Here is a 57,671-nt window from a genome sequence, read left to right as displayed (position 1 = left end):
AACCGACTCGCGGCCGAGCTTGGCGAGCTGCAGCGCATGGGTCCGGTGGCGGCGGCCAGGGCGGAGGCCGCGCTGCTCCGCGGTGACGCCGTCGCGGCGCTCGCGATCGCGCGGCCCGAGTTCGACGAGGCCGATCGCCGACGCGCGCCGGCGCTCCGTGCCGAGCTCGCGTACCTCCTGCGCCGGGCGGGTGACGACCTCGCGGTGCCGCCCGACGACCCGCACCCGTTCTCGATCCAGGCCCGCGGCGACTGGCGCGCGGCCGCGGAGGCGTGGCACGCGGCAGGCGCGCCGTACCACGAGGCGGCGGCGCTGGCGGAGAGCCCCGACCCCGCCGACCTCGTCGAGGCGCTCGCGATCCTCGATCGCATCGGTGCGGTTCCGCTCGCCCGGAAGGTCAGGGCCGACCTCCGAGAGCGGGGTGTCCGCAGCATCCCCCGCGGGCCGACGAGCCTCACCCGCGGCAACCCCGACGGGCTCACCGATCGGCAGCTCGACGTGCTGCGGCTGCTCGCCGACGGGCTCACGAACGCTGAGATCGCCGACCGGCTCGTGCTCTCGGTGCGCACGGTCGACAGTCACGTCGCCGCCGTGCTCGCGAAGCTGGGTGTCGCCTCACGGCAGGAGGCCGTGCGCATAGCCGAGGAGCGGGACCTGCTCTCGACGTGATCTCGGTAGTGCGCGGCGGTGATCTCGGTAGTGGTCGCCGATTCGCGGAGACGCCCCCGGCGGTGGGATGGAATCACGGACCGCGGAGGCGGGAACCGTGAACGACAGGGGAACACCATGAACACCGCACTCGCCGGAACCGTCTCGACGACGATCCGCCCGACCCGGGCGCTGCGCGACTGGCTGGCGCGCGCCGCCGTCGCCGTCGGCCTCGGAGCCGGCCGTCGCGGGCACACCCTCGATCGCGACGAACTCGCACGACGCCACGAACTGCGCCAGGAGGCGCGACGGCTGCGCGACGAGCAGATCCGCAACGGCGCCTACGCCCGCCTGCTCTGACCCCGCGAAATCTGGCAGCGTTTGCATGGATCTGCGCTGCACGAAATCAACGATCGGGTCTCGAAGCGGCATCCTGATTGCAAACGCTTGCATTAACGGGCGCGGCGCTGCTACGTTCGCGAGCAGTGTCGGTGGCACGGAGTCGTGCCGGGAATCGGGAGTCAAGGATGACGCAACGCGCGCTCGCACGCAGGTGGTTCGCCTCAGCGCTGGTGGGAGGGCTCGCCGTCACGGCGCTGAGCTTCGCCCCCGGCCTCGGTCTCAGTGCGGCGGCGGCCGACGACCGCAGCTTCGCCCTCGTCGGCAGCCTGCAGTCGGAGCTCGGCTGCGCCGGCGACTGGGCGCCCGACTGCGCCGAGACCGAGCTCGCGCCGACGGCGACCCCGGGCGTGTACGCGGCCGACTTCACGGTGCCGGCGGGCTCCTGGGAGTACAAGGTCGCGGTGAACGACTCGTGGAACGAGGCGTACGGGCTGAACGGCGGGGGCGACAACATCCCGCTGACCGTCGCGGGCGACACCGCCGTGCGGGTCGTGTTCGACGACAACCTCAAGAAGGTCGGGCTCGAGCTCACCGAGGCCTCGATCCGCGGCGCCTACGACGAGGCATCCGACGCCGATCTCGTCGCCGCACCGGTGCGCCAGCCCGGCAGCGACGAGACCTTCTACTTCGTGATGACCGACCGCTTCGCGAACGGCGACGCGTCGAACGACGAGGGCGGGCTCACAGGCGACCGCCTCGCGACCGGCTTCGACCCGACCGACAAGGGCTTCTACGAGGGCGGCGACCTCGCCGGCCTCCGCTCGAAGCTCGACTACATCGACGGCCTCGGCACGACCGCGATCTGGCTGACCCCGAGCTTCAAGAACCGGCCCGTGCAGGGCGAGGGCGCGAACGCGAGCGCCGGCTACCACGGCTACTGGGTCACCGACTTCACCCAGATCGACCCGCACCTCGGCACGAACGCCGAGCTCGAGGCGCTCATCGCCGACGCGCACGACCGCGGCATCAAGGTCTACTTCGACATCATCACGAACCACACGGCCGACGTCATCGACTACGCCGAGCAGCAGTACTCGTACGTCGACAAGGCCACGAGCCCGTACCTCGACGCCGACGGCAACGCGTTCGACCCCGCGAAGTTCGCGGGCGCCGACACCGGCGCCGACTTCCCGGCCCTCGACGCGGCGACGAGCTTCCCGTACACGCCGAAGCTCAGCGAGGCCGACGCGAACCTCAAGGTACCGGCCTGGCTCAACGACCCGACCCTGTACCACAACCGCGGCGACTCGACGTGGGAGGGCGAGTCGGTCACGTACGGCGACTTCTCGGGCCTCGACGACCTCATGACCGAGCACCCGACCGTCGTGAACGGCTTCGTCGACGTGTACGACACGTGGATCGACCTCGGCATCGACGGCTTCCGCATCGACACCGCGAAGCACGTGAACTTCGAGTTCTGGCAGCAGTGGGCGACCCAGGTGCTCGACTACGCGCACGCCGCGGGCAAGCCCGACTTCTTCATGTTCGGCGAGGTCTACGACGCCGACCCCAAGAAGCTGAGCCCCTACGTGCGCGACACCGACATGAACTCGGTGCTCGACTTCACGTTCCAGTCGCAGGCCGTGAGCTTCGCGGCCGGCAACTCGGCGAAGAACCTGCAGTCGCTCTTCGCGGGCGACGACTACTACACGACGCCCGACTCGTCGGCGACGGCGCTGCCGACCTTCCTCGGCAACCACGACATGGGCCGGGTCGGCTACTTCCTGCAGTCGACCGACGCCCCGCTCGCCCGCGACGAGCTCGCGCACGACCTCATGTTCCTCACCCGCGGCCAGCCCGTCGTGTACTACGGCGACGAGCAGGGCTTCGCCGGCACCGGCGGCGACAAGGACGCTCGCCAGTCGCTCTTCGCGAGCCAGGTCGCCGAGTACCAGAACCAGAAGCTCGTCACCGGTGAGCAGGCCGGCAGCGCCGACCGATTCGGCACGGATGCTCCGCTCTACGAGCACATCGCCGCGCTCTCGGCGCTGCGCCAGGCGCACCCCGCACTCGCGACGGGCGCGCAGATCGAGCGCTACGTCGACGACGGTCCGGGCGTCTACGCGTTCAGCCGCGTCGACCGCACCGAGCAGGTCGAGTACCTCGTCGCCGCGAACAACGCGAACGAGGCGCGTACGGTGAACGTGCCGACGCTCACGAAGGGCGGCGCGTTCGCGCCCCTCTACGGCACGGACGGCCCGGCGATCACGGCCGACGCCGACGGTGTCGCATCCGTCACCGTGCCCGCGCTCGGCGCCGTCGTGCTGCGCGCCGACCGCGAGGTGACCGCCCCCGAGGCGGCCGCCGCGATCACGGTGTCGTCGCCCGCCGCAGGCGCCGGCGTGACCGGCGTGAGCGCCGTCGCCGCCGACGTCGACGACTCGACGTGGCAGGAGACGAGCTTCGCCTGGCGCGTCGCCGGTGCGACGGGTGACGACGCCTGGCACGCGCTCGGCACGGCTGAAGACACGAGCCCGCGCGTCTTCCACGACACCAAGGGCCTCGCGAAGGGCACGCTCGTCGAGTATCGCGCGATCTCGACCGACGCGGCGGGCCACCGTTCGGCGGCCTCCACCTACGCGAGCGTCGGCAACGCCGTGAACCTCGCCGACGGCGGCGAGGAGCCCGAGCAGCCGATCGACCTCGTCACGGTGCCCGGCTCGCACAACAGCGAGATGGGCTGCGCGGGCGACTGGACCCCGGGCTGCGAGGCGGCGAAGCTCACGCTGCGCCCCGGCGGCATCTACTCGGGCACCTTCGATGTGCCGGCGAACGCCGACGGCTACGAGTACAAGGTCGCGCTCAACGGCAACTGGGACGTGAACTACGGCGCGAACGGCGTGCCGGGCGGCGACAACATCGCCTACACGACCGACGGCACGAAGCCCGTGACCTTCTACTGGAACCCCGAGACGCACGTCGCCTCGTCGTCGGCCGAGGGGCCGGTCGTGACGCTGCCCGGCAGCTTCCAGAACGAGCTCGGCTGCCCCGGCGACTGGGCGCCCGACTGCCTCGGCTCGCTCATGCAGGACGGCGACAAGGACGGCGTCTACACGTTCGCGACGTCGAAGATCCCCGACGGATCGTACGAGGTGAAGGTCGCGCACGGCCTCAGCTGGGACGAGAACTACGGCGTCGGCGGCGCCCCCGGCGGCGGCAACTACACTTTCACGGCGACCGGCGGCAAGCTCGTCGAGTTCCGCTACGCGCTCGCGACGCACGTGCTCGAGATCGTCGTGACCGACCCGCCGCTCGCCGGCACCGGCCAGTCGCGTGCGCACTGGGTCGACGAGCACACGCTCGCATGGCCTGCCGACCTGCTCGGCGGGGCTGCCGCGACGGATGCCTCATGGTCGATCGAGCACGCGGCAGGCGCCGGTCTCGCGGTCGCCGAGGGCGCCGTCACGGGCGGCGGCGACCCGGTCGAGCTCGAGCTCGACCCCGACGGGCTCACCGACGCGCAGCTCGCGACGTTCCCGGCGCTGAAGGGCTTCCTCGCGTTGCATCCGGTCGGGCTCGACCGCGACGACGTCGCCGGCCTCCTCACCGAGCAGCTCGCGGTGGCGCAGTGGGTCGGCGACGACCTGACCGCCTTCACGGGTGTGCAGGTGCCGGGCGTGCTCGACGACCTCTACGCCGACGCGCTCGACTCGTCGACGCTCGGCGTGAGCTGGGCCGGCAGCGGCGACGACCGGGCCGCGACCGCGGCCGTGTGGGCGCCGACCGCCCGTTCGGTGCAGCTCGAGCGCTGGGCGGCCGCGACGGTCGACGCGAGCGCTTCGCCCGAACTCGTCGACGCGGCGTTCGATGCGTCGACCGGTTCGTGGGCGGTGCCCGAGGCATCCCTCGCGAAGAACGACGAGTACCGCTGGCGCGTCGAGGTGTACGCGCCGACGACCGGGAAGATCGAGACCAACTCGGTGACCGACCCGTACTCGGCGGCCCTCACGACGAACTCGGCGCGCACCGTCGTCGTCGACCTCGACGACCCGGCCCTCGCGCCCGAGCAGTGGGCGAAGACCCCCGCGCCGGTCGTCGAGCGGCCCGTCGACCGGGCGATCTACGAGCTGCACGTGCGCGACTTCTCGATCAGCGACGAGACCGTGCCCGAGGCCGAGCGCGGCACCTACCGCGCCTTCACGCGCGACTCGGCCGGCACGAAGCAGCTGCGCCAGCTCGCCGACGCGGGCATCAACACGGTGCACCTGCTGCCGACGTTCGACATCGCCACGATCGAGGAGCAGCGCTCCGCCCAGGCCGTGCCCGACTGCGACCTCGCGTCGTACGGGCCCGCCTCGGCCGAGCAGCAGGCGTGCGTGCAGGCCGTGCACGACGCCGACGGCTTCAACTGGGGCTACGACCCGTACCACTACCAGGCGCCCGAGGGCTCGTACGCGGTCGACCCCGAGGGCGGCGCTCGCGTCGCCGAGTTCCGCGAGATGGTCGGGGCGCTGCACGCCGACGGCCTGCAGGTCGTGCTCGACGAGGTCTACAACCACACGGCCGAGGCGGGTCAGGGCGGCAAGAGCGTGCTCGACCGCATCGTGCCCGGCTACTACCAGCGGCTCAACGCGGCCGGCGCGGTCGAGACCTCGACGTGCTGCCAGAACGTCGCGACCGAGCACGAGGTGGCGCAGAAGCTCATGGTCGACTCGGTCGTGCTGTGGGCGAAGCAGTACAAGGTCGACGGGTTCCGGTTCGACCTCATGGGGCACCACTCCCGCGACAACATGGAGGCGATCCGCGCCGCGCTCGACGAGCTGACCCTCGCCGATGACGGGGTCGACGGCAAGTCGATCTACCTCTACGGCGAGGGCTGGAACTTCGGCGAGGTCGCGAACAACGCCCTCTTCGAGCAGGCGACGCAGGGGCAGCTCGGCGGCACCGGCATCGGCACGTTCAACGACCGGCTGCGCGACGCCGTCCACGGCGGCAGCCCGGTCGACGGCACGTCGACGTTCCAGCAGGGCTTCGGCACCGGGCTCGGCACCGACCCGAACGGACGGCCGGGTACGCCGTCGCAGGCCGACCAGCTGGCCGATCTCGGCCACCAGACCGACCTCGTGAAGCTCGGCCTCGCGGGCAACCTGCGCGACTACGAGCTGACCGATACCGCGGGCGAGGTCGTGCGCGGCGACGAGCTCGACTACCGTGGTGCGCCCGCCGGCTACGCCGACGAGCCCGACGAGGTGATCAACTACGTCGACGCCCACGACAACGAGACGCTCTACGACCTCTCGGTGTTCAAGCTGCCGCAGGACACGCCGATGGCCGACCGCGTGCGCATGAACACGCTGTCGCTCGCGACCGTCACGCTCTCGCAGTCGCCGTCGTTCTGGCACGCCGGCACCGAGCTGCTGCGCTCGAAGTCGCTCGACCGCAACAGCTACGACTCGGGCGACTGGTTCAACCGCGTCGACTGGACCGGTCAGGAGTCGACCTTCGGCTCGGGCCTGCCGGGTGCGGCCGACAACAAGGACAAGTGGCCGATCATGGAGCCGCTCCTGGCGGACTCCGCGCTCAAGCCCACCGCGGCCGACATGGCCGCCGCCGAGGCATCCGCCCTCGACCTGCTGCGGGTGCGCTCGTCGGTCGACCTGCTGCAGCTCGGCTCGGCCGACCTCATCGAGCAGAAGGTGTCGTTCCCGAACTCGGGGCCCGACGCGACGCCCGGCGTGATCGTCATGCAGATCGACGACCTCGTCGGCGACGACGTCGACCCCGAGCTCGACGGGGCGCTCGTCGTGTTCAACGCGTCGCCCGACGCGGTGACCGAGACCGTCGCCGGGCTCGCCGGGCGCGACTTCGCGCTCGCCGAGGCGCAGGCGTCGGGTTCCGACGCGGTGGTCAAGCAGACGACGTGGGATGCCGCGACCGGCGACGTCACGGTGCCCGCCCGCAGCGTGGCCGTGCTCGTCGACGAGCAGCCGCCGCCCGCCGTCGCGACGATCGCCGTCGGTGCGCCGAACAAGGCGCTCGCGAAGGCCGGCTCGGCCGTGAAGTACGTCGGCCTCGTCACCGCGCTCGACGGGTCGACGCCCGCCGGCACGTTCGCGATCTACGACGGCGACACGAAGATCGCCGAGGTCGAGCTCGGCGCGAGCGACCGCGGACGGGTGAGCGTCAAGCTGCCCAAGCTGCCGGCCGGCCTGCACCTCGTGCACGGCGTGTTCACCGGCGGCGACGGTTACGCCGACGCGACGACCGTGCCCGTGCCGCTCGTGCTCTGGTAAGGGGTTCGGTGGTCGAGTAGCGCGCGACGAAGGAGCACGCGTATCGAGACCCCCTCGCGAGGGTCTCGATACGCTCCTTCGTCGCTACTCGACCAACGGAGTGTCCCGCGTCAGAACGGCAGCTCGACGCCGCACTCGGCGAAGCTGCCGACGATGTCGTCGCCGTGTGCGGCGAAGATCTCGTCGATGCCCTTGCCGTCGCCCGCCTTGTCGGCGTGCGGGTTGTTGGAGGCGATGGTGCCGTCCTGGCCGACGGCGCCCTTCACCATGATCGTGAACGACATCGGCGCTCCGGTCGCGGCGTAGGCGTCGAGCACGCAGTCGGCGTCGGCCTCGGGCAGGCCCATCGTCAGCTCCTCGATGTGCACGGTGAGCCACGCCTGCGAGTTCGAGGCGCCGGCGTTGCCCTGCTCCGAGCGGTTCGGGTTGAAGCACTCGTGGGCGAACGCGGCGGTTCCGCTCGCGAGCACGCCCGCCGCCGCGAGCGCGATGCCCGCACCGATCGTGGTCATGGTCTTCTTGAACATCTGGTCTCCTTCGGGTGGAAATCGGTCGTGCGACGCGCAGTGCGCGACGCACGGGTTCCACCGTCGCCCGTGCGTCGAGGCGAGGCATCCGTGCTCGCCCTGAGCGGGAGCCGGGCCGATGCACCCAGAGCTGGGGATTGACAGGAGACCCCGGTCAGCGCAGCGGCGCGAACGCGGCGCGCGACGTCGACGCGATGAGCGCCGCGAGCGCGACGAGGCCGAGCGCGACCCACGGCAGGGACGCGACGCCGGCGGCCTCGAGCACGAGGCCGCCGATGAAGGCGCCGACCGCGATCGATCCGTTCCAGGTCGCGACGACCATCGACTGGGCGACGTCGGCGGCACTGCCGGCGATGCGCGCGGGGGCCGACTGCAGCAGCGTGGGAGCTCCGCCGTAGGCGACGCCCCAGAGTGCGACCGCCGCGTAGACGGCGACGGGCTCGGCGGCGAGGCATCCGATCATGATCATGGCCGCACCGAGCGCGGCCGCGGCGATGAGCACCATCGTGCGCAGGTGCCGGTCGACGAGCGCCCCCGAGACGAGCACCCCGGCGACGGCGAAGACGCCGAACACGAGCAGCACCACGTCGAGGTGCCCGTCGAGTCCGGCCGGCACGGTGAGCGGGGCGATGTAGGTGTAGGCGACGTTGTGCGCGAGCACGAACACGGCGGTCGTCGCGAGCACGGCGACGAGTCCCGGCAGGCGCAGCACGGTGCGGAGGCCGGGTCGCGATCCGGCGCGCTCGCCGGCGAAGGCGGGCAGGGCGAACGCGGCCCACACGGCGAGCACGAGCGCGAGGCCAGCCAGCACCGCGAACGCCGCGCGCCAGCCGAGGGCGGCGCCGAGCGTCGTCGCGATCGGCAGTCCGAAGGCGAACGCGAGCGGCGTGCCGACCATCGCGATCGAGAGGGCGCGGCCCGAGTGCTCGGGCTCGACCATGCGCATGGCGTAGCCCGCCGCGATCGCCCAGAGGAGGCCCGCGAGCATGCCGCCGACCGTGCGCGCGACGAGGATCGTCGTGTAGTCGCCGGCGATCGCGGTGACGCCGCTCACCAGTGCGAAGCCGACGACGAGCGAGAGCAGCAGGCGCTTCCGCGGGATGGCCCGGGTGAGCGCGGTGAGCGGGATCGCGGTCACCGCGGTGGTCACGGCGTACGCCGCTACGAGCCAGCCGATCTGCGCCTCGGAAACACCGAGGTCGGCGCTCATCTGCGGCAGCAGCCCGGCCGGCATGATCTCGGTGACGACGCCGACGAAGACGATCGAGGCGAGCGCGAGCAGCCCGTTGTAGGGAAGTCGTGTGCGCGGCGGTGTCGCGACGGCGGGCGTTGATGCGGTGATCGGAGAAGCCATGCCGTCAGTGTCGAACCTTGACACTAGTGTTAAGGTCAAGTCGATCTCGAGGAGGCGCCGTGCGCATCGGTGAACTGGCCTCGCAGACCGGGGTGTCGACCCGGCTGCTGCGCTACTACGAGGCCCAGGGGCTCATCACGTCGATGCGCGAGAGCAACGGCTACCGTGACTACCCCGACGGCGCGGTCGAACGGGTCGGGCAGGTGCGCGACCTCATCGATGCCGGCATCCCGACCGCCGTCATCCTCGACATGCTGCCGTGCCTCGCGAGCGTCACCGACCCCGAGACGCCCGTCATCCAGCGCGCGCTCGCCGAATCGCTCGCCGAGCGCCGCGCCCAGCTCGACCAGCGCATCGGATGCCTCGCGAAGAACCGCGACGCGATCACCGCCTATCTCGACCGGGCGACGATCACCGGGTGACGGGCGAGCCGCGCCGGGTGCGCGTCTCGACACCTCACCGCGCGTCGCGCAGCACCTCGAAGCAGCGACCGAGCCGCTCGAGCCACCAGTCCACCCGCTCCTCGGTCGCCTCGTACCGGTCGAGCAGCACCGGGTCGGGAACGATCCGGCCGACCGCGATCGACCCGCCTTCGGCGACGAGCGGCGACCCCGTGACATCCGCGGCGAGCAGCGACGCCGTGCCGAGCCCGCAATCGAACTCGAGCGACGGCACCGATGCGGCCAGCTGGGCGCCCATCGCGAGGCCGACGCTCGTGTCGAGCGCGCTCGATACGACGACCGGCAGGCCCGCCGCTTCGACGATCGCGAGTGCTCGGCGGATGCCGCCGAGCGGCTGCGCCTTGATCACGAGCAGGTCGGCGGCACCCGCCTCGGCGACGGCGAGCGGGTCGTCGGCGCGGCGCACGCTCTCGTCGGCCGCGATCGGGATGCCCATGTACTTCGTGCGACGGCGGATCTCGGCGAGCTCGTCGACCGTCGCGCACGGCTGCTCGACGTATTCGAGGTCGAACGGCGCGAGGGCGTGGATCGCGTGCTCGGCCTCGTCGACGTTCCAGCCGCCGTTGGCGTCGACGCGCACGCGCCCCTCGGGGCCGAGCACGTCGCGCACGGCGCGCACGCGCGCGACGTCCTGCGCGAGGGTCTGGTCGGAGCCCGCGACCTTCACCTTCGCCGTGCGGCACCCGGCGAACCGGGCGAGCACCGCGGGCACGCTGTCGGGATCGACGGCGGGCACGGTCGCGTTCACGGGGATGCGGTCGCGCAAGGCTGTCGGCGGTGCGTTCCAGCCGAAGTCGATCGCCGCGGCCAGCCAGGCGGATGCCTCGTCGTCGCCGTACTCGGCGAAGGGGCTGAACTCGGTCCAGCCCCGAGGCCCCTCGAAGACCATGGCCTCGCGCACGTCGATGCCGCGGAACCGGGTCACGAGCGGCAATGCCACCACCCGGGCGCTCGCGAGCAGGTCGTCGAGCGAGGGGAGCGCGGTGGCCTCGGAATGTGCGTGCGGCGCGGGCTGGTCGTCGGCTGGCATGGGCCAAGTCTGGCATCCGGTCGAGTGACGCGAATAGGGTGGTCGGCATGAGCGTCGACGGCATCCACGAACTCGGTCTCGAGACGCGCGAGGTCCGTGCCGAGTCGACGGGCCGCAACGTCGCGATCGGCGTCGGCGGCATCCTCCTCGTGATCGCGGCGGCGATCCCGCTGACGTGGGGTGTGCTCACGGTCGGCACGGCGGCGTATGCGCTCGTGACCGGCATGCTCGCCCAGTCGGGCGCCGGCGTCTGAGCGCGGCGGCCTGCGCGGGCAGGTGCGCACCCGCGTGCACCGGCGCGCCGGAATAGGCTGGAAGCATGAGCGCCGAGGTCTCCGAACTGTTCGATCCGAGCCAGTGGGCGGATGCCTCGGGCGGCGTCGGCCACGGAGCATCCTTCACCGACATCACCTACCACCACTCGCTCGACGGGCGCATCGCCCGCATCGCGTTCGACCGGCCCGAGGTGCGCAACGCGTTCCGGCCGCACACGGTCGACGAGCTCTACCGCGCCCTCGAGGACGCGCGCACGAACCCGCGCATCGGCGTCGTGCTGCTGACCGGCAACGGACCGAGCGCGAAGGACGGCGGCTGGGCGTTCTGCTCGGGCGGCGACCAGCGCATCCGCGGGCGCGACGGGTACAAGTACTCCGACGCCGAGACCGCGATCGTCGACGGTGCGGGCGGCACGGCCGACCCGCACGGGCACGCCGCGGTCGGACGCCTGCACATCCTCGAGGTGCAGCGGCTCATCCGCTTCATGCCGAAGGTCGTCATCGCGGTCGTGCCCGGATGGGCGGCCGGCGGCGGCCACTCGCTGCACGTGGTCTGCGACCTGACGATCGCCTCGCGCGAACACGGACGCTTCAAGCAGACCGACGCCGACGTCGGTTCCTTCGATGCCGGTTACGGCTCGGCCTACTTCGCCCGCCAGATCGGGCAGAAGTTCGCGCGCGAGGTGTTCTTCCTCGCCGAGGAGTACTCGGCCGATCGCGCCTACGAGATGGGCGCCGTCAACCGGGTGGTGCCGCACGCCGAGCTCGAGCGCGAGGCGATCGCGATGGCGCGCACGATCCTCACGAAGTCGCCGACCGCGATCCGCATGCTGAAGTTCGCGTTCAACGCGGTCGACGACGGCATGGTCGGGCAGCAGGTCTTCGCCGGCGAGGCGACCCGCCTCGCCTACGGAACCGACGAAGCCGTCGAGGGCCGCGACGCCTTCCTCGAGAAGCGCGACCCCGACTGGGGGCCCTACCCGTGGCACTTCTAGCTCGGCCGGTTACGTGAAACCGCTCATCCGGGTTTCCGCCGAGGATGCCTCGGCGCTGACCCGTGCCCTCGCCGAGGCTCTCGCCGGAGGCCCCGCGGTGTGGCCCGTGCCCGCCGATGCCGCGCCTGCGTCGTCCGCGCCTGCGTCGCCCGCGCCTGCATCGCCCGCGCCCGCTGCGCAGGTGCGTTCCGGGGGTGCTTTTCCGCAAGATGCGGGGGAGATCGGCCCGGATTCTGGCGGAAATGCACCCCCGAAACGCACGGCGGACTGCTCGGCGGATCGCGCGGCCGCCGAGGTCGGCGACGGAGTCGCGCTCGTCGTCGAGACGAGCGGGTCGACCGACCGACCCAAGCGCGTTGTGCTGTCGGCCGAGGCGCTCGAGGCGAGCGCGCACGCGACGCACGATGCGCTCGGCGGCCCCGGTCAGTGGCTGCTCGCGCTGCCGGGCCACTACATCGCCGGCGCGCAGGTGCTCGTGCGCGGCATCCTCGCCGGCACCGAGACGGTCGTGCTCGGCGGCGGAGGCGACGGGTTCCGTCCGGCCGCATTCGCCGAGACATCCGCCCGCATGCTGCCGAACGTGCCGCACTACACGTCGCTCGTGCCGGTGCAGCTCGCACGGGTGGTCGAGGCGGCCGAGCGCGACGCATTCATCGCGGCGGCGCTGCGGTCGTTCGACGCGATCCTGGTCGGCGGCCAGGCGCTCGGCGCCGAGGTCGCCGCCCGCGCCGATGCGCTCGGCGCGCGCATCGTGCGCACCTACGGCTCGAGCGAGACCGCGGGGGGCTGCGTCTACGACGGGGAGCCGATCGGCGACACCCGCATCCGGTTCGTCGAGGGGGCGATCGAGCTCGCGGGGTCGAGCCTCGCCGACGGATACCTCGACGATCCCGAACGCACTGCCGCGGCCTTCGTCGTCGACCGCGGCACTCGCTGGTATCGCACGGGCGATCTCGGCGAGCTCGACGCCGACACCGGACGCCTGCGCGTGCGCGGCCGCGCCGACGACGTGATGATCTCGGGCGGCGTGAAGGTCGTGCTCGGCGAGGTCGAGCGCGCCGTGCGCCGGCTCGATGGATTCGCCGACGCGGTCGTCGTCGCGGTGCCCGACGCCGAGTGGGGCGAGCGCGCGGCCGTCGTGGTGGGTGCGCCCGTCGGCGACGACGAGTTCGCGCTCGGCCGGCTACGACAGGCGACGGATGCCGCGGGCCTCAGTCCCGCCGCCCGGCCGGTGCGGCTCGTGGTGGCCGCCCCGTGGCCGCTGCTCGCGTCGGGCAAGCCCGATCGCCGGGCGCTCGCGGCCGCCGCTCGGCGCTGACCCTCCCGTCGCCCGGCCACCGGTCGCCCCTGTGCCCCCCGCCCCTGCGCCTCCGCGTCGCGTGAGTCGCCAGAAAGTGCGCTTCCCCGTGGCCGGAAGCGCACTTTCTGGCGAGTCGCACTTCAGCGGCTGCGGCGGTCAGACCGACACGGCCGCTGTCGCTTCGGCCTCGACGTCGGCCTCGGCGAGGCGCTTCTCCTCGTCGAGGTGCGCCTGCACCGCGGCGCGCCCCGGCAGCAGCAGGCTCGAGACGGCCGCGATCGCGAAGCCCGCGACGGCGACCCACACCGACGCCTGCAGCGCGGTGAGCACGTGTTCGCGGCTCCAGTCGTCACCGACGACGGTGAAGAACACGGTCGTCGAGATCGCGACGCCCGCCGCGGCCCCGAGCTGCTGGAACGTGCTGTACGTGCCCGACGCGGCACCGGCGTCGGCGACCGGCACCGTCGCGAGGGCGACGTCGACGAGCGGGATCACGAGCAGCGCGAGCCCCACGCCGGCGATGAGCATCGGCCAGACGGCCGCCCACCCGGTGAACGCGGCACCCGTGTCGGCGACGACCGCGAACGTCCACAGCACGCCCGCGCCGAGCGCCACGGCGCCGAGGGTCACCAGGTATTTGCCGACGCGACCGACGAGCGGGATGACGATGCCCGTGCCGACCATGGCACCGAGGCTGAACGCGAGCAGGTTGAGCCCCGCAGTGAGCGCGTCGAAGCCGAGTCCGACCTGCAGGTAGATGATGAACGGCAGCGTGAACGCGTTGAGCGCGCCCTGGAAGGTCGCCTGCGTGACGATGCCGGCCGAGAAGCCGCGGTCGGCGAACAGCGGCATCGGCAGGAGCGCCGAGCCGTCGCGGCGCATGCGCCGGCGCTCGACGGCGACGAACAGGCCGAGCAGCACGACGCCCGCAGCGACGGGGATCCACAGCCAGGCCGGCCAGCCGAGCGACTGCCCCTCGACGAGCGGCACCATGAACGCGAGTACGACTGCGCTGAGCAGCACGACGCCGACGAGGTCGAGCCGCATCGGCCGCGACGAGCGCGTCTCGGGCACGAACAGGGCGGCGAGCACGAAGATGACGATGCCGACGGGGATGTTGATGAGGAACACCGTTCGCCAGCCGAGCCCCCACAGGTCGGCGTCGATGAGCCAGCCCCCGAGCACCGGCCCCGCGACCGCGGCGAGTCCGCTGACACCGCCGATGAGCCCGTACATGGGCGCCCGCTCGCGCGGCGAGAAGAGCGCCTGCACCGACGCGAGCAGCTGCGGCACCATGAGGGCGGCGAACAGGCCCTGCAGGATGCGGGTGGCGACGAGCACATCGCCCGACCATGCGAACGACGCGGCGGCGGAGGCGAGCGTGAACCCGCCGATGCCGATGAGGAACACGCGGCGTCGGCCGAACAGGTCGCCGAGGCGACCGCCGGTGATGAGCGCGACCGCGAAGGCGAGCATGTAGCCGCTCACGATCCATTCGAGCTGCGAGTCGGATGCCTCGAGGTCGGTGCCGATCGACGGCAGGGCGACCTGCACGATGGTGACGTCGAGCAGGTCCATGAACGAGGCGAACAGCAGGATGCCGATGGCGAGTCCTCGGCGAGGTGTGGTGGCCATGGCGGCCGTCCTTTCGTATGCTGGAGTTGGTTCCGAAGTGGAATAGTTCCGATATGGAATAGTCCCACAACGGAGAGAATAGAAGGGCGCCACCGCGATGTCAAGCAAGGCCGAGGTCTCCGCACGCATCTCCGAGCTCATGCAGCTCGTGATCGCCTCGTCGGTCATGTCGAACGAGCGCATCGCGCGATCGATGGGCATCAACGTCGTCGACCTGCAGGCGCTCGGGTTCATCGCCCGCAGCAGCGCTCCCATGACGGCCGGCGAGGTGAGCCAGGCGACCGAGCTGCCGACGAGCACCACGACGCGCGTGCTCGACCGGCTCGAGAAGCAGGGCTACATCGAGCGGTCGCACGACCCGGCCGACCGGCGCCGCGTCGTCGTGCAGCTCGCGCCCGGCGCGCTCGCGGGGGCCGGGTCGGGCGGTGAGGACGACCCGTACCGCGAGATCCTCGAGGGGATGCGGCGCCTGCACGAGGGTTTCACGGTCGACGAGCTCGAAGTGGTCGCGCGTTATCTCGACGCGGTGAAGGACGTGCGGTGAGGGGCGAGAGCGGGTTGAGGAGCGAGCGAAGCGAGCGTCTCGAAACCGCGGCGTGAACGCGGAAGGGTTTCGAGACGGCGCTGGCGCGCCTCCTCAACCCACCGGGGTCATAGCCACGCGAACTAGCATTGCCGTGTGGCACGCCCGAAACCCCAACGGATGACCCCCGCCGACCAGCCTGCGAAGCGCCCGCGCACGCACAGCCGGTCGGGAGACCCCGCGAAGGCCGCTGGACGCCCCGACACGTCGAAGCCCGTCGGTCCCGCGACGGCCGCCGACTGGATCTCGGGCGCCCGCCTCCGCACGTTGCCCCTCGCCGTGGCACCCGTCGCGCTCGGCACGGGCGCCGGAGTGCTCGCGATCGCCGAGGGCTCGTGGCATCCGGCTCGCGCCCTGCTCGCCCTCGTCGTCGCGCTCGCGCTGCAGATCGGCGTGAACTACGCGAACGACTACTCCGACGGCGTGCGCGGCACCGACGACCACCGGGTCGGGCCCGCGCGACTCACCGGCTCGGGTGCGGCGAAGCCGAAGCACGTGCTCGCCGTCGCGCTCGCGTTCTTCGGCATCGCGGCCCTCGCGGGCCTCGCGCTCGTCGTCGTGACGCAGCAGTGGTGGTTGCTCGCCGTCGGCGCGGTCGCGATCGTCGCCGCGTGGTTCTACACGGGTGGCAAGCATCCGTACGGGTACTACGGGCTCGGCGAGCTCTTCGTCTTCGTCTTCTTCGGGCTCGTCGCGACGGCCGGCTCGGCCTACGTGCAGGCGCTCACGGTCAACCTCGAGGCGTGGCTCGGCGGCGTGGGCGCGGGACTGCTCGCGTGCGCCGTGCTGATGGCGAACAACCTGCGGGACGTCGCGCAGGACAAGCTCGCCCGCAAGCGCACCCTCGCGGTGCTCGTCGGCGAACGTGCCGGCCGGGTGCTCTTCGTCGTGTTCGCGCTCGTGCCGTTCGTGATCGCGGCGTTCCTCGCGCTGTTCTACCCGACGGCGTGGCTCGTGCAGTTCGCCCTGCTCGCGGCGCTGCCCGCGTGCCTCATCGTGCTCACCGCGAAGACGCCGCGCGAGCTCATCACCGCCCTGCAGCTCACGAGCCTGACCGCGCTGCTCTACGGCGTCGGACTGGGCCTCGGCCTCGTCTTCTGACGGCGGCTCGGCCGACCAGAGACGCGGAGCGCGTTACTCGGGCTTGCGGGCCCCGTCGGTTGCGGCATCCACGGCCGCGTCTTCCTCAGCGTCGTCCTCGCGCACGAGCGGCTTCTCGCGGTGGCGCGCCTCGTAGAGGTCGTGCGACATGGCGTTGCGGGGCTTGCGCAGGAAGATGAGCGACGCGCTCAGCCCGAAGAGTGCGGCGACGGCCGTCGACAGCCAGACGTTCACGCCCGCGATCAGCAGCACGGCCAGCGGCGCGGCGAAGAGCACGACGCGGATCGCCGTGTACCAGATCCAGACGGGTACGGATTTCACCCTGACAGTGTAGGCGCGACGGCTGCGTGCGACTCCCAGCCTGCCGTGACCCCCGCGAGCATAGACTTGGGGCATGGCACGGCTGCTCTTCGGACTCGTCGTCGCCGTGGCGATCTTCATGATCTACGCGGTCGTCGACTGCGCGATGATCGATCGCTCCCGCATCCGCGGCATCGCGCGCGGGTGGTGGATCATCGTGATCCTCATCATCCCCGTCATCGGCGGCCTGCTGTGGTTCATCGTCGGCCGTGCACGCGCCGAGCGACTGCCGGGCGGTCGTCGACGCACGGTCGCCCCCGACGACGACGCCGACTTCCTGCGTCGCCTGGGCGACGACCAGGCGCAGTCCGAGCGCATCCGCCGGCTCGAGGCCGAGCTCGCCGATCTCGACGGCGAGGCGGATGCCTCCGACGGTGGCCACGGCGCGGGTCGCAAGGCCGAGCCCGGCAAGCGCCCCGACAACCCCGAGACGCCCGGCGACCCCGGCTCCACGGGCCGTCCGAATGCCTGAGGGCACCCCCGCCCCGGCCACCGCCTTCTCGGTCGCGCTGTTCGACGCGCTCATCGCGCGCGGCGTGACCGACGTCGTCATCGCCCCCGGATCGCGTTCGCAGGCCCTCGCCCTCGTCGCGGCGGAGCTCGAACGTCAGGGCCGCATCCGCCTGCACGTGCGCATCGACGAGCGCGGCGCCGGGTTCCTCGCGATCGGCCTCGCCGTCGAGACGGGCCGCCCGGTGGCCGTCGTCACGACCTCGGGCACGGCGGTCGCGAACCTGCACCCCGCGGTGCTCGAGGCGCACCACTCGGGGGTTCCGCTCGTGCTGCTCACCTCCGACCGGCCGGCGGAGCTCCGCGGCATCCGATCGAACCAGACGACCATGCAGCCCGGCATCTTCGCCGGCGCCGTGCGGCTCGAACGCGACGTGTCCGCGCCCGAGGGCGCACCCGGCGAGGGGGATGCCGCGGTGCGACTCGCCCGCGAGGCGATCGCCGCGGCCCTCGGCCGCGACCTCGAGGGCGGCGTCATCGCGCACCCCGGGCCGGGGCCCGTGCACGTCAACCTGCAGCTGCGCGAGCCGCTGTCGTCGGCGTGGAGCGGGTCGAGGGCCGACGACGTCGGTGGGTTGAGGAGCGACGAAGGAGCGTCTCGAAACCCGTCCGAAGGTCTCGATACGCTTCGCTACTCGACCACCGGACCCGCCGCCTCCACGGGCGCCCTCATCGCGCGCGGCCCGCGAACGGTCGTCGTCGCCGGCGCCGGTGCCGGCCCCGAGGCCGAGGCGTTCGCCCGGGCGGGCGACTGGCCGCTCATCGCCGAGGTCACGAGCGGCGCGCACTTCGGCCCGAACCTCGTCGTCGCGTACCGCGAGCTGTTGCGCGAGCCGGGTTTCGGCGACGAGGTGCGCCGGGTCGTGGTGTTCGGGCATCCGACGCTGTCGCGGGAGGTGCCGGCGCTCGTGCAGCGCGACGACGTCGAGTCGATCGTCGTGGCGCCCTCGGGGGTCGAGTGGTACAACCCCGGCCATCGGGTGCGTCGCTTCGAGCGCGCCGTGCACGCCGACGCGGCACCGCCGAGCCCCGAGGAGCGTGCGTGGGTGCGCCGGTGGGTGCACGCGAGTCGCATCCTCGTCGACGCAGGGCTGCCGACCGCGCCCCCGCCGGTCTCGCCCGGGATCGACGAGACGGGCCACGTGCACGACTTCGAGGCGCACCGCGAGTTCATGCGCGCCCAGCTCGACGGCGTGCGCGCACCGATCACCCGTCGCATGCTCGTCGACGCCGTCTGGGCGGTGACCTGGCCGCACGATCGGCTCGTGTTCGGGGCATCCCGGCTCATACGCGACGCCGACCGGGCCGTGCCCGGGCGCCGCATCGTCGCCCACGCGAACCGGGGGCTCGCCGGCATCGACGGAACCGTCGCCACCGCGCTCGGCATCGCGATCGCCAGCCAGGCGGATGCCTCGGGGGAGCGCCCGGCGCAGGAGGACGCGTCTCGAAACCCGGGTTTCGAGACGCTCGCTGCGCTCGCTCCTCAACCCGCTGACGCCCTCGCCGCAATCCTCGCCGAGGCGGAGGAGGTCGAGCGTGCGATCGCCGCCTCGCGGGGGAGCGAAGCCGACTCGAGCACGACCCGCGCCCTCATCGGCGACCTGACCCTGCTGCACGACGTCGGCTCGATGCTGCTCGGTGCCGGCGAGACCCGGCCGCGGCTGCTCGTGATCGTCGGCAACGACGGCGGCGGCACGATCTTCGACTCCCTCGAGGTCGCGGGCACGGCGCCCGCCGACGCGTTCGACCGGGTGCAGTACACACCGCAGCAGGTCGACCTCGCGGCACTCGCGACCGCCTACGGCTGGACGTACGTGCGCGCGACGACCCGTGGCGAGCTCGACGAGGCGCTCGCGTCGCGGGTCGAGGGGCCGACGATCCTCGAGGTGCCGCTGCCGCGGTGAATCGCCTTCCGGTGGTCGAGTAGCGCGCGACGAAGGAGCACGCGTATCGAGACGCTCGCGACGGGTCTCGATACGCTCCTTCGTCGCTACTCGACCACCGGCACCGCGCGACCGCTCGACCGCCGAGACTCCCGCTGGCATCATTGCCGCATGAGCCGCGAATCGTTCTGGACCGCCGACCCCGCCGATCTGCTGCGCGTGCGCGAGGGGTTCCGCCTCGCCGACACCGCGACCGATGACCACCCCGGCTTCGAGGGCGGCAAGAGCGAGGCCAAGAAGGCGCTCGCCGAGGGCGCCGACATCCTCGCCGAGCTGCAGGAGAAGCTGTTCGCGGGCAGCCGCATGGGCGGGCACAAGCGGCGCATCCTGCTCGTGCTGCAGGCGATGGACACGGCCGGCAAGGGCGGCATCGTGAAGCACGTCATGGGCGCGGTCGACCCGCAGGGCGTGCACCTTGCGGCGTTCAAGAAGCCGACCGAGGAGGAGCTCGGCCACGACTTCCTGTGGCGCATCAGCAAGGAGACGCCCGGGCCGGGCATGATCGGCGTCTTCGACCGCTCGCACTACGAGGACGTGCTCATCGCGCGAGTGCGCGAGCTCGCGCCGCCCGAGGAGATCGAGCGCCGCTACGACGCGATCAACGAGTTCGAGCGCGGCCAGGTCGCGAACGGCACGACGGTCATCAAGGTCATGCTGCACATCTCGGGCGACGCGCAGAAGGAGCGCCTGCAGGAGCGCCTCGACCGCCCCGACAAGCACTGGAAGTTCAACCCCGGCGACATCGACGAGCGACTCCTCGCGCCCGCCTACCAAGAGGCGTACCAGCTGGTCTTCGACCGAACCTCGAAGCCGGATGCCCCGTGGTTCGTGATTCCCGCCGACCACAAATGGTACGCGCGGCTCGCCGTGCAGCACCTGCTCATCGACGCCCTCGAGGGGATGGAGCTCGAGTGGCCGGCGGCCGACTTCGACGTCGCCGAGCAGCGGGCGCGCCTCGCGCACAGCTGAGCACGCCCTCGGTGGTTGAGGAGGCGCGCCAGCGCCGTCTCGAAACCGCTGTGTGACGCGCGGGTTTCGAGACGGTCGCTTCGCTCCCTCCTCAACCCACCCCGCCGCGGGCGTAGGCTGGTGCGGTGAGTCAGACGCACGCGTCGGCGCGCCTCGTGGTCAGAACGGTGGCGGTCGACGAGACCGAACCGCTGATTCCGCGCACCGACCCCCGGCACCCGCTCGTGTGGCTTCGGCGCGGCGAGGGCATCGTCGGGCTCGGCGAGGTGCTGCGCATCGAGTCGTCGGGAGCGACCCGCATCGACGACGCCGCCTCGGCGTGGACCTCGCTCGCGGCCGCCGCCGACATCGACGACCGGGTCGGTCTGCCGGGCACGGGTCTCGTCGCGTTCGGGGCGTTCGCGTTCGCCGACGAGTCGGCCGCGACGAGCGTGCTCATCGTTCCCGAGCTGGTCATCGGTCGCCGTGACGGCCGTGCGTGGGTCACCCGCATCGGCTTCGAGACGCCCGCCGAGGTCACGATTCCCGAACCGTCGCCGAAGCGCCAGGTCCCCCGCGTCACCTTCGAGTCGGGGTCGATGCCGCCCGAGGCATACGAGTCGGCGGTCGCCGAGGCGGTCCGTCGCATCGATGCCGGCGAGTTCGAGAAGGCGGTGCTCGCGCGCCAGCTCGTCGGCACGCTGAGCGACGACGCAGGCTTGCGCGCCACGATCAACCGGCTCGCCGAGGACTACCCCGACACGTGGGTCTTCGCCGTCGACGGGCTCATCGGCGCGAGCCCCGAGACCCTCGTGCGCGTCGACCACGGCACGGTCTCGGCGCGCGTGCTGGCCGGCACCGCGCCGAGGGGTGCGGGCGAGGCATCCGACCGCGATCATGCCGCGACCCTCGCGGCGAGCGAGAAGAACCTCGCCGAGCACGCGCTCGCGGTCGCGAGCGCGGTGCAGCGGCTCGAGCCGCACACGACCCGGCTCGACACGAGCCCCGAGCCGTTCACGCTGCAGCTGCCGAACCTCTGGCACCTCGCGACCGACCTCAAGGGCACGCTCGGCGATGGTTCGAACTCGCTCGACCTCGTGAAGGCGGTGCATCCGACGGCGGCCGTCGCCGGCACGCCGCGCAAGGTCGCGCTGCGTGCGATCCTCGAGCTCGAGGGCTTCGACCGCGGGCGCTACGCGGGCCCCGTCGGCTGGGTCGACGGCGACGGTGACGGCGAATGGGCGATCGCACTTCGGTGCGCACAGGTCGACCCCGACGGCACGGTCACGGCGTATGCCGGCTGCGGCATCGTGCACGACTCGGTGCCCGCCGACGAGCTCGCCGAGACCGAGATGAAGTTCCGGCCCATCGTGGAGGCGTTCGGGGGCTGACCCGATCGTCGCGGAAGCGTGCCCCACGGGCGCCCGCGGCGAGGGCGGGCGCCGCGCTCCGGAGAGCGACGCCCCGTGGGCCTGTACCCCGATTGCGGCGAACATCACCTAGAACGCATGACGCGCGCATCGACCGGGCACTCCATGCTGACCGCGGGGGGTAGCGGCAATTCTGTCGGCGGCCAAAGGGGGAGCCATGGCGTTCAGCGACGCGGGAATGACCACGACCAGCACGAAGACGCGCAAGCGCGGCCTCGTCATGCTGACCGTCTGCGCGGTGCTCGCGGCACTGTTCATGCCGCTCGGCGTGCAGGCGGCGTACGCCGCGAACGGCCAACTGGTGCTCGAGCAGTTGCCGTTCGACAACACGTGCGAGGGGCTCGTGAAGACGGGCACACCCCCGTTCGACGCGACCGCGGGCGAAGGTCTCGACACCGGCCCCGACAACTGCCTCGTTCGGGTCAACGACTCGATCTTCCAGAACTACTCGGTGTCGCTGACCGGCCTCGACGCCGGACAGTCGGCAGACAACATCGTGCTCGAGTTCACGATCCACCCCGGCAACGGCGCCAAGATCCAGCTGGCCGGCCCCCTCGGTGGCGGCATGCCCGACGGATGCCTAAGCGGCACCGGCATCACCCCCGCGTCGTCGCAGAAGACGAACGCCGACGGGTCGGTCACGGTCGTGTGCAACCAGGGCAAGATGTCGTCGAACGTCGCGGTCGTGCAGCTGGTGTACAAGTTCGCCGGCGACAGCCCCATCCCGTCGACCGCGCAGGTCACGACGAAGGCGTACACCGCCGATCCGCTGATCGCGCCGGCGCCCGAGGTCACCGGGCCGGTCGTTGAGGTGACGGGAACCTCGGCCTGGGAGATCAAGAAGCTCCTGCGAACGGATGCACCGTGGAACGCCCCGTACCGCGTCAACCTCGCCGACGGTCCGTGGATCCGGATGGTGTACTGGCTCGACTTCACCAACCAGAAGGCACTCAACGGTGGTTCGGATGTGCAGTGGCCTGCGACGTTCTTCGACCGGCTCTCCGCCTTCCCGGACGCGATCATCGAACAGTGCTACCTGCTGAATCTGGGCACGGTCACTGGTGCTGGAGGCTGGAGCACGTCGTGCCCCACCAACACGGTGCAGGGCGCGAACGGTTGGCCCATCTCCCTCACTCGACAGGCGAGCGGCAGTACCGCCGGGGTGCGGCTGCAGCTGAACGTGCTGATCCCCGCGAAGGACTTCTATCGCACACTCGATCCCGGTTGGCAGCAGGGCGACCTTCCGCCGTCGGGCGCGGCGAACTGGCAGAACGCCCTCACCGAGACCGACGGGTGGCACCTCATCGGCGGCCAGCTGAACAACCCGACCGGCACGCCCGACCCAGCCCCCGGGTTCGAGCCCGGATGGGACGGCACGACGGCGTCGGGCGACAACGTCGTCGACAACTCGCTGAACCTCACCGAACCGAAGTGGGACCTGGCGAAGACCACGGTGCGATCCGTCTACGAGGAGCGCGACACCGACCTGAACCCGAACACCGCGCCAGTGCGCGGCTTCAACGTGACCTACCGCCTCGCGATCACCGAGTCGAACGGCACGATCATCTCCGACACGCTCGACGCGATGGACTTCACCGACGTGCTCAGCGACGCGGACGGGTTCACGAAGAACGCGATCCGCGTTTCGTGCGGCCCGACGCAGAACGCGCGAAACGCGGGCACGATCGCCTGCTCGCCGGCCACGGACGGGCGCACGACGATCACCTACACGCCCGCACCGGACCGGAACGATTGGAACCCCGCCAACGGTGCAGACACGGGGCAGCCGCTGAAGAACAACAGTTTCGACATCGTGTTCTTCATCCCGGTGCCCGAGCTCCCGCCGCTGTGCACGACCCCGTGGGACAAGACGTACGACTTCACGAACGAGGCACGTGACACCGAGGGCTGGACGGCCGGCGAATGGCCGATCAACCGCACCGGTCTCGAGCCCGGCTGGGACCCGGCGACGGGGGCGCCGGCGACCGGCAACAACATCACGACCGCGTCCATCCGTTTCAACACGGCGACCGTGAACTGCGGCACCCTGGATGGCGACAAGCAGTACGAGGGGATCGCCGGAGGTCTCTCCGCATGGGACCAGTTCACACCCGGTGACGTGATCAACTCGCACGTCTGGACGACCGCGACTGCGGAGCCGGTGAAGGTCGGCGCCCCCTTGCTCGGACTGTGCGACGTGTTCGACGTCTCGGTCTGGCGGCTCGTGGGCGACCCGCGAACCCCCGTGAACGGCACCGGTTCGAACCCGCGCCTGCAGCCCAATCCGGTCAATCAGCCGGGCGGTGCGATCGTCACGAACCCGAACTTCGACATCAACAACTACGTGATCGAGTACGCCGTCGGCACGAACTCGGTGGACACGCAGACCGGCACCGGTAACGGCCTGAACGCGACGATCAACACCACCGAGGCTGCGGGGTGTCGCGAGAACCCCGGTCCCTGGTCGTCCGACCCGGAGACCCAGTTCGGAGCAGACTGGCGCGACGAGGTGAACATGGTGCGGGTCCGCCCGAAGGACCCGGACCGCGTCGAAGCCGGCCCCTTCACCCTGGGCCTGTACGTGCCCATCCAGCTGCGCTGGCAGTACAACGGCGGACCGAACGCCGGTGAGACCATTCCCGAGCGCGTCTTGCTGAACAACGTTGGCGCGTTCCCCGAATACGACGCGAACCGCCAGATTCGGTGGACGACGCAGGCGCGGCTGCTGTCCGCCCCGCACCCCACGTACGGCGCCAAGGACTACACGTACGGCACCGACCCGTGGGGCGACGGCTTGTGGGCGGACGGGTACACGTTCGCACCGGGAACGCAGCTGTATTCTCGCGTGACCTTCAACGCAGATGGTGCACCCTTGGGCGGCCATAGGGCGCGCTCCGGCTGGCACTACGGGCAGCAGCTCGCAGGCGCGCAGGGCGCCGACACCAGAGGTTTCCCGGTCACCGACCCGATGGTCTGCGACACCTGGGACGTGTCGACCCTGAAGCTGTCGCGTGCGAACATCGCGATCAACACGGATGTCGATGTTCCGGGCGACTACATCATCGAGTACGGCATCGGCTCCAACGCCGTCGACACCCAGGCAGGTCCGAAGGTCGGCGGCTACTACCCGGTGACCTTCACCTCCCAGGTCACGGATGCCACCGCCTGCCGGAGCAACAGCTACCAGTGGACCACCGACCCGACCACGCTCGGCTCCGACTGGCAGGACAAGGTCAACATGGTGCGGATGCGCCCGAAGACCACCGGATACGTGGAGTACGCCGGATTCGAGATGAACATCTCCGTGCCGCTGACCGTGCGGAGCATCTACAACGGCGGCCCGAACGCGGGAGAGAAGATCCTCACCGGCATACGCATCCAGAACACCGGATCGTGGCCGCAGAACGATGTCACCCGCAACCTGTCGACATCGTCGAAGCAGGTGTTCTACACGGGCATGCTGGTGGCGGTCGCGAAGTCGGCGCAGCAGTCGACCTGGCTGCCGGGCCAGGACGCGAAGTGGACACTCCAGGTCGGCGTCAACAAGGGCCAGGTGGGCGCACTCATGGAGCGGCCGCAGGTCGTCGACGCGATCCCGGTGGGCCTGACCTACAACGACACGTGCACGAAGCAGACCCTGCCCGCAGGGTCGTCCACGTCCTACAACCCGGTGACGCGCGAACTGCTGATCAGCCTGCCCGACATCACCGTCGCGCAGACCGACTACTGGGCGTACAGCTTCACGGTGTGCACGACCATTCCCACGACGGCACAGCCCGGCACGTCGTACGTGAACCAGGTCTCGGCCCGCTCGCTGAGCGCCGAGAACAACCCCACGGCGCAGGCGACGACGAGCGCGTCGGGCTCGGGTCAGCTGGGCATCGACAAGTCGGTCGACAAGCCGCTGGTCGAGGACGGCGAGGAGTACACCTGGAAGCTCGAGTGGGTGAACACCTCGCGGCAGATCGAGTTCGCGGCGCCCGACATCATCGACGTGCTCCCGTGGAACGGCGACGGCGCGCCGAGCGCGCTGTCGAAGCGCGACCAGTACGCGTCGGACTACACGGGCACGGCGGAGCTGACGGGGGCGCTCGCCGCACCGAAGTACACGCAGGGCAAGACCGGCGACGTGCCGGGCACGTGGTACTACGCGACCGCCCCGTACTCGACGATCGATCCGAACGCGAAGTCGGCGAGCAACGCCGACCCGGCGGCCGCAGGCGGCCTCTGGAAGACCGCGGCTGAGATCTCGGACTTCTCGACGGTGACCGCGATCCGCTTCGTCTCGTCGGAGACGCTGGCGGTGACGACGCGCGTCGCCGCGGCCATCCCCATGGTGGCCCACGATGCGGAGCTCGGCAGCCTGTACGTCAACCGGGCGATGATCTACTCGGCGACGGTCGCGAACCAGCAGCTGCTGTCGACCGAGCCGACCGTGCTGGTGCCCGGATTCTCGGTGGGCGACCTGGTGTGGCTCGACTCGAACCTCGACGGTCGCCAGCAGCCGACCGAAGCGGGCATCGCGGGCGTCGCGATCGAACTGCTCGATGACGCGGGCGACGTCGTGGCGACCAGGACGACCGACGACGCGGGACGCTGGCACGTCGACCTGCTTCCCGCAGGGACGTACCGGGTGCGCATCCCGGCCTCGCAGTTCGGGCTCGGCGGCCCGCTGGCCGCCTACGTCCCGTCGCCGTCACGCAACGGCGACGCGGCCGGGGCCAACGAGACGGAGTCGAACAACAACACGGCCACAACGAGCCCCAGGCAGACCGGCATCACGAGCTCGCCCATCACGCTCTCGTACGAGCGCGACGATTCCGACCGAATCATCGGCGGCAACGGAACCGGTCACGACGTCGCCGGGCTCACTCCGCCGGACCTCCCCGAGTCGTTCACCGACTACACGATCGACCTCGCGATGGCGCCGGTCGGCGGTATCGACATCGAGAAGCACACGAACACGATCGACGCCGACACGGCCCCCGGTCCGTTCGTCGCGGTCGACGGCGCGGTGCAGTGGACCTACCTCGTCACGAACACCGGCGACACCGAGCTGTCGAACGTCACCGTGACCGATGACCAGGTCGACGCGGCCGACATCGACTGCGACGGCACCGGGGGCAACGTCGTCGCGGGCCCGCTCGCACCGGATGCCACGTTCACGTGCGTCGCGACCGGCACGGCCACGGCCGGACAGTACGAGAACACGGGCACCGTGGAGGGGACGGAGCCTCCCACCTTCGCGCTCGACGGAACCGAGCTCGACCCCGTCGTCGTCGGCGACACCGACCCGTCGCACTACTTCGGTGCGGTGCCGGCGGTCGATATCGAGAAGGCGACGAACGGTGAGGACGCCGATGAGGCGCCGGGTCCGCTGGTCGCGGACGGCGGCACGGTGGCGTGGACGTATGTGGTCACCAATACCGGCAACGTTCCGTTGACGGGTATCACGGTGACCGACGACCAGGTGGATGCCGCTGACATCGACTGCGCCTCCACGGGCAGCAACATCGTCGCGGGTCCGCTGGCGCCGGGCGGCACGGTGACGTGCGTCGCCGTCGGCGTCGGGGTCGCGGGCCAGTACGAGAACACGGGCAGCGTGGTCGCGACCGGTCCCGTCGCCACCGATGTCGACGGTGAGGAGGTGCCGGGCGTCGAGGTCGACGATGAGGACCTGTCGCACTACTTCGGCGTGGACTCGTCGGTCGACATCGAGAAGGCGACGAACGGTGACGACGCCGATGAAGCGCCCGGTCCGCTCGTTGCGGTCGACGGTGACGTCGAGTGGACGTATGTGGTCACGAACACCGGCAACGTTCCGCTGACCGATGTCGCGGTGACCGATGACCGGGTCGATGCGGCCGAGATCGACTGCGACGGCACGGGTGGCAACGTGATCGCGGGCCCGCTCGAGCCCGACGACACGTTCACATGCGTCGCGTCGGGTACGGCCGCGGCCGGCCAGTACGAGAACACCGGCACGGTGGTCGGGACCGACACGATGGACGCCGACGTCACCGATGAGGACCTCTCGCACTATTACGGTGCGGCGCCTGCGGTGGACATCGAGAAGGCGACGAACGGTGACGATGCCGATGAGCCGACCGGCCCGTACGTCGCCCCCGGCGGTGCGGTCGAGTGGACCTACGTGGTCACCAACACCGGCAACGTGCCGTTGACGAACGTGACCGTGACCGACGACCAGGTGGATGCCGCCGAGATCGACTGCGACGGCACGGGTGGCAATGTGATCGCGGGGCCGCTCGAGCCCGAGGCATCCTTCACCTGTGTCGCCACCGGCACGGCCACGGCCGGCCAATACGCGAACCTCGGCACCGTGACCGCCATCGACCCGCTCGAGGCGCAGGTCACCGACGAGGACGCGTCGCACTACTTCGGCAGTGTCCCGTCGGTCGACATCGAGAAGGCGACGAACGGTGAGGACGCCGACGAGGCGCCCGGCCCGCTGGTCGCGGTCGACGGTGACGTCGAGTGGACGTACGTGGTCACGAACACCGGCAACGTTCCGCTGACCGATGTCACGGTGACCGATGACCGGGTCGACGCGGCCGACATCGACTGCGACGGCACGGGCGGCAACGTGATCGCGGGCCCGCTCGAGCCCGAGGCATCCTTCACCTGCGTCGCCACCGGTGCGGCCACCGCCGGCCAGTACGAGAACACCGGAACGGTGGTCGGCATCGACCCGACCGAGGCCGAGGTCACCGACGGCGACCTGTCGCACTACTTCGGCGTGGCGTCGGTGGTCGACATCGAGAAGGCGACGAACGGTGAGGACGCCGATGAGGCGCCGGGGCCGTTCGTGCCGGTCGACGGCGACGTCGAGTGGACGTACGTGGTGACGAACACGGGCAACGTGCCGCTCACGAACGTGACGGTCACAGACGACCAGGTGGATGCGGCCGAGATCGACTGCGACGGCACGGGCGGCAACGTGATCGCAGGGCCGCTCGAGCCTGAGGGGTCCTTCACCTGCACGGCGACGGGCATCGCGACGACCGGGCAGTACGAGAACCTCGGCACCGTGACGGCCGTCGACCCGCTCGAGCAGGAGGTGACCGACGGCGACCTGTCGCACTACTTCGGTGCGGTGCCGGCGATCGACATCGAGAAGGCCACCAACGGGGAGGACTCGGACGAGGCGCCGGGCGTGCCGCTGACGGCCGGTGACGAGGTCGTGTGGACGTACGTGGTCACCAACACCGGCAACGTGCCGTTGACGAACGTGACCGTGACCGACGACAAGGTGGATGCCTCGGAGATCACGTGCGGCGATGGCGAGTCGAACGTGTTCGAGGGGCCGCTGGCGCCGGGCGAGTCGTTCGAGTGCACCGCGTCGGGCGTCGCCATCACGGGGGCGTACGTGAACACCGGCACGGCGACCGGCATCGACCCGCTGCAGACCATGGTCACCGACGCCGACCCGGCGAACTACACGGGCACGGTGACGTCGACCCCGCCGACGGAGACGCCGGCACCGAGCGACCCGCCGGCGTCCGACCCGCCGGCGTCCACTCCTCCGGCGAGCACGGCCGGCGACCTGCCCGACACGGGCGTCGCCCCCCTGGCCGGCATCGTCGGCGGCGCGATCGCGATCATCGTCGGGTTGATCGTGATCTTCGCCACCCGTCGCCGCAAGGCCTAGCGGCGACCCGATCGAGCCGCGCCCCCTGCAGCGGGGGCGCGGCTCGATCCGCGGTGCGCTCGTGCCCGCCGACTGTCGGGCGCATCGATGACCGTGTCACCCATTCCGCACGCACCGCCGACGCGATCGTTTGTCAGCACATCATGCGATACGCGTGATGCGGAGCGTCGCTCGTCTTCGGGACTGTAGTGCGGGGATCCTCCGCGACGGTGACCGACACCGCCCTGCGGGGGACAGGGGGAACGATGTCGGTTCAGCGGATTGACCCAGTCCACTCGAATTCGCGAGCGCGGGGGCGCCTCGGACTCGTCTTCGTCGCGGTGCTCGCCATGGTTGCGGGGCTCGTGCTGCCAGGGGCGATACAGCCCGCCTGGGCCGGCCCCGGAAGCCTGATCTCGGGCGTCGCCTGGGCCGACACGAACCGCAATGGAGTCCGAGACCCGGGCGAGCCGGTGCGGGCCGGTGTGCCCGTCCAGCTGCTGTCGTCGCCCGCCGGCGCGGTGATCGCGTCGACGACGACGAACGCGGCGGGTGTCTACAGCTTCCCGCATGCGGGGGACGGCACGTACGTCGTGCGGGCCGACGCCCCGGGCGCGTTCAAGTTCCCCGACGCGGCGAGCGGGCAGAACGACTTCGCGCGGGCGGGTAACCCGAATCCGGGTGAACCCGAGCGGGGCGTGACCGCGCCGTTCACCATCACCGGAGCGACGCAGGTGACCGCGCTCGATGCGGGTCTGCAGCCGATCGCGACGCTGGTGGCGAAGAAGCTGCCTGAAGCGGTCGCCTGCGACGGGTTCGCCATCACGGGCACGCCGCCGTTCGACGCGAACGACGAGCCGGGCAACGACTCCGGTCCCGGCAACTGCATCGTGCGTACCGACGACAACGTGATGCAGTCGTACTCCGTCTCGCTGACCGGCCTGCCCACGGGGGCGTCGGTGCCGAACGTCGTCGCCGAGTTCACCGTCTCCTCGCCCGACGGCGCGGAGCTCGAGTTGGCCGGTCCCGGCACGAACGGAATCCCGGCCGGATGCCTCGCGGCGGTGAACGGCGCCAATCCGCCGTCGTCGCGCACGCTGAACCCCGACGGATCCATCACGGTGACCTGCAACCTGGGCACGATGTCGTCGAACGTCGCAGCGGTGCAGCTCGCCTACCGGTTCACGACCGAGACGCCGATTCCGTCGCACGCGAGCATCGCGATGCACGCCTACGCGGGCTCCGGCGATGCGGGCGTATCGCCCACGGTCGACGGCCCGGCCGTCGAGGTCACCGGGACGGCGCGCTGGAACCTGGAGAAGACGCTCTATCCCGGCAACCTCAACAGCGGGTCGGGCCCCGACTACACCGAACTGACCGTCGACGGCACGGTGCACGAGGGCTACATCGTCCGCTACATGTTCAAGATCACCGACATGCTCGGCGGCACCGGCGGCGCCGAACTCGTGTGGCCGGTCACCTTCACCGACGTGATGCCCGAGTTCCCGAACGCTCGCATCATGCTCTGCCGTGGTGCGTTCGGCAGTGACGGCGTGTTCGGAGGATCCGCTTGGGCGCTCGAGTGCCCGAGCGTGACCGAGGTGCAGGGCGCCAACGGCTGGCAGCTCGGCATCCGCCCGCTCAGCGGAGTGGGCGGCGACACCGGTGTCGGCTACATGGTGATGCACGTGTTCGTGCCGATGGACGAGATGAACCGGGCCATCGACTCCGCATGGGAGCCGGGAGACGACATTCCGACCGGCACATTCGACTACGAGAATGCCGCGAAGGACACCGACACCTGGGCGATCAACGGCGGCGCACTGAACTACGGCGACGGTCACGAACCCGGCTGGGACGGCACCGGCGACAACCTCGCGGTGCGTGAAGCGACTGCCGCGGCTCCGCGGTGGGACCTGCAGAAGGTGTTCCGCGGTGGACCGACCTATGGCACGGAGACCGTCGCAGGAGCGCCGACCGACGGGTACTACATCGACTACAACCTGACGATCATCGACCTGGCCGGCCCCGACAACGTCGGACCGTGGCTCGATCACCCGGTCGAGTTCCGGGACCGGTTGGTCAGCCACCCCGGGGCCGTGCTCGTGTCGTGCTTCTCCCTCCCCGAGTTCAACACGGGCGCCCCGACGTGCGAGACCGGCGCGCAGCCCACCGATGGGTGGGACATGAGCTTCGAGCCGAATCAGGCCGGATTCGACGCGCGACGCGGTCAGTTCGTCGCGCGCATGTTCATCCCCATGTCGGCGATGCCGGCCGACCCCTGCACGTCGAACGTCACGCTCGACCTGCGCAACGAGGCGATCGGCTCCGAGCATTGGACCGTCGATGGCGAGCCGAACAACGGCACGGGCTTCGAACCCGGATGGGACGGCACGACGGCGACGGGCAACAACCTCGACGTGCGCAGCATCCGGCCGGCCGCGAGCCAGTGCGGTGCGATCGTCGGCGACAAGCAGTACATCGCCACCGAGACGGGCGGCGCGTACGGCGGCAACCCGAACCAGTTCCGCGCGAGCTATGCGGGCCACACGCTGAACACGCTCGTGTACCTCGACGGCAACAGCAACCGCGTCTCGGTGACCGACCTGCAGCTGTGCGACGTCTTCGACGTCTCGACGCAGTTCATCCGCCCCGGCGGCAACGCCTGGATCTCCGGCACCGGCTCGGTGAACATCGCCGACTACGTCATCGAGTACGCCGTCGGCCCGAACGCGGTCGACACACAGGCCGGGCCGTTCGACACCTCGGTCAGCCTGTTCCCGAGCGACACGTCGTCGCTCACTGCTGCAGCGATGGACTGCCGCGGGTACGCCGGGCCGTGGTCGACCGATCCGACGAGTTTCGGAGCCGACTGGCGCGACCACGTCAACATGATGCGGGTGCGACCGATCGATCCCACCCTCACAGAGGTCGGGCCGTTCCGGCTCAACCTGATGTCGGGCCTGCAGGTCCGCTCGCACTACAACGGCGGTCCGAACGCGGGTGAGATGATTCCGCACCGCATTCGCCTGGCGAACGTGGGCGCCTGGCCGGCCGGCGGCACCGGCTGGTCGAGCGTGCTACGTGAACGACGCTTCGAAGGACCCGAGCTGCAGGTCGACAAGACCGTCACGCCGACCCAGTACCTTCCCGGGGACACGGCCGTGTGGGACCTCAACGTGCTGGCCAACAGGACGTTCGCCGGCATGACGATGTACGACGTGAAGGTCGTCGACACGATCCCACCAGACCTGCACTTCGACGCCGCGTGCACCCAGGCGAGGCTGCCCGAGGGCGTTTCGATGAGCTACGACCAGGCGAGTCGGCAAGTCACCTTCCTCGGTGGAGACGTCGACATCGTGACGACGGGCGTCAACCAGTGGATCTTCCACCCGACCGCGGCCGGGGCCCGCCACCTGCAGATCTGCACCACGGTGGACACACTCGCCCAGCCGGGTGACACCTACGTGAACACGATGCAGGCGAGCGCGAGCAACTCGGTGAGCGCGCCCACCGACACCGCCACCATCCAGGTCGTGGGGTCGGGGCAGATGGGCATCTCGAAGAGCGTCGACAAGTCGTTCGTCGCGAGCGGTGACGACTACTCGTGGACGCTCGACTGGGGCAACACCTCGACCGTGCTGTCGTTCCAGGCGCCTGACGTGATCGACGTGCTGCCGTGGAACGGCGACGCTGCCGATGGCGCGCTCTCGCATCGTGATCAGTACGCGACCGACTACACCGGTCTCGCGCAGCTCACCGGGCCGATTGACGCCCCGACCTACATTCGCGGCGGTGGTGGCGGCGACGTGCCCGGCACGTGGTACTACACGACCGTCGCCCCGGCGACGGTGGACCACGACGCGCGCGATGCGTCGAACGCCGACCCGGCCGCGGCCGGTGGCCGGTGGGTGACGGCCGCCGAGGTGACCGACTTCGGCGACGTGACGGCGGTGCGGTTCGTCTCGAGCGGACCGCTGCCGGTGCAGTCACGCGTGCGCGCGGCGATTCAAGCGGTGTCGACGAGCAACACGCTCGACAACGTGTACGTGAACCGCGCGATGATCTACTCGCCCACGTTCGAGGAGCAGCCCCTGCTGTCGAACGAGCCGTACGTGCTGATGCCGGGCTTCAGCCTCGGCGACCTCGTGTGGATCGACGGCAACGGCAACGGTCGCTTCGACGACGGCGAAGCCGGAGTTCCCGGCGTGACCGTGCAGGTGCGCGACGCCGACGGCGACCTCGTCGCGACCGAGGTGACCGACGCCGACGGCCGTTGGTCGGTGGCGGCGCTCCCGGCGGGCGAGTACACCGCGCACATCCCGGCCGCGATGTTCGCCTCGGGCGGCCCGCTCGCAGGCAACGTGGTGCGCACCGTCGGGTCGAGCGAGGCGCTCGATCCGAACGAGAACGCGGACAACAACAACACGGCCGCGCCCGACCCCGCGACGACCGGGTTGACCAGTTCGCCCGTCACACTCGCGTTCGAGTACGTCGACGACGACCTCGTCGGGGGCAACGGGCCGGCCGGCGATGATGTCGCCGGGCTCGCCGGGCCGCTCATTCCCGACGAGTTCACGACGTTCACGGTTGATCTCGCGGTCATGCCGGCGCCCGCCGTCGACATCGAGAAGTCGACGAACGGCCAGGACGCCGACACCGCCCCCGGCCCGTTCGTCGCGGTCGACGGCAATGTGCGCTGGACCTACGTCGTCACGAACACCGGCGGGGTGGACCTGACCGACGTCACCGTGACCGATGACCGGGTCGACGCGGCCGACATCGACTGCGACGGCACCGGAGGCAACGTCGTCGCGGGCCCGCTCGCACCGGATGCCTCGTTCACGTGCGTCGCGACCGGCACCGCCACGGTCGGCCAGTACGAGAACACGGGCTCGGTCGTCGGCACCGACCCGACCGATGTCGACGTGACCGACGACGACCCGTCGCACTACTTCGGTGCGGAGCCGGCGGTCGACATCGAGAAGGCGACGAACGGTGAGGACGCCGACGAGGCGCCGGGTCCCCTCGTCGCCGACGGCGGCACGGTGGCGTGGACGTATGTGGTCACCAACACCGGCAACGTTCCGTTGACCGACATCACGGTGACCGACGACCAGGTGGATGCCGCGAGCATCGACTGCGCCGGAACCGGCAGCAACATCGTGGCCGGCCCGATCGACCCCGACGAGACGGTGACGTGCATCGCGGCCGGTGTCGGGGTCGCGGGCCAGTACGAGAACACGGGCAGCGTGGTCGCCACGGGCCCGGTCACCACCGATGTCGACGGTGAGGAGGTGCCCGGGGTCGAGGTCGACGACGACGACCCGTCGCACTACTTCGGCGTCGACTCGTCGGTCGACATCGAGAAGGCCACGAACGGTCAGGATGCCGATGAGGCGCCCGGTCCGCTGGTCGCGGTCGGCGGCGATGTCGAGTGGACGTATGTGGTGACGAACACGGGCAACGTGCCGCTCACGAACGTGACGGTCACCGATGACCAGGTGGATGCCGCGAGCATCGACTGCGATGGCACGGGCGGCAATGTCATCGCGGGCCCGCTCGAGCCAGAGGCATCCTTCACCTGTGTCGCCACCGGCACGGCGACCGCCGGCCAGTACGAGAACACGGGCACCGTGGTCGGCACCGACACCATGGATGCCGAAGTGACCGACGGCGACCCGTCGCACTACTTCGGCGTGGCGTCGGCGGTCGACATCGAGAAGGCGACGAACGGTGACGACGCCGACGAGCCGACCGGCCCGTACATCGCTCCGGGCGGCGCCGTCGAGTGGACCTACGTGGTGACGAACACCGGCAACGTGCCGCTCACCAACGTGACCGTCACCGACGACCAGGTCGACGCGGCCGACATCGACTGCGACGGCACGGGCGGCAACGTGATCGCGGGGCCGCTCGAGCCCGAGGGCTCGTTCACGTGCGTCGCGACCGGCACCGCCACGGCCGGGCAGTACGCGAACCTCGGCACCGTGACCGCGGTCGACGTGCTGCAGGCCCAGGTCACCGACGAGGACGCCTCGCACTACTTCGGTGCGGAGCCCGCGATCGACATCGAGAAGGCCACCAACGGTGACGACGCCGACGAGGCGCCCGGCGTGCCGCTGACGGCCGGTGACGACGTCGTCTGGACGTACGTGGTCACCAACACCGGCAACGCACCGCTCGTCGACATCGCGGTGACCGACGACAAGGTGGATGCCTCGGAGATCACCTGCGGCGATGGCGAGTCGAACGTGTTCGAGGGGCCGCTGGCTCCGGGCGAGTCGTTCGAGTGCACCGCGGCGGGCGTCGCCATCACCGGTGCTTACGTGAACACCGGCACGGCGAGCGGTCACGTACCGGGCACCGAGCTCGTCGTGACCGACGCCGACCCGGCGAACTACACGGGCACGGCCGTCGTGATTCCGCCGACCGAGTCGCCCGAGCCGAGCGACCCGCCGGCGTCCACCCCTCCGGCGAGCGCGGCCGGCGACCTGCCCGACACGGGCGTCGCCCCCCTGGCCGGCATCGTCGGCGGCGCGATCGCGATCATCGTCGGGTTCGTCGTGATCGTCGCCACCCGCCGCCGCAAGGCCTAGCGGCGGCACGATCGAGCCGCGCCCTGACCCCTTGGGCGCGGCTCGATCCGTGCCGTGCACCGACGTGCGCTCGCCCGGGTGCCCGCAGCCGCCGCGGCACCCGCCGGTAGACTCGAGGGATGACGCGCGCAGACCTCGGCAAGGACCCCCGCGAGGTGTCGGCGATGTTCGATCGCGTCGCCGCCGCGTACGACCGCACGAACAACGTGCTCTCGGTCGGCAATGCCCCGCTGTGGCGAGTTGCGACGACGCGTGCGGTCGACCCGAAGCCGGGCGAGCGCATCCTCGACGTCGCGGCCGGCACGGGCACCTCGAGCGCGAGCCTCGCGAAGTCGGGCGCCTCGGTCGTCGCGGCCGATTTCTCGCCGGGCATGATCGAAGTCGGTCGCAACCGGCAGGCCCACGTGCCGAACCTCGTGTTCGTCGAGGCCGACGCGACGAAGCTGCCGTTCGACGACGAGTCGTTCGACGCCGTCACGATCTCGTTCGGCCTGCGCAACGTCAACGAGCCGAAGAAAGCGCTCGACGAGTTCTTCCGCGTGACGAAGCCCGGCGGACGCCTCGTGATCTGCGAGTTCTCGCACCCGCCCGTCGCCTTCGTGCGCCTCGGCTACGACGTGTACCAGCGGTACGTGATGCCGCCGCTCGTGAAGCTCTCGAGCTCGAACGACACCGCCTACGAGTACCTCAACGAGTCGATCAAGGCGTGGCCCGACCAGCCGACGCTCGCGTCGTGGATCCGCGAGTCGGGTTACACCAAGGTCGCGTGGCGCAACCTCACGATGGGCGTCGTCGCCCTGCACCGGGCCCGCAAGGCGGGTTGAGGAGGCGCGCCAGCGCCGTCTCGAAACCCGGTCGTCGGTTTCGAGACGCGTCCTCCTTCGTCGGGCGCTCCTCAACCCACGGGTCTCGATACGCGTCCTCCTTCGTCGGGCGCTCCTCAACCAGCGAGTGAGACCGACTCGGCGGCGAAGCCGGCGGCATCCGTTCGCCGTCGGTGACACGGGTGCGCATACCGGCACCGGTAGGCTGGTACGCGTGAATCCGAGCCACCCGGTCGCACGTCGCGGCTCAGCGCTCGCCGCCAATCTGGGCCTGAGCGAGCGGGTCTTCGCGTCCGCCGCCGACAAGGCCATGGCGCGGGCGATCGACGAGGGCATCGAACGTGTCGAGGCGGGCCTCGTGCGCGAGGTGCAGTTCGCCGACTCCATCGCCGACGTCTCGACGCGGTACCTGCTCGAGGCGGGCGGCAAGCGGGTTCGCCCGATGCTCACCCTGCTCACCGCGCAGCTCGGCGCGGGCATCACCGACGACGTCGTGACCGCCGCCGAGGCGATCGAGATCACGCACCTCGGCTCGCTGTACCACGACGACGTCATGGACGACTCCGACCGCCGACGCGGTGTGCCGAGCGCGCACGCGGTGTGGGGCAACTCGGTCGCGATCCTCACGGGAGACCTGCTGTTCGCGCGTGCGAGCCAGCTCATGGCGAGCCTCGGCGAGCGGGCGATCAAGATGCAGGCCGACACGTTCGAGCGGCTCGTGCTCGGGCAGTTGCACGAGACGGTCGGGCCGACCCCCGCCGACGACCCGATCGAGCACTACATCCAGGTGCTCGCCGACAAGACCGGCTCGCTCATCGCGGCGGCCGCGCAGTCGGGCATCGTCTTCTCGGGCGCCGACCCGGCGTTCGAGGCGCCCATCATCGAGTTCGGCGAGAAGGTGGGCGTCGCCTTCCAGCTCATCGACGACGTGATCGACCTGTCGCCCCAGCCCGAGGAGACGGGCAAGGTGCCCGGCACCGACCTGCGGGCGGGTGTGGTCACCCTGCCGCTGTTGCGGCTAGCCGAGATGGCGAAGACGGATGCCGCTGCAGCAGAGCTCTACGCCCGCATCGAGCGCGATGTGCTGCCGGTGACGGCGCCGGCCGAGCTGGGCGACCCGCTCGACACCAACACGATGGCATCGCGCATCGTGCCGTCGCGTGCGACGGTCGACGCGATCGTCGCCGAGCTGCGCGCGCACGAGGCCACGAAGGCGACGCTCGCCGAGGCGCACCGGTGGGCGAACGAGGCCGTGGCGGCGCTCGCCCCGCTGCCCGACGGCAGCGTGAAGAAGGCGCTGACCCGGTTCGCCGAGACGGTCGTCGACCGGCAGAGTTAGACGCACGGCGACCGGCCGGTCGGCGCAGCCGCATCGACGGAGACGGATCAGACAGACCCCGAGGAGTGACGTGACGAGGAACAAGCTGCGACTGGCGATCGTCGGAGCCGGCCCCGCCGGCATCTACGCCGCCGACATCCTGCTGAAGGCCGAGCGCAACTTCGACGTCTCGATCGACCTGTTCGATCACCTGCCGGCCCCGTACGGTCTCGTGCGCTACGGGGTCGCGCCCGACCACCCGCGCATCAAGGGCATCATCACGGCCCTGCGCGAGGTGCTCGATCGCGGTGACATCCGCATCTTCGGCAACGTGCGCTTCGGCGAGGACATCACGCTCGACGACCTCAAGCAGCACTACAACGCGGTGATCTTCGCGACGGGTGCGGTGCGCGACGCTCCGCTCAACATTCCGGGCATCGAGCTCGAGGGCTCGTACGGCGCGGCCGACTTCGTGAGCTGGTTCGACGGGCACCCCGACGTGCCGCGCACGTGGCCGCTCGAGGCTCGCGAGGTGGCCGTGATCGGCAACGGCAACGTCGCCCTCGACGTGTCGCGCATGCTCGCGAAGCACGTCGAAGACCTCATGGTGACCGAGATTCCCGCCAACGTGGCCGCCGGGCTCGCGGCATCCCCGGTCACCGACGTGCACGTGTTCGGGCGGCGCGGCCCGACCTCGGTGAAGTTCACCCCGCTCGAACTGCGCGAGCTCGGCGAGCTGCGCGATGTGGACATGATCGTCTACGACGAGGACTTCGACTACGACGACGCCGCGCGCGCTGCGGTGTCGGGCAACAAGCAGGTGTTCGTCATCGACAAGGTGCTGAACCAGTGGCGTCAGCGCGAGGTCGGCCAGGCGTCGCGCCGGCTGCACCTGCACTTCTTCGCGAAGCCGCTCGAGATCACGAGCAACGGCGACGGCAAGGTCGCGGGCATCCGCTGGGAGCGCACGAAGTCGGACGGCGCGGGCGGGGTCGTCGGCACGGGCGAGACCCGCGAGCTGCCGATCCAGGCCGTGTACCGCGCGGTCGGCTACTTCGGGTCGCCGCTGCCGGGTGTGCCGTTCGACAAGAAGTTCGGCGTGATCCCGAACCACGAGGGCCAGGTGCTCACGCGCGACAAGGAGACGGGCGAGGCCCGCCAGATGTACGGCGTCTACGCGACCGGCTGGATCAAGCGCGGCCCGGTGGGCCTCATCGGCCACACCAAGTCGGACGCGATGGAGACCATCAAGCACCTCATCAACGACCTCGGCAACTGGTGGCGCCCCGAGTCGCCGTCGGAGGAGTCGGTGATCGAGCTGCTCGAGTCCCGCGGCATCCGCTGGACCGACCTCGACGGCTGGCACCGCCTCGACGAGCACGAGCAGGCGCTCGGCTCGGCCGAGGAGCGCGTGCGCATCAAGGTCGTTCCCCGCGACGAGATGGTCGAGGTCTCGCGCGGCGAGGTGGCGTAGACCGCGTTTCGCGGGCTGAGGAGCGAGCGCAGCGAGCGTCTCGAAACCCCTGTCGAGAGGATGTCGCCCCATGAGTGATTCGTTCGTCGTCGTGGCCGTGGCAGGCGACGATCTGGCCTCGGAGAATCCGATCGTTGCGGGCCGGGTCAGCTCGGCCCGGGTGCTGAAGGCCGACGGGGTGCGGCTCATGCACCTCGCGTTCGACACCGGTGAGGCGCTGACCGAGCACAGCGCCGCGGTGCCGATCACGGTGCAGTGCCTCGCCGGCCGGTTCCGGGTCGAGGCGGGCGATGAATCGACCGAGCTCTCACCGGGCGGCATCGTGTACATCGCCGCGCGAGTTCAGCACGCGGTGCATGCGCTCGAAGCGGGGCGGCTGCTGCTCGCGTTGCACGGCTGATCGGTCGCCGCTGGGCGGGGTCGGGGGCTAGCCCTTTCCGTTCTTGCCGGTGCCGCCCTTCACCACGATCGACGCGTCGTTCGCGTTGTTCGAAGCGGCGGGGTCGGGCGTCGTGCTCGTGACCGACGACTTGTTGAGGATGGTGCCGACGCTGCCGGCGGCCTGCGCCTCGATCACGAACTGCACCGTCGCACCGGCCGGCAGCGGGTCGGCCTTGCAGGTGACCCGGTGTGCGACCTTGTCGTAGGTGCACTGCGGCGAGACGTACTGCACGACGAGCTTCTTCGCCGTGAGCGGCAGGATGTCGGTCACGACGATGTCCTGCGCGTCGGACGGTCCGCCGGTGCCGCAGTTCGGCGTCGGCGTGGACTGCGCGTCGGACTCGCACCCCGTGTCGTTGTGGACGGTGAGCGTGTACACGATGACCGGTGCCGGGTTACCCGACCTCAGGGTCGCGGTCTTGTCGATCCAGATGTCGGCCGCGGTGTCGACGGCCGTCGACTCGTTCGCGGTGTTGTCTGAGGGATCGGGGTCGGGGGTCGCCGAACCGACCGTCGCGGTGTTCACCAGTACGGCGTCGGCCGGCAGCGAGGGCGACGTGTCCACCGTCAGGTAGACCGTCACGGTCGCCCCGGGAGCCATCGTGCCGAGATCGCACACGACGTCACCCGGTTGCACGAGCGCGCAGACCGTCGCACCGTTGCCGTCGACTCCCTCGACGAAGCTCGTTCCGTCGGGCAGCTCGTCGGTGATCTCGACGTCGGTCGCCGTCGAGGGACCTGCGTTGTGCACGGTGATCGTGTAGGTGAGCGGGTCGCCGGCGATGACCGGGTCGGGCGAGTCGCTCTTGGTGATCGACAGGTCCGCGGATGCCGCGACTTCGGTGGCGACGGTGTCGAGGTTGTTCGCCAGGTCGTCGTCGAAGGTGTCGCTCGAGACGCGGGCGTCGTCGTGCAGCGGCCCGATGAAGTCGGGAAGGATGCGCACGTCGATCGTCATGGTCCTCGCGGCGTTCGGCGCGAGGTTGCCGAACGAGCATCGAGTGGGTCGGGTCGAGTCGCCCGGCACCCCGGCATTGCAGGTCGCTCCGCCGGTACCGCTGACCGCGAGGATCTGCACGCCGGCCGAGAGGTCGTCGGTCACGACGACGCCGGTCGCGGTCGACGGTCCGTGGTTCTGGATCGCGATCGTGTAGGTGATGTCGGTTCCGGCGGTCGCGGTGGCCGGGCCGGTCTTGTCGACCGAGAGGTCGGTGACCGCCTTGACGTTGATCGACTCCTGCGCCTTGTTGTTCGACGTGACGGGGTCGGGCGTCGGCGAGTTCACGGTGACGACGTCGTTGATGTCGACGTCTTCGGTCGCCGAGACCTCGACGACGATCGTCGCGCGCCCGGTCGCGGTGGGCGAGGCCGCCGCGAGATCGCCGATGGTGCACGTGATCACGCCGTTCGCCGGCGCACCGCAGGTGCCCTGGCTGGGTGTCACGGTGCCGATGGCGAAGTCGCCGTCGCTCAGGTTCGTGTCGGTGACGACGATGTCGCGGGCCGACGACGGGCCGTGGTTGTCGACGAAGATCGTGCAAGTGCCCGTCTGGCCGGCGGGCAGTTCGCCGTCGGGCTTGCACACCTTCGTCACCTCGAGGTCGCTGCGCTCCTGTACGAAGGTGCGCTGCGTGAAGGTGTTGTCGCTCAGGTCGCCGTCGACGCTCGCGCTCGAGACCGAGACGACGTTCTCGATGCGCAGGGTGCCGTCGTCTTCACCGACGACGGTGTCGGAGTGGACTCGGGTCTTGATGACGAACGACCGGCTCTCGCCGACGGGGATGTCGCCCATCGTGCACGTCAGCTGGTGGTCGAGCGCGTCGTAGGTGCAGTCGCCGTCGTCGGAGAGGTAGTCGACCTCAGGCGGGAGGCTGTCGACGACCACGGCTCCGGCCGCGGCATCCGGACCGTCGTTCGTCACCGTCACCGTGTAGAAGAGTTCTTCGCCGGCGATGACCGGGTCGGGCGAGTCGGTCTTGGTGACGCGGAGGTCGGAGACGGGGATGACATCGGAGATGTCGTCGACGAGCCAACTGCCGCGACCCATGGTGCCGACGAGCAGCACGTCGTCGGCCGGGTCGACGTGCAGGTCGAACGCGATCGTGTTCGGCAGGCCCGAACCGAGCTCGGCCCAGACGCCGAGGTTCTGGGTCTGGCTGACGAACACCCCGGCGTCGGTGCCGGCGAGCAGCGCGAGCACGTTCGTTCCGGGCACCGGCACGATCTCGAGCGAGCGCACGTTGGCTCCGGGGGCGAGCCCGCCGAGGTTGCCCGTCACCTCGGTGAAGGTCGCCCCGGCGTCGACGGTGCGGAACACGCGAGCGCCCGTCGAGACGAACGCGTCGGCCCAGTTCTCGGGGTTGAGCACGATGTCGGTCGTGACGCCGTTCGTCCAGCCCGGCAGTGCCGCGGGTGCACCTGCGCCCGCACTGCGCAGGAACAACTGACCGGTCGAGTCGCCGAACCAGAGCACGCCCGGGTTGTCGGCGCCGCCGGCGCGGCCACCGTAGGCGATCGCCCGAGTGGTGCTCGTGAGGTTGTTCGCGGGGCCGCCGAGTCCGTTGACGATGATGTTGAGGTTGTCGAGCGAATCGGTCGACTCGTAGACACGGTTCGACGTCACGATGAACCGCGTCGGATCGATCGTGTTGATCGCGAGCGGCGTGTAGAGCGGCAGCGTCGTGTCGAAGTTCTGGATCGTCTGGCCCTGACCGACGACGTTGAACCCGGGCGCGGAGTTCGCGCACACGTTTGCCGCCGTGCAGGTGCGGCGCAGGAACGAGCCGGCGCCGAAGCTGTTGGAGCTGCTGAACCGGATCGACGACGCACCCGCGTCGTTGACGGCGACGAAGCCGCCGTCGCCGGCGCTCAGCTCGGCCCAGCTCGTGCTGCCCGAAGCCGACTGCTCGGCCGCGCCGGTGTCCTGGTCGCCGCACAGCACGAGGTCGCCGACGCTGTCGTAGTCGCAGGAATGGTGTTCGCTGATCTGCAGGTTGCCGTTGAGCGAGCGCCATTCGCCGTTCGTCGTCGACGGGTCGGTCTGGCGGTAGACGCCGCCGTCGTCACCCTCGAGAATGTCGCCGTTCGCGTCGAACACCATCTCGCGCGAGTCGGCGTGCGGGGCGCTGTTGTCGGTCGTGCCGTTGTGGGTCAGCGGAGTGCACTGCGCGTTCGCCGCGAGCGCTGAGTCGCACCGGAACAGGCGACCGCTGAACGTGTTCGCGCCGATCGAGTTCGGGAAGTTGCCGGTGTTGGCTCCTTGGTCGAGCGGCTGCCGGTCACCGCCGACGTAGACGAGGGTCGGGTCGCCCGGGTCGGCGACGATCGAGAAGTGCACGCCGCCCTGGCCGCCCGGCTTCTCGCGCGGCTGGAGGCCGACGATCGCGCCGCCCTCGTTGGTGACGGGCGTGTCGAGCTGCGTCCAGTTGGTGCCCTGGTTCGTCGATCGCCAGAGCCCGTTGAGCTGGCCGGAGTTGACGACGCCGGCGTAGACGACGTTGTTGCCCGCCGAGTTGTGCACGGCGAGTTCGAGGTTGTTCGTCGTCGCGTTCGAGATGCCGGTGACCTGGTTGGTGACGTTGCTCCAGGTCGCACCGGTGTCGGTGCTGAGGAAGATGCCCTGCTGTGAGCCCGCGTACAGTACGGCGGGGTTCGACGGGTCGCCGACGAGGTCGAAGACGCCGATGTTCGGCAGGCCGCTCGTGCCGTTGCCCGAGAGGCGGGTGAAGGTCGTTCCGCTGTTCGTGCTGCGGAAGATGCCGCCCTGCCCGGCGCCGAAGACGTTGCTGTTGGCGTTGGACGACACGACGATCGTCGTGCCGCGGGGTGCGACACCCGAGATGCTCTCGCCGGCGAGCTGCGCGCCGCCGAGCGGTGTCCACGTGGTGCCGCCGTCGGCGGTGCGGAGCAGTCCGTTGAGCGGCCCGGAGATTCGGCCGAACGAACTGACCCGGCCGATGCCGGCGAGCAGCACGGTGTTGGTCGCGACCGTGGGGTCGAGCTCGAGGGCGCCGATCGAGAGGCTCGCCTGCTGGTCGGTCAGTGGCGTCCAGGTCGGCGAGTTCGCGGTCGCGTTCATGGTGCGCCAGACGCCGCCGTTGACGGTGCCGACCCACGCGACGTTCGGATCGCTCGGGTGCGCGACGACGGTCTGCACCGCTCCGGCGACCTCGTCGTTCGGCGCGACGCTCTCGACCTGGCCGCCGGTGATCGGCGACGGGCCCAGCGCGTCGTAGTCGGCGTCGATCGTCGCGGCACCCGCGGGCGCGGCGAACAGGCCGGCACCGACGAGCGCGATCGCCGCGACGGCGGCCGCGAGCCTGATCGGACGCAAGCGGCGAGACGGGTGGGCAGCGTTCGGCTCGGACATGATGACCCCCAAGGCGCGCGAGGGGAGGATCCCCGCGACCGGGACACGCCCCTGTACCCCGGATCGCGCGCTCGACACGGCAGATATTGGCCCTGTCGACGGCAGGCCGCCACTGCGGGCGGACGTTTCGCCGCCCCCAGTTCGGGAGGGTTCGGGGGTCATGGTGCGCGATCGCGTTCGGGACGGGGCCGCACGGAGCACGATCGCTCAGCCCGCGGGCGAATCGACCGTCTTCTCGACGACGTCGAACTGCACGGCGTCAGTCTCACGACCGCCGAGAACCTGGCGCTCGAGCGCGCCGTCGAGTTCGTAGGCCGTCCCGGCGATCCAGTCGCCGCATGCCACGGCGGACCCGCCGGTCGCCTCGCCCTCGTTGCAGGAGACTCTGCGCCCGCCTTCTGCGAGGGGGACTGCGCGGGCGGCATCCGATGCGCCGAAGCTGCGCTGGTCGGGGGAGGCGACGTACCCCATCAGCACGCATGCGCTCGGGGTCGCGCCGGGCGGCGGGCACTCCGAAAGGAAGTGCACGGTGCCGACGAGTCGCACCGGTTCGCCGAGGTGCGCTTCGGGGTCGGCGATGAGGTCGGCGAACGCGATCTCGGTGACGGGCGACGGCGGGGATGACGCAGGCGAGGTCGCGCTCGTCACAGGCGTGCTCGCGGTGAGCGTCGGCGCGCCGGGCGCGCTCGCCGCGCAGCCCGTCAGCGCGAGGGCGCAGAGGCCCGCACCGCACACGAGTGCGGCGGCGCCACCGAGGCGTCCGGCGTTCACTGTTCCATGGTGCGCCGGTGTCGCCGAGGCGTCAACGAACTGCGTTCGGGTGGGTTGAGGAGCGAGCGCAGCGATCGTCTCGAAACCCCTCGCGAGGATGCCGCCCCAGGAGGGATTCGCTCCGGGTGATCGGTGGTGAAGCAGACCTGCAGAGGGTGCCGGCCGATCGTGGCGCCGACGGCGTCAGAGGCTGTTGCGGCCCCGGTCGATCTGGCGCTGCACCTCGGCGAGCTCGCGCTGCAGCTGCGGGTCGTGCGCCTTGGCGGTGAGCGGCCGACGATGATTCATCACGGCGACGAGGCCGACCAGGGCGGCAGCGGCGGTGATCGCACCGGTGGTGACGAGGGCGATGACGTAGGCGCTCATGTCGGCTCCTTCGGAGGCTCGGTCGGTGACCCGTGAGGGTCTGCCCAGACTACGTGGGCCGGCCGGCGGCGGCACCCCTTCGCGCCTGTGCATCGGCCGTGAGTAGGGCCGGCCGCTCGTCTCATCCGTGTTGGCGTGTCGCGACTTCGTCGCCTACAGTTTCGAACATCAGTTCGAATCTGTGAGGAGGTCATGATGCTCACGATCAGCGACGCAGAACCTGTGGCCGTCTGGCTCGACGGCGCGGAGCGCCCGGTGCGGCTCGTCTATCGAGGCATCCGATATCGGGTGATCGACACCCCGACGGCGCTCGCCAGGCAGCCCGAATGGCCGTCGGGCATCAGTCATCCTCCGGTCGACGTGCTGCTCGCGCCGGGCTGGCGGGTGACGGGGCGCACCGACGCCCACGACGTGCTCGTGTTCGACCTGCGGCTCGCGCCGTCGGGCTGGGTCGTCGAAGCGACGTACGCGTAGTGGGCGCGAACCACCGATACCCCGAGCGTGCCGACCAGCGCACCGACGAGCTGCAGCTCGAGCAGGCGAAGCGCGGTTCGCCCGTGTCGCTCACGACCTCCGAGGTGCGTCGTACAGGGCGCCGCAACGACGCTCGCGAGGCCGTGCCCGTGACGGCGACGGTGCGGTACCGCGTCGCCTACGAGGAGCCGCGCGAGGTGGAGGGCACGGCGATCGCTTGGACCAACGGTGCCGTGCTCGTGAAGTATCCCGACCCCGCGACCCGGCACGACAACTTCGTGTGGGTGTACGCGAACGCGGTGCGGCGGCGCGGCTGACCGCGTTGCCGCTACGCTGCTCAGCATGCTCCTCGACCTGCCGGCGATCGTCGCCGCTCTGGTTGCCGCGGCCGTCGGGTTCGCGCTCGGATGGTGGCCGTTGACGAGGTGGGCCGAGCACTCGATGAAGCACGACCGGATGCCGCGGCGCACGATCCGCATCGCATCGGCCGTGACCGCCGGGGTGGCCTTCAGTCTGCTCGCGTGGCGAGTCGTCGCGGCCGGCGACTACTGGCTGCTGCCGGCTCTGCTGGCGTTCGCCGCGTTCGCGACGGTGCTGTCGATCGTCGATCTCGCCGAGAAGCGGCTGCCGAACGCGGTCGTCTTTCCCGCGCTCGCGACCGTCGGGGTGCTGCTCGTTCCCGCCACGTGGGCCACGGGGGAGTGGATGCGGCTCGTGTGGGCGCTGGCCGGAGCATCCGCCATGTTCATCGCCTATTTCGTGCTCGCACTCATCTCTCCGTCGTCGATGGGCATGGGCGATGTCAAGCTCGCACTCGCGATCGGCCTGCTGGCCGGCTGGTTCGGGCTGTCGGCGTGGCTCGTCGCGCTGCTCGCCGCGTTCGTGATCGGCGGCGTCATCTCGCTCATCGCGCTCGCGCTGCGCAAGGTGACGCTGCGGGGGTCGATTCCGTTCGGGCCGTCGATGCTGGCGGGCGCGGTTGTGGCGGTGTTGCTCGCGGCTGGCTGACGGCGTCAGTTGCCGTTCTTGCTCTTGGCGCGAAGGCGGATGACGCCGCTCGGCGACGTCTCGACGACGAAGAGTTCGGTCGCACGTACGAGCTCTGAGAGCTTCGCGTAGCCCCAGTTGCGCGAGTCGAAGTCGGGTTGCTGACTCCGCATCAAGTTGCCGACGGCGCTGAGACTCGCCCATCCGTCCTCTCCGGAGGCCGAGGCAACGCTCGCGCGGAGTCCGGAGACGAGCTTTCCGTGGGTGCGCAACTTCGAAGTCGGGACTGGGGTGAGCACGGCCGCCGTGTTCTCCGCTTCGGGCTCCTCGAGCACGTCGAGATACGTGAACCGATCGCACGCGTTGCGAAGCGATTCGGGCGTCTTCCGCTCGCCGAACCCGTACACGGCCACGCCATCCTCACGGATGCGTGACGCGAGGCGGGTGAAGTCGCTGTCGGACGAGACGATACAGAACCCCTGGAACCTCCGCGTGTAGAGCAGGTCCATTGCGTCGATGATCAGCGCACTGTCGGTTGAGTTCTTGCCGGTGGTGTTGGCGAACTGCTGCATCGGCTGGATCACGTGCTCGCTCGCGACCGTCTTCCAGCTGCCGAGATTCGGCATGGTCCAGTCGCCGTACACACGCTTCACTGAAGCAGTGCCGAGACGTGCGACCTCGGCAAGGACGGCACCGATCTTCCACGGTGGCACGTTGTCGGCGTCGATCAGTACGGCGAGCAGGTCGTTGCGCTGGATCATCGCATCATCATGCCAGCGGGCCGGTGGGAGTCAAGGAAGTTGGACCCGAGGGGATCGCGGCCGGCTGCATCAACCCACGAGAGCAACTCCGAGGTGGTCCACGCCCTGCCAAGGAACCGGAGCACCCTGTCGACGAGTGTCCCCCGAATGTCGCGATCTGGGGTACTCCCCAATGTAGGGGGTGGGCAACTCGATTCGACATCGGCCAACCAAGCCGCATCGGGGTACAGATGTACCCCGAACAACGGGTACGCCTGTACCCCATATTTGTACCCCGATGAACCCCCAGACCGGGGGGCACAGTCTGACATCTTGCGCGAAAACACGCGGATCTGTGCGGATCATTGCGTGGGTGCGGGGATGCCTCCCCCAAAGTGGGGCCTAGGTCCCCCTGAATCCGCTGGATAACTTCATTCCACCGCATGTACCCGCATGTGGGACCAGCCATCCTTCGGGGTGGTGAGTGTAATCCATACCCGAAGGAATTTGATCATGCTGAAGGCATACGCGGCGCTCCAGGCGCGTCTCAACTCGCTCCGCACCGAAGAAGACGGCAACGCCGCCGAGTACGGGCTCATCATCGCGATTGTCGCTCTCGGCATCGTCGTCGGCCTCGGCGCACTCGCGCTGGCACTGAACGGCATGTTCAACGACGTCGCATCCAACCTGTAACCGGTTCGAATCCAGTTGCGTGGGCGGGCGGTGCCAATGGCACCGTCCGCCTCGGTGGCTCCCATGATGAATCGACAACGCGACTGCGAACGTGGTGCGGCGGCTGTGGAGTTCGCGCTGATTCTTATTCCGCTCCTCGTTCTGCTGCTGGGCATTATCGAGTTCGGCTACGTCTTCAACCAGCAGCTCACGGTGACGAATGCCGCCCGAGAAGGTGCGCGCGTCCTCGCCATTACGAAGGACTCTGGGGAGGCAACGGCGGCTGCCGCATCGGCAGCGAGCACGTTGGGTGGCACTCCGACCATTAGCGTCGTGCAGGTCTGCCCGACGAGCGGCAGCGGGGGAGACGCGGAAGTCGCGTTGAGCCTTCCCATGACCACTCTCACTGGGATTGAATCCCTCGTCCCAGGGTTTCCGAGCATCACATTGACCGGGAGAGGCGTGACGCCATGTGGGGGATAATGCGTCGGTTCCACGATTCGTTCAAGCGTGATCGCGGGGCTTCCGCGGTGGTCTTCGCACTCGCGCTCGTGCCGCTGCTCGGAGCAGGCGCGATCGCTATCGATGTCGGGGCGCTCTATGCGGAGCGCGCGCAGCTGCAGAATGGCGTCGACGCTGCAGCTCTCGCAGTTGCTGCCGCGTGTGCCAACAATGAGTCGAATTGCGGGGGGACCGCCGGGACCACAGCTCAGCGGTATGTCGACGAGAACGCGGCGATTGTCCGCGATCCGGCCGCCAATACGCCGAACATCAACTACGCCGACAACACGGTGACTGTAACTGCTGCAACTGACGTCGACCACGTCCTAGCACAGCTCCTGGGAGCAGATTCGAGCGTTGTTACTGCGTCGGGTTCAGCCGAGTGGGGCCAGCCTGTCGCAGGCTCGACGTTGCCCTTGGCGATTGGCGTCTGCGAGTTCGATCAATATCCACCGCTCGATCCCACCGCGCCGCCATCGAAAATCCTCGTGCAATACAACACGACCGCTCGAGCGGGGTGTGACGAAACCTACGCGCCTGGTGGGTTCGGCTGGCTCGACGCCGCCGACTGCATCGCGAATCTTGATGTCTCCGGCGGTGCCGTTTGGCACAAGGGCGATCGCGGTAACAACCTCTCGAAGAGTGGGTGTGACGCAGACACCGACATTGCACCACTTCGCGGCACCACGGTGCTGATACCGATCTACGACTCATACAAGAAGGTCAACTCGACGTGTTCTGAGGCCAACATCGCAAGCGGCGGAACGGTCTGTTTGCGGATTGCCAAGTTCGCCGCCTTCGTGCTCACTGGTTTCAAGCTGAGCGGCAGCAGCGCGTACGTCGATTCTGGCGCGCCTCGATGCACCGGCTCCTGCCGCGGACTCCAGGGGTACTTCGTCAAGTACGTGTCCGTGGACGAGGCATTCGAACTCGGGGATGGCGATCCCGAGGGTCTCAGCGTCGTACGAATGATCATCACCCCGGATGAACTCGCCGACCTGACGAACTAGCAGTTACGCGATATCTCCCGGCCGTGTCCCGGAGCCCTACAAGAAAGCGGACATCGTGAAGACCCGAATTATCGGCGCTATCCTCGCAGTTTTGCTCGCCGTTGCAGGCGGGTTCGCCCTCTATCTGTACGCCCGCAGTGCCGATGCGCGAGCGACGGCGAACGCTGAATTCGTCGACGCATATGTAGTTGCCAAGGATGTTCCGATCGGGACCCCCGGCGAGACGATCGACGATTTCGTGACAGTGAGCCGGGTATCAAAGTCGGCGATGCCGGAGGATGCGGTTGAGGCGCTTGATGATCTCAACGGATTGGTTGCGACGACGGAACTCCTCACTGGCGACATCTTGCGCGAAGGGCGCTTCGCAGACCCGCAGGACGCCGCCGCCGGAACTGTGGCGGTCCCCGAAGGCATGCAAGAGGTCACGGTCACACTGCCGGTTGCGCGCGCAGTCGGTGGAGAAGTGAAGCCAGGCGACTATGTCGGGCTCGTCTACTCCAGCAACACGGCCTCGCGAGCCAACAACGAGCAGCTTGCGCTGACTCAATTCGCCTTCCATCGAGTTCTGGTTACGAAGGTGACGCCTGGTCGAACGATTCAGACTTCGAATGAAGACACCACTACCCAAGTGGATGCGTTCATGGTCACCTTCGCGGCAACGACTCCGCAGGTCGAGAAGATCGTGTACGGAGCTGAGCAGCAGGAGGATGGGTTCGGTGGCATCTGGCTGACGCTTGAGCCCGAGACCGCGACGCAGACCGGATCCACTCAGCGCAGCGGAGAGAACATCTTCCAGTGACCCGCTACCTGCTCGTCAGTCGCAGCGCGGAGTATGAGAATCGCCTTCGCCGCCTCCTCGGTGCGCGCCTGCAGACGGTTCCTGGCGAGTACTTGGCGTTCGGCACTACGGAGGTGGTCGGCCAGGTGCAAGACGATCCAGCCGTCGCGCTGCTCGGACCGCTGTTGAGTTTCGACGAATCGCGGTCGATAGCCGCTGCGCTTCGGGAGAAGAACGCCGGACTTGGAATCATTGTCGTGCGAGAGCAGCGCTCCGACCTCGAGGACTGGGTGGACGCGATGGACATCCAAGCGGTGCTGAGTCCGGAAGCGACCGATACTACGACGCTCGATCTGGTCGAACGGCTCGACGCCTGGCTTGTGACAGCCGGCAGGGCACAGCCGTATTCCGGTGATGCCATCGCGAGCGGGGTCGAGGAGGCGTCAACGCTCACATTCGTCGAACTTGCGGCGGATGATGATGCGACCGACGGGGAGGACGCCCTCGATGCGGAAGTGGCCGATGAGTCCTCCGCCGTTGAGGCGTGGGTTCTTCCGCCCATGGATCCTGCGGTCCGAAGTGAGGTCATCACCGTCGCGGCGCCGAAGGGTGGGCAAGGCAAGACGACCATGGCGGTCAATCTCGCAGTGGGACTCGCTGAGGTCGCGCCAAACTCCGTTGTGATCGTCGATGCCGATCTCCAATTCGGAGATGTCGCGAACGTCCTGGATCTTCAGCCGACTCGCGATCTCGCGGACTTCGTGCGAGCGGCCGACGACGAGGTGCAGATCAAGACTCAGCTCGTACGTCACTCGGACGACTTCTTCGTCGTGCCCGCCCCGTTGTCGCCGGAGTTCGCCGATGACATCGATGCTGCGAGTCTTGGCCGGCTTATCGATCAGCTCGCGAAAATGTTCCGATACGTCATCGTCGATACGACGCCGGGCCTCGGTGAGCATACGATCACCGCACTCGAACATGCCACTGACGGTGTCTTCGTGAGCTCACTTACCGTCGCCAGCCTTCGTGCGTTGAGGACGGAGTTCCAGCTGTTGACGGAGCTTGGACTCATTCCGCGCAACCGCCACATCGTGCTCAACAACGTCGAGAAAAACACCGGGCTCATCCCCGCCGATGCAACAGCGATCATCGGGGCGGAGGCCGACGTCGTCGTGCCAAGATCGCAGGGCGTGTTGCTCGCTGCCAACGCCGGTGCTCCACTCATCCACCACGATCCGCGCGATAGTGCTGCCAAAGCGGTCCGTGCCCTCGTACAACGGGTCGATCCCGCCGCCGTCCCAACTCGTCGACGGATCCACAGAAAGGCGCGACAAGATGAGCCTGAGTGACCGACTGAGGGCACGCAACAGCCCCACCGAGAGCGACGAAGCCGCACCGTCGCAGCCCAACTCCTCGGAGACGACCGATGCCGCACCTGTCGTTCCGCCGACATCCGAGGCAAGCGCTCGGGCTGACGAGAACGAGCCCGTGCACACATCGACCTGGGAAGCACTCGCAAGTCCGCACCTGATGACCGCCGCGGCCGTCGATCCCTTCGCAGAGCTCAAGGAACGCTCGGCCGACGAGTTGTTCCGACGGATCGGTGGCCGTCTCAACGATCCCAATCTGTCGGAGGAGCAGCTCCACTCGATCGCCCGCGATGAACTTGGGCGCATCATCGAATCCGAACAGGTCGCGCTGACGGCGGTCGAGCGCAACCGCTTGATCGCCGACATCGGCGCAGATGTGCTCGGATTCGGCCCCCTCGAGGCACTGCTCGATGACGAGTCGGTCACAGAAATCATGGTGAACCGATTCGACCAGATCTATGTTGAGCGCAATGGTCGTCTATTCGAGTCGCACAGCCGCTTCTCCAGCGAGGCCCATCTTCGCCGCGTGATCGAGCGCATCGTGTCGCGTGTCGGCCGGCGCATCGACGAAGCATCGCCGCTCGTCGACGCCCGACTCGAAGATGGCTCTCGCGTCAACGCTGTCATTCCACCACTAGCGGTGGATGGATCGTCGCTCACCATTCGTAAGTTCTCAAAGACGCCATACACTGTCGACGACCTCGTGCGGTTCGAAACGATAAATCGTGAGATCGCAACTGTCCTCGACGCATCGGTCAGAGCGAAGCTGAACATCTTGGTTTCGGGCGGTACCGGCACCGGTAAGACCACCCTGCTCAACGTGCTCTCGGCGTTCATTCCAAATAATGAGCGCATCATCACGATCGAAGATGCCGTCGAATTGCAGCTCCAGCAGGAGCATGTCGTCCGACTCGAGTCGCGCCCCGCGAACATCGAGGGCCGGGGCGAAATCACGATTCGCGATCTGGTACGCAACTCGCTGCGCATGCGGCCCGACCGCATCGTTGTGGGCGAGGTGCGTGGGGGCGAGTCGCTTGACATGCTCCAGGCCATGAACACCGGCCACGAGGGCTCGATCTCGACCATTCACGCGAACTCGCCGCGTGATGCGCTTGCTCGCCTGGAGACGCTTGTACTGATGGCAGGTATGGACCTGCCACTCCGCGCGATCCGCGAGCAGATCGCGTCGGCCATCGATGTGATCGTGCAGATCGGTCGTCTTCGCGATGGAACCCGCCGTGTGGTGAGCATCACCGAGGTTCACGGCATGGAAGGCGAAGTCATCACGATGCAGGACGTCTTCTCATTCGACTACGCCGCCGGAATGGATAGCACCGGTCGGTATCTCGGCCACGCAGAACCTACCGGAGTGCGCCCCCGCTTCGTGGAGCGGTTCACAGAGGCGGGCATCGAAGTTCCCGTCAGCGTCTTCCAGTTCCAGCCGCGCTCGAGTACCTTGCTCGGGGAGATCCGATGAATGTCCTGCTCGCATTCGGCATTATCTTCGGTGCGCTCGCGCTCTTCGCGATCGTCTTCCTCGTTGTCGCGCCGCCGCCGCGACGCGTCGCGATCGAGCGCCGGATCGCACCCGGTGAAGAGCACGTATCGGCGCTCAGCAAGGCGACCGATCGCGCGGTGGCGACGATCGAATCAGTCTCTGGGAGACGTGAACACCGCCTGTTCGGTGAGGAGCGGCTAGAACTGGCGGGCATCAAGTCCGAGCCGTCGGCGTTCCTCATCGTCGTGATTGCGGTGTCCGCGGTACTTGGGCTTCTCGGTGTCGTGATCGGCTTCGGTTCATTCTGGTCGGTGATCCTCGGTGCGCTCTTCGCGGCGCTCGGGCCGTTGCTCGTTTCTCTGTTCCTGTCGAGCCGAACCGAGTCGCGTCGATCGAAGTTCGGTGATCAGCTCGACGACACGCTGCAGTTGGTATCGGGCAACCTTCGCGCTGGCCATGGTCTGATGCAGTCGATCGACTCCGTGGCACAGCACGCCGATCCTCCGACGTCCGAGGAGTTCGCTCGCATCGTCAACGAGACCCGCATCGGCCGTGATCTCGGTGACGCGCTGTCGGGGACAGCTGATCGGATGAAGTCCGATGACTTCACTTGGGCTGCGCAAGCGATTCAAATCAACCGGGAGACCGGCGGCAACTTGAGTGAGACGTTGCAGCGCACCGCCGCGACGATTCGGGAGCGTAATCAGATCCGGCGTCAGGTGAAGGCGCTAAGTGCGGAGGGGCGACTGTCGGCGACGATCCTGATCCTGCTGCCGATCGTCGTCGTGCTCGGGGTAATCGTTCTTCGCCCTGAGTACCTTGCGCCATTCGTTGAAACCCCGATTGGATGGGCGGCGATGTTCGTCGCGATCCTCCTGATGATCATCGGCATCGTCTGGATGATCGCTGCCGTCAGGGTGAAGTTCTAGGAGCGCGCATGAACCTCGTCATGATTCTCTCCATCGCCGCTGTCGCGGTTGGGATCGGTCTCTTCGTCTTCCTGCTCGTGTCGGCGATTCCGTCGAATGCCGATGTGCGAGCCGTCGTCTCACCGGCGTCTGAGCAGGAGCGCCTGCGCGTCGAGCGACGGACCTTTGCGCAGACCCTCGTCGCTGTGATGCCGACTGGCTATACCGGCTGGATCCAGCGGAAGATCATCTACGCCGGTCGAACGAATCAGTGGACCGTCGGTGGATTCCTGACCCTCCGAATCGTCGTTGGCGCCATCGGACTGCTCATCGTCGTGCTCACCTTGATCTTGGCCAAGGGTGTGCTGCCGATCGTCGCCGGCCTGTTGTTCGGCCTGCTGATCATCATCGCGCCCGATGTCATGCTCTCGAGCAGAGCAGACGACCGTCAGAAGGCGATCCTCCTCGCGCTACCCGACACCCTCGACCAGATGACCATCGCGGTCGAGGCGGGCCTTGGTTTCGAAGCTGCGATGGCCAAGGCCGCCCGTGGCGGAAGCGGCCCGCTGTCCGAGGAACTCATCCGAACGCTCCAAGACATGTCCATCGGGCGCTCGCGCTATGACTCGTATGACGCGCTCCTCGCGCGAACCGATTGCGCTGACCTCAAGCGATTCGTGCGTGCGATCCAGCAAGCTGATCGCTATGGCATCGCGATCGCTGACGTGCTCCGCGTCCAATCCGGTGAGATGCGTGTCAAACGTCGGCAGCGGGCTGAAGAATCGGCGATGAAGGTTCCGATCAAGGTCGTGTTCCCGCTCGTCTTCACAATCCTTCCGGTGCTCTTCATCGTGCTGCTCTTCCCTGCGGTGGTCGGGATGGTGAAGACTTTCGGCGGCTACTGACTGCGGCAATCGAGTCGGCAACTGACACCTCGATAGGCTGACCCCGACACCGCCGCCCAGGGGAGGGGGAGCCGTGGCCGAGCCGACACCCGCCGATTCGAAACTCGCCGACGCGTCCGCCGACGAGCCCGGCGAACGAGACGCCTCCTGGCGACCCGACATCCTCGGCCCGGGTTTCGAACAACTGACGCTGCCGCTCGGCGATGATGCCGAGGGCGAGGTCGTCGCGACCCTCGTCAGGCACCGGCCGGCGTGGCGGTGGCGGTGGCGCAGGCCCGAGGCATCCCGAATCGATGTGCTGTACGTGCACGGCTGGAGCGACTACTTCTTCAACCCCGAGCTCGCCGAGTTCTGGTCGGGCCTCGGCGCGCGCTTCTTCGCGCTCGACCTGCGCAAGTACGGCCGCAGCCTGCGCCCCGGCCAGACGCCCGGCCTCGTCACCGACCTGGCCTCCTACGACGCCGACATCGCGGCCGCGCTCGCGGCGATGGGGCACGACCCCTCCGCTTCGACAGGCTCAGCGGGCGACGGGGGCGCCGGGGATGCCACGGGCCGACACCTCCTCGTCATGGGCCACTCGACCGGAGGGCTGACGCTGTCACTCTGGGCCGCGCGCCACCGGGGCGTCGCGTCGGCGATCGTGCTCAACAGTCCCTGGCTCGAGTTCCAGCTCTCGAAGATCGGGCGCGAGGCGGTCGCACCCCTCATGCAGTTCGGGGCTCGGGTGCATCCGCTCGCGCCGCTGCCGAACGTCGACCTCGGCTTCTACACGCGCGCCGTCGCGAAGGAGCAGGGCGGCCAGTGGGAGTACGACCACGCCTGGCGCCCCGACCACGGCTTCGCGACGAATCCGGCCTGGCTGACCGCGGTGCTCGCCGGGCACGCCACGGTCGCCGCGGGCATCGACGTCGGCGCCCCCGTGCTGACCCTGCTATCGGCGCGGTCGACCATTCTCGCCCGGTGGGACGAGGCGATGCGCTCCACCGACAGCGTGCTCGTCGTCGACGAGATCGCCGAGCGGGCGACGAAGCTCGGAGCATCCGTCACCATCGAACGCATCGACGGCGCCCTGCACGACGTCGTGCTCTCGGCTGAGCCGGCTCGCGCCGCGTCGTACGCCGCGATCAGGCGGTGGGTGGCGGGGTACGCGCCCCGATAGGATTTCTCGGGTACGAGGCTCGGCGCGGGCCCGAAGAATGAGGGGCCATGGCCGGCATCGAAGAGGTCGCGAAGCTCGCGGGGGTCTCGACCGCGACCGTCTCGCGCGCACTCAGCGGGCGCGGGCACGTCTCGGCCGCGTCGAAGGCGAAGGTCGTCGAGGCCGCCGCGCGGCTCGGCTACGTCGTCTCGTCGAACGCCTCGTCGCTCGCGTCGGGGCGCACGCGCAACATCGGCGTCGTCATCCCCTTCTTGAACCGGTGGTTCTTCTCGTCGGTGCTCGAGGGAGCGCAGCAGGCGCTGCTGCGCCACGGCTACGACCTCACGCTCTACAACCTCTCGGGCGACGGGCAGGAGCGCGCGAGCGTCTTCGAGCACTTCCTGCTGCGCCAGCGCGTCGACGCGGTCATCGCCGTCTCGCTCGAGCTCACGGCCCCCGAGGTGCAGCGGCTGCACGACCTCGGCAAGCCGCTCGTCGGCGTCGGCGGACCCATCCCCGGCGTGCGCACGCTCACCATCGACGACGTCGCCGTCGCCCGGCTCGCCACCGAGCACCTCATCGGGCTCGGCCACCGGCGCATCGCCCACATCGGCGGCGACCTCGAGTTCGACCTCGACTTCCACCTGCCCACCAACCGTCGCATCGGCTACGAGGGGGCGCTTCGGGATGCCGCGATCGAGGTGGACCCGCGGCTGTTCGCGCCGGCCGACTTCACCATTCGAGGCGGTTACCACGCGGCGAAGCAACTGCTCGGTGCGCCGCACGACCGGCCCACCGCGATCTTCGCCGCATCCGACGAGATGGCGATGGGCTCCATCTTGGCCGCGCGCGACCTCGGGCTCGTCGTGCCCCGCGACGTGTCGATCGTCGGCATCGACGACCACGACCTCGCCGACTTCTTCGCGCTCACGACGGTCGCGCAGTTCCCGCGCGTGCAGGGCGAGCAGGCGGTCGAGATCCTCATGGACGAGCTCGAACCCTCATCGTCGTCGGCGCCGCCGCCCGCCGCGACGCCCCTGCCGTACGAGCTGCGCGTGCGTTCGTCGACGGCGCGGCCGCCCGAGTGACGCCTCCGTCGGTCGAGTAGGAGCGGAGCGACGTATCGAGACCACTGCGATGCGTGG

Annotated in this window: 41 protein-coding genes (1 of these 41 cut by a window edge); 32 read left to right on the top strand and 9 right to left on the bottom strand. The window is 69.5% G+C overall.

Going from position 1 to position 57,671, the window contains the following annotated elements; genetic code table 11:
- The 3 genes from MUN74_RS06865 to pulA form a co-directional block, all read left to right on the top strand.
- Positions 1 to 669: the final stretch of an ATP-binding protein gene (locus MUN74_RS06865; RefSeq protein ID WP_244855701.1), read on the top strand. Its footprint begins 1,929 nt before the window's first position; 669 of the gene's 2,598 nt are visible here — the last part of the coding sequence; its start codon lies beyond the left edge, outside the window; the stop codon is at positions 667 to 669.
- A 117-nt stretch (positions 670 to 786) separates the two neighbouring features.
- The gene (locus tag MUN74_RS06860) at positions 787 to 1,008 is read left to right on the top strand and encodes a hypothetical protein (RefSeq protein WP_244855700.1); all 222 of its coding nucleotides are present in this window, start codon (positions 787 to 789) and stop codon (positions 1,006 to 1,008) included.
- 167 nt (positions 1,009 to 1,175) lie between these two features.
- Positions 1,176 to 7,283 (top strand): pullulanase-type alpha-1,6-glucosidase, encoded by a 6,108-nt coding sequence (pulA, locus tag MUN74_RS06855; RefSeq protein WP_244855699.1) that lies wholly within the window; start codon positions 1,176 to 1,178, stop codon positions 7,281 to 7,283.
- A gap of 110 nt (positions 7,284 to 7,393) precedes the next feature.
- Here pulA and MUN74_RS06850 read toward each other — a convergent pair whose 3' ends face one another.
- The gene (locus MUN74_RS06850) at positions 7,394 to 7,810 is read right to left on the bottom strand and encodes a hypothetical protein (protein ID WP_244855698.1); all 417 of its coding nucleotides are present in this window, start codon (positions 7,808 to 7,810) and stop codon (positions 7,394 to 7,396) included.
- Positions 7,811 to 7,964: 154 nt separating this feature from the next.
- The gene (locus MUN74_RS06845) at positions 7,965 to 9,164 is read right to left on the bottom strand and encodes an MFS transporter (protein WP_244855697.1); all 1,200 of its coding nucleotides are present in this window, start codon (positions 9,162 to 9,164) and stop codon (positions 7,965 to 7,967) included.
- Positions 9,165 to 9,223: 59 nt separating this feature from the next.
- Between MUN74_RS06845 and MUN74_RS06840 the strand changes: the two genes are divergently transcribed.
- A complete protein-coding gene (locus MUN74_RS06840; protein ID WP_244855696.1) occupies positions 9,224 to 9,586 on the top strand; it encodes a MerR family transcriptional regulator in 363 nt (120 codons plus the stop codon).
- A 34-nt stretch (positions 9,587 to 9,620) separates the two neighbouring features.
- Here MUN74_RS06840 and MUN74_RS06835 read toward each other — a convergent pair whose 3' ends face one another.
- On the bottom strand, positions 9,621 to 10,655 hold the full coding sequence (locus tag MUN74_RS06835) for an o-succinylbenzoate synthase (RefSeq protein WP_244855695.1): 1,035 nt from the start codon (positions 10,653 to 10,655) through the stop codon (positions 9,621 to 9,623).
- A 47-nt stretch (positions 10,656 to 10,702) separates the two neighbouring features.
- Between MUN74_RS06835 and MUN74_RS06830 the strand changes: the two genes are divergently transcribed.
- The 3 genes from MUN74_RS06830 to MUN74_RS06820 all read left to right on the top strand — a co-directional run bounded on the left by MUN74_RS06830 (position 10,703) and on the right by MUN74_RS06820 (position 13,243).
- Entirely contained in the window at positions 10,703 to 10,909 is a 207-nt protein-coding gene (locus MUN74_RS06830; RefSeq protein ID WP_244855694.1) for a hypothetical protein, read from the top strand.
- Between the two features lie 65 nt (positions 10,910 to 10,974).
- Positions 10,975 to 11,925, top strand: coding sequence for a 1,4-dihydroxy-2-naphthoyl-CoA synthase (locus MUN74_RS06825; RefSeq protein ID WP_244855693.1), 951 nt, complete (start codon positions 10,975 to 10,977; stop codon positions 11,923 to 11,925).
- A 13-nt stretch (positions 11,926 to 11,938) separates the two neighbouring features.
- Positions 11,939 to 13,243 carry an AMP-binding protein gene (locus tag MUN74_RS06820; protein WP_244855692.1) on the top strand — a complete coding sequence of 435 codons (1,305 nt, stop codon included), beginning with the start codon at positions 11,939 to 11,941 and terminating at the stop codon, positions 13,241 to 13,243.
- A 138-nt stretch (positions 13,244 to 13,381) separates the two neighbouring features.
- On the opposite strand, the gene MUN74_RS06815 is transcribed toward MUN74_RS06820, so the two are convergent.
- On the bottom strand, positions 13,382 to 14,860 hold the full coding sequence (locus tag MUN74_RS06815) for an MFS transporter (RefSeq protein ID WP_244855691.1): 1,479 nt from the start codon (positions 14,858 to 14,860) through the stop codon (positions 13,382 to 13,384).
- 97 nt (positions 14,861 to 14,957) lie between these two features.
- Between MUN74_RS06815 and MUN74_RS06810 the strand changes: the two genes are divergently transcribed.
- Positions 14,958 to 15,404: a MarR family winged helix-turn-helix transcriptional regulator gene (locus tag MUN74_RS06810; protein ID WP_244855690.1), complete on the top strand. Its 447-nt coding sequence runs from the start codon at positions 14,958 to 14,960 to the stop codon at positions 15,402 to 15,404.
- A gap of 159 nt (positions 15,405 to 15,563) precedes the next feature.
- On the top strand, positions 15,564 to 16,544 hold the full coding sequence (locus MUN74_RS06805) for a 1,4-dihydroxy-2-naphthoate polyprenyltransferase (RefSeq protein ID WP_370647377.1): 981 nt from the start codon (positions 15,564 to 15,566) through the stop codon (positions 16,542 to 16,544).
- A 33-nt stretch (positions 16,545 to 16,577) separates the two neighbouring features.
- Here the strand turns inward: MUN74_RS06805 and MUN74_RS06800 are convergent, their stop codons facing one another.
- Positions 16,578 to 16,865, bottom strand: a complete 288-nt coding sequence (locus tag MUN74_RS06800) for a DUF4229 domain-containing protein (RefSeq protein WP_244855688.1) — start codon at positions 16,863 to 16,865, stop codon at positions 16,578 to 16,580.
- Between the two features lie 73 nt (positions 16,866 to 16,938).
- On the opposite strand from MUN74_RS06800, the gene MUN74_RS06795 reads away from it, so the two are divergent.
- The 10 genes from MUN74_RS06795 (at position 16,939) to MUN74_RS06750 (ending at position 39,998) form a co-directional block, all read left to right on the top strand.
- The gene (locus MUN74_RS06795; protein ID WP_244855687.1) at positions 16,939 to 17,376 is read left to right on the top strand and encodes a PLDc N-terminal domain-containing protein; all 438 of its coding nucleotides are present in this window, start codon (positions 16,939 to 16,941) and stop codon (positions 17,374 to 17,376) included.
- A complete protein-coding gene (menD, locus tag MUN74_RS06790) occupies positions 17,369 to 19,318 on the top strand; it encodes a 2-succinyl-5-enolpyruvyl-6-hydroxy-3-cyclohexene-1-carboxylic-acid synthase (protein ID WP_244855686.1) in 1,950 nt (649 codons plus the stop codon). The genes MUN74_RS06795 and menD overlap by 8 nt, the downstream gene beginning before the upstream one ends.
- A gap of 150 nt (positions 19,319 to 19,468) precedes the next feature.
- Positions 19,469 to 20,326 (top strand): polyphosphate kinase 2 family protein, encoded by an 858-nt coding sequence (locus MUN74_RS06785; RefSeq protein WP_244855685.1) that lies wholly within the window; start codon positions 19,469 to 19,471, stop codon positions 20,324 to 20,326.
- A gap of 125 nt (positions 20,327 to 20,451) precedes the next feature.
- Entirely contained in the window at positions 20,452 to 21,696 is a 1,245-nt protein-coding gene (locus tag MUN74_RS06780) for an isochorismate synthase (RefSeq protein ID WP_244855684.1), read from the top strand.
- Between the two features lie 217 nt (positions 21,697 to 21,913).
- Complete coding sequence (locus tag MUN74_RS06775; protein WP_244855683.1) at positions 21,914 to 29,404, top strand: DUF7507 domain-containing protein; 7,491 nt, start codon at positions 21,914 to 21,916, stop codon at positions 29,402 to 29,404.
- Between the two features lie 329 nt (positions 29,405 to 29,733).
- Positions 29,734 to 35,982 (top strand): DUF7507 domain-containing protein, encoded by a 6,249-nt coding sequence (locus MUN74_RS06770; protein WP_244855682.1) that lies wholly within the window; start codon positions 29,734 to 29,736, stop codon positions 35,980 to 35,982.
- 119 nt (positions 35,983 to 36,101) lie between these two features.
- Positions 36,102 to 36,806, top strand: a complete 705-nt coding sequence (gene ubiE, locus MUN74_RS06765; protein ID WP_244855681.1) for a bifunctional demethylmenaquinone methyltransferase/2-methoxy-6-polyprenyl-1,4-benzoquinol methylase UbiE — start codon at positions 36,102 to 36,104, stop codon at positions 36,804 to 36,806.
- Positions 36,807 to 37,020: 214 nt separating this feature from the next.
- Positions 37,021 to 38,145, top strand: coding sequence for a polyprenyl synthetase family protein (locus MUN74_RS06760; protein WP_244855680.1), 1,125 nt, complete (start codon positions 37,021 to 37,023; stop codon positions 38,143 to 38,145).
- Between the two features lie 70 nt (positions 38,146 to 38,215).
- Complete coding sequence (locus MUN74_RS06755; protein WP_244855679.1) at positions 38,216 to 39,598, top strand: FAD-dependent oxidoreductase; 1,383 nt, start codon at positions 38,216 to 38,218, stop codon at positions 39,596 to 39,598.
- Between the two features lie 70 nt (positions 39,599 to 39,668).
- Complete coding sequence (locus MUN74_RS06750; protein WP_244855678.1) at positions 39,669 to 39,998, top strand: cupin domain-containing protein; 330 nt, start codon at positions 39,669 to 39,671, stop codon at positions 39,996 to 39,998.
- A gap of 27 nt (positions 39,999 to 40,025) precedes the next feature.
- Here the strand turns inward: MUN74_RS06750 and MUN74_RS06745 are convergent, their stop codons facing one another.
- The 3 genes from MUN74_RS06745 to MUN74_RS06735 form a co-directional block, all read right to left on the bottom strand.
- On the bottom strand, positions 40,026 to 44,408 hold the full coding sequence (locus tag MUN74_RS06745; RefSeq protein WP_244855677.1) for a DUF11 domain-containing protein: 4,383 nt from the start codon (positions 44,406 to 44,408) through the stop codon (positions 40,026 to 40,028).
- 207 nt (positions 44,409 to 44,615) lie between these two features.
- Positions 44,616 to 45,179, bottom strand: coding sequence for a hypothetical protein (locus MUN74_RS06740; protein ID WP_244855676.1), 564 nt, complete (start codon positions 45,177 to 45,179; stop codon positions 44,616 to 44,618).
- Positions 45,180 to 45,362: 183 nt separating this feature from the next.
- Positions 45,363 to 45,545, bottom strand: a complete 183-nt coding sequence (locus MUN74_RS06735; RefSeq protein ID WP_244855675.1) for a hypothetical protein — start codon at positions 45,543 to 45,545, stop codon at positions 45,363 to 45,365.
- 195 nt (positions 45,546 to 45,740) lie between these two features.
- Between MUN74_RS06735 and MUN74_RS06730 the strand changes: the two genes are divergently transcribed.
- From MUN74_RS06730 to MUN74_RS06720, 3 genes are read left to right on the top strand one after another with little or no spacing between them, the layout of a single operon-like run.
- Entirely contained in the window at positions 45,741 to 46,019 is a 279-nt protein-coding gene (locus MUN74_RS06730; protein ID WP_244855674.1) for a hypothetical protein, read from the top strand.
- Positions 46,019 to 46,336 carry a hypothetical protein gene (locus MUN74_RS06725; protein ID WP_244855673.1) on the top strand — a complete coding sequence of 106 codons (318 nt, stop codon included), beginning with the start codon at positions 46,019 to 46,021 and terminating at the stop codon, positions 46,334 to 46,336. Before MUN74_RS06730 ends, MUN74_RS06725 begins: the two co-directional genes overlap by 1 nt.
- A 25-nt stretch (positions 46,337 to 46,361) precedes the next feature.
- Positions 46,362 to 47,027 (top strand): prepilin peptidase, encoded by a 666-nt coding sequence (locus tag MUN74_RS06720; RefSeq protein WP_244855672.1) that lies wholly within the window; start codon positions 46,362 to 46,364, stop codon positions 47,025 to 47,027.
- Positions 47,028 to 47,032: 5 nt separating this feature from the next.
- On the opposite strand, the gene MUN74_RS06715 is transcribed toward MUN74_RS06720, so the two are convergent.
- Positions 47,033 to 47,767 carry an NYN domain-containing protein gene (locus MUN74_RS06715; protein WP_244855671.1) on the bottom strand — a complete coding sequence of 245 codons (735 nt, stop codon included), beginning with the start codon at positions 47,765 to 47,767 and terminating at the stop codon, positions 47,033 to 47,035.
- Between the two features lie 492 nt (positions 47,768 to 48,259).
- On the opposite strand from MUN74_RS06715, the gene MUN74_RS06710 reads away from it, so the two are divergent.
- From MUN74_RS06710 to MUN74_RS06665, 10 genes are all read left to right on the top strand, one after another.
- Complete coding sequence (locus tag MUN74_RS06710) at positions 48,260 to 48,439, top strand: Flp family type IVb pilin (RefSeq protein WP_244855670.1); 180 nt, start codon at positions 48,260 to 48,262, stop codon at positions 48,437 to 48,439.
- A gap of 36 nt (positions 48,440 to 48,475) precedes the next feature.
- A complete protein-coding gene (locus MUN74_RS06705) occupies positions 48,476 to 48,901 on the top strand; it encodes a TadE family protein (RefSeq protein WP_370647352.1) in 426 nt (141 codons plus the stop codon).
- A 47-nt stretch (positions 48,902 to 48,948) separates the two neighbouring features.
- A complete protein-coding gene (locus MUN74_RS06700) occupies positions 48,949 to 49,929 on the top strand; it encodes a Tad domain-containing protein (protein WP_244855669.1) in 981 nt (326 codons plus the stop codon).
- A gap of 55 nt (positions 49,930 to 49,984) precedes the next feature.
- Positions 49,985 to 50,728, top strand: coding sequence for a Flp pilus assembly protein CpaB (gene cpaB, locus MUN74_RS06695; protein WP_244855668.1), 744 nt, complete (start codon positions 49,985 to 49,987; stop codon positions 50,726 to 50,728).
- Positions 50,725 to 52,056 (top strand): CpaE/TadZ family protein, encoded by a 1,332-nt coding sequence (locus tag MUN74_RS06690; protein ID WP_244855667.1) that lies wholly within the window; start codon positions 50,725 to 50,727, stop codon positions 52,054 to 52,056. Before cpaB ends, MUN74_RS06690 begins: the two co-directional genes overlap by 4 nt.
- Positions 52,043 to 53,554, top strand: a complete 1,512-nt coding sequence (locus tag MUN74_RS06685) for a TadA family conjugal transfer-associated ATPase (RefSeq protein WP_244855666.1) — start codon at positions 52,043 to 52,045, stop codon at positions 53,552 to 53,554. Before MUN74_RS06690 ends, MUN74_RS06685 begins: the two co-directional genes overlap by 14 nt.
- Positions 53,551 to 54,504, top strand: a complete 954-nt coding sequence (locus MUN74_RS06680) for a type II secretion system F family protein (RefSeq protein ID WP_244855665.1) — start codon at positions 53,551 to 53,553, stop codon at positions 54,502 to 54,504. Before MUN74_RS06685 ends, MUN74_RS06680 begins: the two co-directional genes overlap by 4 nt.
- An 8-nt stretch (positions 54,505 to 54,512) precedes the next feature.
- Entirely contained in the window at positions 54,513 to 55,388 is an 876-nt protein-coding gene (locus MUN74_RS06675; protein WP_244855664.1) for a type II secretion system F family protein, read from the top strand.
- A 160-nt stretch (positions 55,389 to 55,548) separates the two neighbouring features.
- Positions 55,549 to 56,547, top strand: a complete 999-nt coding sequence (locus MUN74_RS06670) for an alpha/beta hydrolase (RefSeq protein WP_244856370.1) — start codon at positions 55,549 to 55,551, stop codon at positions 56,545 to 56,547.
- A 47-nt stretch (positions 56,548 to 56,594) separates the two neighbouring features.
- Positions 56,595 to 57,614 carry a LacI family DNA-binding transcriptional regulator gene (locus MUN74_RS06665; protein ID WP_244855663.1) on the top strand — a complete coding sequence of 340 codons (1,020 nt, stop codon included), beginning with the start codon at positions 56,595 to 56,597 and terminating at the stop codon, positions 57,612 to 57,614.
- Positions 57,615 to 57,671: the final 57 nt, after the last annotated feature.

The organism is Agromyces sp. H17E-10, from assembly GCF_022919715.1.
In the GTDB taxonomy this organism is placed as follows: domain Bacteria; phylum Actinomycetota; class Actinomycetes; order Actinomycetales; family Microbacteriaceae; genus Agromyces.
Note: the sequence above shows the minus strand (reverse complement) of the source record. Positions and strands in the feature narration are given on the sequence as shown.

Coding starts and splice junctions, on each gene's coding strand:
- MUN74_RS06750 (WP_244855678.1), top strand. CDS start 39,669: ATGAGTGATTCGTTCGTCGTCGTGGCCGTGGCAGGCGACGATCTGGCC.
- MUN74_RS06810 (WP_244855690.1), top strand. CDS start 14,958: ATGTCAAGCAAGGCCGAGGTCTCCGCACGCATCTCCGAGCTCATGCAG.
- MUN74_RS06785 (WP_244855685.1), top strand. CDS start 19,469: ATGAGCCGCGAATCGTTCTGGACCGCCGACCCCGCCGATCTGCTGCGC.
- MUN74_RS06795 (WP_244855687.1), top strand. CDS start 16,939: ATGGCACGGCTGCTCTTCGGACTCGTCGTCGCCGTGGCGATCTTCATG.
- MUN74_RS06805 (WP_370647377.1), top strand. CDS start 15,564: ATGACCCCCGCCGACCAGCCTGCGAAGCGCCCGCGCACGCACAGCCGG.
- MUN74_RS06730 (WP_244855674.1), top strand. CDS start 45,741: ATGCTCACGATCAGCGACGCAGAACCTGTGGCCGTCTGGCTCGACGGC.
- MUN74_RS06845 (WP_244855697.1), bottom strand. CDS start 9,164: ATGGCTTCTCCGATCACCGCATCAACGCCCGCCGTCGCGACACCGCCG.
- MUN74_RS06715 (WP_244855671.1), bottom strand. CDS start 47,767: ATGATCCAGCGCAACGACCTGCTCGCCGTACTGATCGACGCCGACAAC.
- MUN74_RS06850 (WP_244855698.1), bottom strand. CDS start 7,810: ATGTTCAAGAAGACCATGACCACGATCGGTGCGGGCATCGCGCTCGCG.
- pulA (WP_244855699.1), top strand. CDS start 1,176: ATGACGCAACGCGCGCTCGCACGCAGGTGGTTCGCCTCAGCGCTGGTG.
- MUN74_RS06735 (WP_244855675.1), bottom strand. CDS start 45,545: ATGAGCGCCTACGTCATCGCCCTCGTCACCACCGGTGCGATCACCGCC.
- MUN74_RS06680 (WP_244855665.1), top strand. CDS start 53,551: ATGAATGTCCTGCTCGCATTCGGCATTATCTTCGGTGCGCTCGCGCTC.
- MUN74_RS06705 (WP_370647352.1), top strand. CDS start 48,476: ATGGCACCGTCCGCCTCGGTGGCTCCCATGATGAATCGACAACGCGAC.
- MUN74_RS06860 (WP_244855700.1), top strand. CDS start 787: ATGAACACCGCACTCGCCGGAACCGTCTCGACGACGATCCGCCCGACC.
- MUN74_RS06825 (WP_244855693.1), top strand. CDS start 10,975: ATGAGCGCCGAGGTCTCCGAACTGTTCGATCCGAGCCAGTGGGCGGAT.
- MUN74_RS06665 (WP_244855663.1), top strand. CDS start 56,595: ATGGCCGGCATCGAAGAGGTCGCGAAGCTCGCGGGGGTCTCGACCGCG.
- MUN74_RS06685 (WP_244855666.1), top strand. CDS start 52,043: ATGAGCCTGAGTGACCGACTGAGGGCACGCAACAGCCCCACCGAGAGC.
- MUN74_RS06830 (WP_244855694.1), top strand. CDS start 10,703: ATGAGCGTCGACGGCATCCACGAACTCGGTCTCGAGACGCGCGAGGTC.
- MUN74_RS06815 (WP_244855691.1), bottom strand. CDS start 14,860: ATGGCCACCACACCTCGCCGAGGACTCGCCATCGGCATCCTGCTGTTC.
- MUN74_RS06710 (WP_244855670.1), top strand. CDS start 48,260: ATGCTGAAGGCATACGCGGCGCTCCAGGCGCGTCTCAACTCGCTCCGC.
- MUN74_RS06720 (WP_244855672.1), top strand. CDS start 46,362: ATGCTCCTCGACCTGCCGGCGATCGTCGCCGCTCTGGTTGCCGCGGCC.
- ubiE (WP_244855681.1), top strand. CDS start 36,102: ATGACGCGCGCAGACCTCGGCAAGGACCCCCGCGAGGTGTCGGCGATG.
- MUN74_RS06675 (WP_244855664.1), top strand. CDS start 54,513: ATGAACCTCGTCATGATTCTCTCCATCGCCGCTGTCGCGGTTGGGATC.
- MUN74_RS06770 (WP_244855682.1), top strand. CDS start 29,734: ATGGTTGCGGGGCTCGTGCTGCCAGGGGCGATACAGCCCGCCTGGGCC.
- menD (WP_244855686.1), top strand. CDS start 17,369: ATGCCTGAGGGCACCCCCGCCCCGGCCACCGCCTTCTCGGTCGCGCTG.
- MUN74_RS06775 (WP_244855683.1), top strand. CDS start 21,914: ATGACCACGACCAGCACGAAGACGCGCAAGCGCGGCCTCGTCATGCTG.
- MUN74_RS06835 (WP_244855695.1), bottom strand. CDS start 10,655: ATGCCAGCCGACGACCAGCCCGCGCCGCACGCACATTCCGAGGCCACC.
- MUN74_RS06745 (WP_244855677.1), bottom strand. CDS start 44,408: ATGTCCGAGCCGAACGCTGCCCACCCGTCTCGCCGCTTGCGTCCGATC.